The 57671-nt window shown below is 44.8% G+C and carries 55 protein-coding genes and 1 riboswitch (2 of these 56 running past the window's edge); of the genes, 24 read left to right on the forward strand and 31 right to left on the reverse strand.

The window, feature by feature from the left end:
- The 5 genes from R7Q48_RS01070 to doeA form a co-directional block, all read right to left on the reverse strand.
- Positions 1-114, reverse strand: the 5' end (the start) of a protein-coding gene (locus R7Q48_RS01070) for an aspartate aminotransferase family protein (RefSeq protein WP_005373789.1). It extends 1290 nt beyond the left edge of the window; only the first 114 of its 1404 coding nucleotides appear in the window; it begins with the start codon at positions 112-114; its stop codon lies off the left edge, out of view.
- 41 nt (positions 115-155) lie between these two features.
- Positions 156-1676, reverse strand: coding sequence for an NAD-dependent succinate-semialdehyde dehydrogenase (locus tag R7Q48_RS01075; RefSeq protein WP_318132111.1), 1521 nt, complete (start codon positions 1674-1676; stop codon positions 156-158).
- 154 nt (positions 1677-1830) lie between these two features.
- Positions 1831-2310: an Lrp/AsnC family transcriptional regulator gene (locus tag R7Q48_RS01080; protein WP_005373784.1), complete on the reverse strand. Its 480-nt coding sequence runs from the start codon at positions 2308-2310 to the stop codon at positions 1831-1833.
- Between the two features lie 124 nt (positions 2311-2434).
- Positions 2435-3442: a N(2)-acetyl-L-2,4-diaminobutanoate deacetylase DoeB gene (gene doeB, locus R7Q48_RS01085; RefSeq protein WP_005373782.1), complete on the reverse strand. Its 1008-nt coding sequence runs from the start codon at positions 3440-3442 to the stop codon at positions 2435-2437.
- A 54-nt stretch (positions 3443-3496) separates the two neighbouring features.
- Positions 3497-4684 carry an ectoine hydrolase DoeA gene (gene doeA, locus R7Q48_RS01090; protein WP_005373780.1) on the reverse strand — a complete coding sequence of 396 codons (1188 nt, stop codon included), beginning with the start codon at positions 4682-4684 and terminating at the stop codon, positions 3497-3499.
- 285 nt (positions 4685-4969) lie between these two features.
- On the opposite strand from doeA, the gene R7Q48_RS01095 reads away from it, so the two are divergent.
- On the forward strand, positions 4970-6403 hold the full coding sequence (locus R7Q48_RS01095) for a PLP-dependent aminotransferase family protein (RefSeq protein ID WP_080996739.1): 1434 nt from the start codon (positions 4970-4972) through the stop codon (positions 6401-6403).
- Between the two features lie 20 nt (positions 6404-6423).
- On the opposite strand, the gene R7Q48_RS01100 is transcribed toward R7Q48_RS01095, so the two are convergent.
- Positions 6424-7446 carry a helix-turn-helix domain-containing protein gene (locus tag R7Q48_RS01100; protein WP_170890203.1) on the reverse strand — a complete coding sequence of 341 codons (1023 nt, stop codon included), beginning with the start codon at positions 7444-7446 and terminating at the stop codon, positions 6424-6426.
- 131 nt (positions 7447-7577) lie between these two features.
- On the opposite strand from R7Q48_RS01100, the gene R7Q48_RS01105 reads away from it, so the two are divergent.
- The 3 genes from R7Q48_RS01105 to R7Q48_RS01115 are packed head-to-tail and all read left to right on the forward strand — an operon-like array spanning position 7578 to position 9955.
- Positions 7578-8339, forward strand: coding sequence for an SDR family oxidoreductase (locus R7Q48_RS01105; protein WP_318132112.1), 762 nt, complete (start codon positions 7578-7580; stop codon positions 8337-8339).
- A gap of 40 nt (positions 8340-8379) precedes the next feature.
- Positions 8380-8892 carry a 2,4'-dihydroxyacetophenone dioxygenase family protein gene (locus R7Q48_RS01110; protein WP_064354540.1) on the forward strand — a complete coding sequence of 171 codons (513 nt, stop codon included), beginning with the start codon at positions 8380-8382 and terminating at the stop codon, positions 8890-8892.
- A 4-nt stretch (positions 8893-8896) separates the two neighbouring features.
- Entirely contained in the window at positions 8897-9955 is a 1059-nt protein-coding gene (locus R7Q48_RS01115; RefSeq protein WP_318132113.1) for a zinc-binding dehydrogenase, read from the forward strand.
- 83 nt (positions 9956-10038) lie between these two features.
- Here the strand turns inward: R7Q48_RS01115 and R7Q48_RS01120 are convergent, their stop codons facing one another.
- Positions 10039-11163, reverse strand: a complete 1125-nt coding sequence (locus R7Q48_RS01120) for an alkene reductase (protein ID WP_318132114.1) — start codon at positions 11161-11163, stop codon at positions 10039-10041.
- Between the two features lie 10 nt (positions 11164-11173).
- Positions 11174-11803 (reverse strand): glutaredoxin 2, encoded by a 630-nt coding sequence (gene grxB, locus R7Q48_RS01125; protein WP_318132115.1) that lies wholly within the window; start codon positions 11801-11803, stop codon positions 11174-11176.
- Positions 11804-12001: 198 nt separating this feature from the next.
- Between grxB and R7Q48_RS01130 the strand changes: the two genes are divergently transcribed.
- Positions 12002-12937 carry a LysR family transcriptional regulator gene (locus R7Q48_RS01130; RefSeq protein WP_025547532.1) on the forward strand — a complete coding sequence of 312 codons (936 nt, stop codon included), beginning with the start codon at positions 12002-12004 and terminating at the stop codon, positions 12935-12937.
- On the opposite strand, the gene R7Q48_RS01135 is transcribed toward R7Q48_RS01130, so the two are convergent.
- A complete protein-coding gene (locus tag R7Q48_RS01135) occupies positions 12890-13801 on the reverse strand; it encodes a LysR family transcriptional regulator (protein WP_318132116.1) in 912 nt (303 codons plus the stop codon). The genes R7Q48_RS01130 and R7Q48_RS01135 overlap by 48 nt on opposite strands.
- Positions 13802-14021: 220 nt before the next feature.
- Between R7Q48_RS01135 and R7Q48_RS01140 the strand changes: the two genes are divergently transcribed.
- Entirely contained in the window at positions 14022-16901 is a 2880-nt protein-coding gene (locus tag R7Q48_RS01140; RefSeq protein WP_318132117.1) for an MGH1-like glycoside hydrolase domain-containing protein, read from the forward strand.
- A gap of 106 nt (positions 16902-17007) precedes the next feature.
- Here the strand turns inward: R7Q48_RS01140 and R7Q48_RS01145 are convergent, their stop codons facing one another.
- The 3 genes from R7Q48_RS01145 to R7Q48_RS01155 form a co-directional block, all read right to left on the reverse strand.
- Positions 17008-18576, reverse strand: a complete 1569-nt coding sequence (locus R7Q48_RS01145; RefSeq protein WP_318132118.1) for a DEAD/DEAH box helicase — start codon at positions 18574-18576, stop codon at positions 17008-17010.
- A 285-nt stretch (positions 18577-18861) separates the two neighbouring features.
- Positions 18862-19572, reverse strand: a complete 711-nt coding sequence (locus tag R7Q48_RS01150; protein WP_213968692.1) for a biotin/lipoate A/B protein ligase family protein — start codon at positions 19570-19572, stop codon at positions 18862-18864.
- Between the two features lie 27 nt (positions 19573-19599).
- Positions 19600-19755, reverse strand: coding sequence for a hypothetical protein (locus tag R7Q48_RS01155; protein WP_196358484.1), 156 nt, complete (start codon positions 19753-19755; stop codon positions 19600-19602).
- 42 nt (positions 19756-19797) lie between these two features.
- On the opposite strand from R7Q48_RS01155, the gene R7Q48_RS01160 reads away from it, so the two are divergent.
- Positions 19798-20124: a DUF4156 domain-containing protein gene (locus R7Q48_RS01160; protein ID WP_256902794.1), complete on the forward strand. Its 327-nt coding sequence runs from the start codon at positions 19798-19800 to the stop codon at positions 20122-20124.
- A gap of 95 nt (positions 20125-20219) precedes the next feature.
- Here the strand turns inward: R7Q48_RS01160 and R7Q48_RS01165 are convergent, their stop codons facing one another.
- Both R7Q48_RS01165 and R7Q48_RS01170 read right to left on the reverse strand, forming a co-directional pair.
- Positions 20220-21248, reverse strand: a complete 1029-nt coding sequence (locus R7Q48_RS01165) for a hypothetical protein (protein ID WP_256902793.1) — start codon at positions 21246-21248, stop codon at positions 20220-20222.
- 414 nt (positions 21249-21662) lie between these two features.
- The gene (locus tag R7Q48_RS01170) at positions 21663-22811 is read right to left on the reverse strand and encodes a PLP-dependent aminotransferase family protein (RefSeq protein WP_025527327.1); all 1149 of its coding nucleotides are present in this window, start codon (positions 22809-22811) and stop codon (positions 21663-21665) included.
- Positions 22812-22935: 124 nt separating this feature from the next.
- Here R7Q48_RS01170 and R7Q48_RS01175 point away from each other — a divergent pair, with 124 nt between their 5' ends.
- Both R7Q48_RS01175 and R7Q48_RS01180 read left to right on the forward strand, forming a co-directional pair.
- Positions 22936-23805, forward strand: a complete 870-nt coding sequence (locus R7Q48_RS01175) for a GyrI-like domain-containing protein (RefSeq protein WP_256902792.1) — start codon at positions 22936-22938, stop codon at positions 23803-23805.
- 80 nt (positions 23806-23885) lie between these two features.
- Complete coding sequence (locus R7Q48_RS01180; protein WP_213961042.1) at positions 23886-24782, forward strand: LysR family transcriptional regulator; 897 nt, start codon at positions 23886-23888, stop codon at positions 24780-24782.
- An 80-nt stretch (positions 24783-24862) separates the two neighbouring features.
- On the opposite strand, the gene R7Q48_RS01185 is transcribed toward R7Q48_RS01180, so the two are convergent.
- Positions 24863-25900 (reverse strand): DUF4382 domain-containing protein, encoded by a 1038-nt coding sequence (locus R7Q48_RS01185; RefSeq protein WP_256902791.1) that lies wholly within the window; start codon positions 25898-25900, stop codon positions 24863-24865.
- Positions 25901-26132: 232 nt separating this feature from the next.
- Between R7Q48_RS01185 and R7Q48_RS01190 the strand changes: the two genes are divergently transcribed.
- Positions 26133-26372: a YdcH family protein gene (locus R7Q48_RS01190; RefSeq protein ID WP_005373737.1), complete on the forward strand. Its 240-nt coding sequence runs from the start codon at positions 26133-26135 to the stop codon at positions 26370-26372.
- 73 nt (positions 26373-26445) lie between these two features.
- On the opposite strand, the gene R7Q48_RS01195 is transcribed toward R7Q48_RS01190, so the two are convergent.
- Positions 26446-27117, reverse strand: coding sequence for a cupin domain-containing protein (locus R7Q48_RS01195; protein ID WP_213899220.1), 672 nt, complete (start codon positions 27115-27117; stop codon positions 26446-26448).
- A 207-nt stretch (positions 27118-27324) separates the two neighbouring features.
- Between R7Q48_RS01195 and R7Q48_RS01200 the strand changes: the two genes are divergently transcribed.
- From R7Q48_RS01200 to R7Q48_RS01225, 6 genes are all read left to right on the forward strand, one after another.
- A complete protein-coding gene (locus R7Q48_RS01200) occupies positions 27325-28467 on the forward strand; it encodes a hypothetical protein (protein ID WP_239938767.1) in 1143 nt (380 codons plus the stop codon).
- Positions 28457-29383, forward strand: coding sequence for a metal ABC transporter solute-binding protein, Zn/Mn family (locus tag R7Q48_RS01205; RefSeq protein ID WP_256902790.1), 927 nt, complete (start codon positions 28457-28459; stop codon positions 29381-29383). Before R7Q48_RS01200 ends, R7Q48_RS01205 begins: the two co-directional genes overlap by 11 nt.
- A gap of 3 nt (positions 29384-29386) precedes the next feature.
- Entirely contained in the window at positions 29387-30181 is a 795-nt protein-coding gene (locus R7Q48_RS01210; protein ID WP_256902789.1) for a metal ABC transporter permease, read from the forward strand.
- 300 nt (positions 30182-30481) lie between these two features.
- Positions 30482-31201 carry a 3-oxoacyl-ACP reductase FabG gene (fabG, locus tag R7Q48_RS01215; RefSeq protein WP_256902788.1) on the forward strand — a complete coding sequence of 240 codons (720 nt, stop codon included), beginning with the start codon at positions 30482-30484 and terminating at the stop codon, positions 31199-31201.
- Between the two features lie 313 nt (positions 31202-31514).
- The gene (locus tag R7Q48_RS01220; RefSeq protein ID WP_025767960.1) at positions 31515-32243 is read left to right on the forward strand and encodes a hypothetical protein; all 729 of its coding nucleotides are present in this window, start codon (positions 31515-31517) and stop codon (positions 32241-32243) included.
- Between the two features lie 519 nt (positions 32244-32762).
- Positions 32763-34136 carry a carbohydrate porin gene (locus R7Q48_RS01225; RefSeq protein WP_318132164.1) on the forward strand — a complete coding sequence of 458 codons (1374 nt, stop codon included), beginning with the start codon at positions 32763-32765 and terminating at the stop codon, positions 34134-34136.
- Positions 34137-34199: 63 nt separating this feature from the next.
- Here R7Q48_RS01225 and R7Q48_RS01230 read toward each other — a convergent pair whose 3' ends face one another.
- Entirely contained in the window at positions 34200-35186 is a 987-nt protein-coding gene (locus R7Q48_RS01230; RefSeq protein ID WP_005373712.1) for a LacI family DNA-binding transcriptional regulator, read from the reverse strand.
- A gap of 235 nt (positions 35187-35421) precedes the next feature.
- Between R7Q48_RS01230 and R7Q48_RS01235 the strand changes: the two genes are divergently transcribed.
- The 7 genes from R7Q48_RS01235 (at position 35422) to R7Q48_RS01265 (ending at position 45217) form a co-directional block, all read left to right on the forward strand.
- Positions 35422-36861, forward strand: a complete 1440-nt coding sequence (locus R7Q48_RS01235) for a sucrose-specific PTS transporter subunit IIBC (protein WP_025767958.1) — start codon at positions 35422-35424, stop codon at positions 36859-36861.
- A gap of 165 nt (positions 36862-37026) precedes the next feature.
- Positions 37027-37950 (forward strand): aminoimidazole riboside kinase, encoded by a 924-nt coding sequence (locus R7Q48_RS01240; RefSeq protein WP_256902787.1) that lies wholly within the window; start codon positions 37027-37029, stop codon positions 37948-37950.
- 31 nt (positions 37951-37981) lie between these two features.
- Positions 37982-39436 carry a sucrose-6-phosphate hydrolase gene (locus tag R7Q48_RS01245; RefSeq protein ID WP_262628472.1) on the forward strand — a complete coding sequence of 485 codons (1455 nt, stop codon included), beginning with the start codon at positions 37982-37984 and terminating at the stop codon, positions 39434-39436.
- Between the two features lie 437 nt (positions 39437-39873).
- Positions 39874-40731 carry a glutathione-dependent disulfide-bond oxidoreductase gene (gene yghU / locus R7Q48_RS01250; protein WP_005373705.1) on the forward strand — a complete coding sequence of 286 codons (858 nt, stop codon included), beginning with the start codon at positions 39874-39876 and terminating at the stop codon, positions 40729-40731.
- Between the two features lie 1183 nt (positions 40732-41914).
- Positions 41915-43084 (forward strand): D-alanyl-D-alanine carboxypeptidase family protein, encoded by a 1170-nt coding sequence (locus R7Q48_RS01255; RefSeq protein ID WP_171342685.1) that lies wholly within the window; start codon positions 41915-41917, stop codon positions 43082-43084.
- A gap of 212 nt (positions 43085-43296) precedes the next feature.
- Entirely contained in the window at positions 43297-43704 is a 408-nt protein-coding gene (locus tag R7Q48_RS01260; RefSeq protein WP_005373701.1) for an SPOR domain-containing protein, read from the forward strand.
- Positions 43705-43939: 235 nt separating this feature from the next.
- A complete protein-coding gene (locus R7Q48_RS01265; RefSeq protein ID WP_256902785.1) occupies positions 43940-45217 on the forward strand; it encodes a S1 family peptidase in 1278 nt (425 codons plus the stop codon).
- A 60-nt stretch (positions 45218-45277) separates the two neighbouring features.
- Here R7Q48_RS01265 and R7Q48_RS01270 read toward each other — a convergent pair whose 3' ends face one another.
- From R7Q48_RS01270 to R7Q48_RS01290, 5 genes are all read right to left on the reverse strand, one after another.
- On the reverse strand, positions 45278-45751 hold the full coding sequence (locus tag R7Q48_RS01270) for a peroxiredoxin (RefSeq protein WP_005385557.1): 474 nt from the start codon (positions 45749-45751) through the stop codon (positions 45278-45280).
- Positions 45752-45877: 126 nt separating this feature from the next.
- Positions 45878-46894: an adenosine deaminase gene (locus tag R7Q48_RS01275; RefSeq protein WP_017819853.1), complete on the reverse strand. Its 1017-nt coding sequence runs from the start codon at positions 46892-46894 to the stop codon at positions 45878-45880.
- A gap of 89 nt (positions 46895-46983) precedes the next feature.
- Positions 46984-47083, reverse strand: a riboswitch (purine riboswitch).
- Positions 47084-47320: 237 nt separating this feature from the next.
- Positions 47321-47461: a PA3496 family putative envelope integrity protein gene (locus R7Q48_RS01280; RefSeq protein WP_017633782.1), complete on the reverse strand. Its 141-nt coding sequence runs from the start codon at positions 47459-47461 to the stop codon at positions 47321-47323.
- A gap of 50 nt (positions 47462-47511) precedes the next feature.
- On the reverse strand, positions 47512-47721 hold the full coding sequence (locus R7Q48_RS01285; protein ID WP_053304560.1) for a hypothetical protein: 210 nt from the start codon (positions 47719-47721) through the stop codon (positions 47512-47514).
- Between the two features lie 240 nt (positions 47722-47961).
- On the reverse strand, positions 47962-48171 hold the full coding sequence (locus R7Q48_RS01290) for a cold-shock protein (protein WP_005373691.1): 210 nt from the start codon (positions 48169-48171) through the stop codon (positions 47962-47964).
- 401 nt (positions 48172-48572) lie between these two features.
- Between R7Q48_RS01290 and R7Q48_RS01295 the strand changes: the two genes are divergently transcribed.
- A complete protein-coding gene (locus R7Q48_RS01295) occupies positions 48573-49421 on the forward strand; it encodes a pirin family protein (protein WP_017635146.1) in 849 nt (282 codons plus the stop codon).
- A 141-nt stretch (positions 49422-49562) separates the two neighbouring features.
- Here the strand turns inward: R7Q48_RS01295 and R7Q48_RS01300 are convergent, their stop codons facing one another.
- The 9 genes from R7Q48_RS01300 to R7Q48_RS01340 form a co-directional block, all read right to left on the reverse strand.
- Positions 49563-50411: a patatin family protein gene (locus R7Q48_RS01300; RefSeq protein WP_154204228.1), complete on the reverse strand. Its 849-nt coding sequence runs from the start codon at positions 50409-50411 to the stop codon at positions 49563-49565.
- Between the two features lie 257 nt (positions 50412-50668).
- The gene (locus R7Q48_RS01305; RefSeq protein WP_017635147.1) at positions 50669-51007 is read right to left on the reverse strand and encodes a hypothetical protein; all 339 of its coding nucleotides are present in this window, start codon (positions 51005-51007) and stop codon (positions 50669-50671) included.
- A 692-nt stretch (positions 51008-51699) separates the two neighbouring features.
- Complete coding sequence (locus tag R7Q48_RS01310; protein WP_005373685.1) at positions 51700-52131, reverse strand: YccF domain-containing protein; 432 nt, start codon at positions 52129-52131, stop codon at positions 51700-51702.
- A 218-nt stretch (positions 52132-52349) separates the two neighbouring features.
- A complete protein-coding gene (locus R7Q48_RS01315) occupies positions 52350-53282 on the reverse strand; it encodes a Gfo/Idh/MocA family protein (RefSeq protein WP_042522689.1) in 933 nt (310 codons plus the stop codon).
- Positions 53283-53405: 123 nt separating this feature from the next.
- Positions 53406-55061 (reverse strand): phosphoethanolamine--lipid A transferase, encoded by a 1656-nt coding sequence (locus R7Q48_RS01320; RefSeq protein WP_318132119.1) that lies wholly within the window; start codon positions 55059-55061, stop codon positions 53406-53408.
- Between the two features lie 21 nt (positions 55062-55082).
- Positions 55083-55439, reverse strand: coding sequence for a diacylglycerol kinase (locus R7Q48_RS01325; protein WP_017635149.1), 357 nt, complete (start codon positions 55437-55439; stop codon positions 55083-55085).
- 127 nt (positions 55440-55566) lie between these two features.
- Positions 55567-55959 carry a glycine zipper family protein gene (locus R7Q48_RS01330; RefSeq protein ID WP_005373677.1) on the reverse strand — a complete coding sequence of 131 codons (393 nt, stop codon included), beginning with the start codon at positions 55957-55959 and terminating at the stop codon, positions 55567-55569.
- Positions 55960-56078: 119 nt separating this feature from the next.
- On the reverse strand, positions 56079-57377 hold the full coding sequence (locus R7Q48_RS01335; protein ID WP_213867599.1) for an ATP-binding protein: 1299 nt from the start codon (positions 57375-57377) through the stop codon (positions 56079-56081).
- Positions 57377-57671, reverse strand: partial view of a response regulator gene (locus tag R7Q48_RS01340; protein WP_005373673.1) — the final stretch only. It continues 419 nt past the right edge of the window; the window shows 295 of its 714 coding nt (coding positions 420-714); its start codon lies beyond the right edge, outside the window — the gene reads right to left on this strand; its stop codon occupies positions 57377-57379. Before R7Q48_RS01340 ends, R7Q48_RS01335 begins: the two co-directional genes overlap by 1 nt.

The raw sequence follows: 57671 nt of genomic DNA on the forward strand, positions 1-57671 counted from the left end.
GCTCGAGATAATTCTTCCCGAAAGCTCCCCGGCCGCATACTGCTTCAGGTGGGTTGAGGCATGAAATACTCTCTGACGATCGATCTCTAAAAGTTGTTGGGTTTTGTTACTCATGATCCTTCTCCTCGAATAATTGGATATCCATATTTCGTGTCTCAACTGCCACTGACGGTTGGTAAAGCGCCTAAGCAGCAGTATTTGATTTCGCTGTATTCTTCAAATCCGTGACAGCTTCCTTCTCGTCCAAGACCAGACTGTTTCACGCCGCCGAATGGGATAGGGTGCCCTGTCATTTTGACGGAGTTCACGCTCACCATGCCAAACTCCAAACCGCGCATGCAGTGCCAAATTTGGTGAATATCGTGACCATAAACATAGGCAGCTAAGCCGTACTCAGTGTCGTTGCTCATTTCAATCACGGTATCTAAGTCTTGGTAAGGCAATACGCCTGCCACAGGACAAAAATTCTCTTCGCGATACACCGCCATTTCAGGGGTTACATCGGCTAGCAATGTCGGCGCGAAGAAGTTTTCGCCTGGCACGGGCTGGTGGTATCCCGCTACCAATCGCGCGCCTTTGTCGAGCGCGTCACGCACCAAATCATGCGCTTTATCCACCGCAGTGCGATTAATAAGCGGTCCCATGGTGGTTTTTTCGTCTAAGCCATTGCCCAAAACGATGTGGCTCATTTCTTTGGCAAACGCTTCCAAAAACGCTTCGTACTTATCGTCAGGGACGAAAATACGGTTTGCGGCCAAGCAGTCTTGTCCTGCGGTTTGAAACTTCGCATCCACGGCGGCTTTGGCTGCTTGCTCGACATCCATATCTGGCAGCACGATGAAAGGGGCGTTACCACCGAGCTCCATACTGCACTTCTTCACGGTTTGTGCCGCGTCGCGTAGCAATAGTTTGCCTACTCGAGTTGAGCCTGTGAACGAGAGCGCTTTGACTTTATCGGAGTGGCACAAGGTTTGTGACACCATCATCGCATCGCCAGTGATAACGTTAAATACACCAGGTGGAAAGCCAGCTCGGTCTGCTAACTCTGCCAACGCTAACGCAGAAAAAGGCGTTTCACTGGCGGGCTTAATGAGCACCGGACAGCCTATTGCTAGTGCGGCTGCGGCTTTGCGTGTGATCATGGCATTAGGAAAATTCCATGGTGTAATCAGAGCTGCGACACCAATCGGCTCGCGTACCGTCGATAGTTGCGCATTCGGGATATGACTTGGGATGGTTTCTCCATAGCTGCGGCGTGCTTCCTCTGCAAACCAGCGAATAAAGGATGCGCCGTAGTCGATTTCACCCAAAGCATCACCTAATATTTTGCCTTGCTCCATAACCATCAAACGAGCAAGGTCTTGTTTTGATTCTAAAATCAGATCGTGCCAACGCATGAGAATTTCAGCGCGTTCTTCTGCTTGCATTTTTCGCCATTGACGAAAGGCTTGGTCGGCTTCATCAATCGCTTGATAGAGTTGTTGCTGAGATAGCTTAGTGATGTAACCGATGACCGTGCCATCTGCTGGATTATCCACCGGATGAAATTGATCACCACTTACCCATTTGCCATTCACGTACGCTAAACCTCTCACCAAACGTACGTCTTTCATTATCGACATCATGTCGTGCGAGGCTTTTAATTCTTCAGCGTGTAAGCTGTGCAGTGCTGCCATGAGTCCTTCTCCCAGCATCGTTGTCCATAATGAAACTGTAATGGAGAAGTGACCGAAATAATTTCTGATACCGAGGTTTAAAACGTCAGAACTTTCTTTTTAGTGCCGTTAAATATGGTGTTTTTTCTGTTCACGCCTGATGCGCATTTTCCCTTTATAACAAAGCGTTTTGGTTTACTTCGAATGTGCCCGCATCACGTTTGATTGTTTTTGTCACAATGTAAGTAAAGTAGCGCTCAATGCCCACATCTGAGTCTAACCAGTTGTCGATAAGCCGCTGATATTGGTCGATATCTTCTGACTGAATTTTAAGGATGTAATCGACACCACCGCCCGTGGCATAGCAATCAGTGACTTCTGGTGAATGTTGTACCAGTTGCTCGAAGCGTTTGAACGCTTGGGCGTTGTGTTCTTTGAGCGTAACTTCAACCATAACTGACGTTCGTTTGAACAAAATATCGGTATTTACTTTTGCTCCGTAGCCTTCAATGATGCCTGCTTCTTCCAGTTTTTTGACACGCTCCCAACAAGGGCTCACGGATAGGTTGATGGCCTCGGCAAGGTGAGATTTGGTGATACGACCATTATCATGAAGTATTTGTAGAATTTTTACGTCGTAGCGATCGAGGCGCATAATGAGTCTCCCTGTAGAATACTAATCATTTCATGAAAGGCTGATGACTGGTCGCTGTTATAAGTTGCTTTCCAGTTTGCTTCTGGTATGCCATTTGTTTTGATTTCTTTAGTTGGTTTTTCAATCAGCCTATCTCGCCGCAGTCTTCGGCTATAACTGCGATAGTGTCACCGATATTCACCATAGCAGGAAAACGACGCGCCGCGAAAATACCATTGCGCTGTGACTTGTACTCAACGGGGGCGGTACCTGTGCGCTCGGTCGAGAAGATTCTCACTAATACATCGCCCTTTTTGACGGTATCGCCAAGATCAAATAAGTATTCTGTGATGCCGTGGTGTTGGCTTTGCACATAACAACTTGCATCAGGCATATCTAATAACTTAGTTGGTTGGGTTGGTTGTTCGTAGTCACCGGGCAAGTTGCCTGAGAAGCGTAAGAAGTTGCGAATGCCACGGTCGGAATAAGCGATGGTTTCTGGAGTGCTGGTTCCGCCTCCTCTTAGTTCGGTGGTAACAAAGATTTTTCCCTGAGACTCCACGGCAGTGTCATACAGGCTGGTGGCGTCCATTTCGAGCAAGATCATGGTGTAAGGTGCGCCAAACAGTTTTGCACCTAATATGCAGGCTTCTTCTTGATCGAGATTGTCGAGACGATGGGCAGCGGCGAACGGAACGATATCTAACGTTTTACCACCTGAGTGAATGTCTAACGCAAAATCGCACTTAGGAACTAGGTAACGAGTAAAATAATCCGCAATTTTCTCGGTCACTGTGCCTATGGGGTTGCCGGGAAAGCTGCGATTTAAATTCCCCTTATCGATAAACGACGTACGTGAGGCATTTTGTACCGCAGGTAAGTTCATCATGGGTACAATAATGACACGACCTTGGATTTGATCTGCCTGAAGCGAGTTCGTCAATTTTAGCAGGCTGGTGATGCCTTCGTATTCGTCTCCGTGATTACCGCCAGTAAGCAGTGCGGTTGGTCCGTGACCATTTTTGATCACGGTGATAGGTATCATAATACTTCCCCAAGCGGAGTCGTCATGTGAATAGGGCAGCGTTAAAAAGCCGTGCTGTACACCTTCTCGGTCAAAGTCTATGGTGGCTGTGATCGAGCTTTTTTGCATATCAAGTCCTTTTAGTTCTCAGACCTAGCTCAACAGAGCCTGAGGTTTGAAAAATTAGTGTTTAACAAATAAGTGGCGTGGAAAGTCACACAGCGTTTTTGCTCCATCATGGGTAATGACGATACTTTCCGTTGTTTCTAACCCCCAATCTTTGAACCACAGCCCCGGCATAAAATGGAATGTCATGCCTTCTCTCAAGATGGTTTTATCGGTGTCTCGCAAACTCATGGTTCGTTCCCCCCAATCTGGTGGGTAGCTCAAACCTATTGGGTAGCCACAACGGGCACCTTCGCGTGAGAATCCCGCTTTATCGAGAACCTGGTTTAGTGCATTGGCGATGTCGGCGCAGGTATTTCCGGGCTTTGCCACTTTCAAGCCCGCTTCAAGTCCTAGAGTCAGGGCTTCGTCGGCTCGTTTGAACTTGTCGTCAGGCTCGCCAAGAAAAATAGTGCGTGAGAGTGGGCAGTGGTAACGGCGGTGCGCCCCTGCGATTTCAAAAAACGTCCCTTCGCCTTTCTTGAAGGGTCTGTCATCCCAAGTCAGGTGAGGTGCGGAAGCATCAGAACCTGATGGCAAAAGCGGCACAATCGCGGTGTAATCGCCAAAGTGGTCTTCATGCCCGAGCACGGCTTGGCGGTTAATCTCGGCAACAAGGTGGTGTTTCGGTAATCCTGGTTCAATCATGTCGAACGCGACGCGGTGCATATTTTCAACAATGCGAGCGGCACGGTACATGTATGCCAGTTCTTGATCGGATTTAACGGCGCGGCACCAGTTGACTAGTCCAGTTGCATCGAGAAGTTGAGCATTCGGTAGGTGCGTAGTGAGTGATTCGTAAGCGGTGGCGCTAAAGTAATAGTTATCTTTTTCTACGCCGATGCGACCACGATCCCAAAGGCGCGGAGCCAGTACGGCTTCGACCAGGAAATCCATCGGGTGTAACGGCGGGTTCATTACATAATGGTCTGGATAGTAGGTAATGTTTTCTGCCGACATATACGCAGTCCTGTATGCTCCGTTGGCATCTTGGCAGCGTCCAAACCAAACAGGTTCATCAGATGGACCAACAACGACACATTGTGGCACGTAAAAAGACCACCCATCATAGCCTGTCAGCCACGCCATGTTAGAAGGGTCATGAATGATAAGGACATCCAATTCTCTTTCTTCCATCGATTGCCGAACTTTCGTTAACCGATCCTGGAACTCATCCAGTGTAAAATGCAAAGCAACGCCTCTCATATTTTCTCCTTGTTAGAAATCCGACGCCTTATGGGCCTTCGGAGACGCTGAGGTATTTCTACCTTCTACCTTCTACCTTCTACCAGCTAGCCAGATCTGCGTTAAAAATGATTGCAATTTACCTCTGGGGTTGTATTTGGATTAAACGATGCTGTTTAACATGTTTGTTTAACCCATACATTTCATGTCAATCATTACAATTGTGGTTTATTTTTGTGCATTTCACCTCGTTTTGTGAGTTAAAGTTCGCCATTTGTTAAATGGAAGTTACAATGAGCGTTAAAAATGAATCAATTAAAATATTGTGTCATGACAATTTCTTTGAACCCGATCATTCGGCCAGGCACCGCTAAATACATCTCCATTGGTAACTATCTTGTCGAATGTGTCCGCAGTGGTTATCTAAAACCGGGGACTCGATTACCCACACATCGTGAGTTTGCAGAGCAAATTGGCGTCAGCGTACAAACGGTGAGCCATGCATATGGTTATGCAGAGAAAAAAGGGGCGATCGAGTCTTGGGTTGGGAATGGTACTTTTGTCAAATCAGGTTTTGTGGATGAAAGTACGGACACGGAGTTCATGCTGACACAAGAGATGAAAGAAACGCCGGATGAAATTGATATGTCGATTGCACATCCAGTGGTGACCGATCGCCACATTACGCTTTTTAATCAGGCGTTAATGGAGATTGCTGGGCAAACAAACAATCGTGGTTTGATCAGTAAAGCAAAACCGGTAACAGGTCAGCCTCATCATATTGAGTCAGGAGCACGATTTCTAAGTAGCCAAGGGTTGGATGTGGGTGCCGATCAAATATTACTCACAAATGGAGCATGCCATGGTTTAACGTTGGCTTTAAGCACAGTTGTTGAACACGGTGATTTAGTTGCTTGTGGTCACTTGGTTGATCATGGCTTGATCTCTCGCTCGAGAATGCTTGGATTTAAGTTGCAACCACTTGAAATGGATGAGTTTGGTATAACGCCGGATGCATTTGAATGGGCATGTAAACACAAACCAATCAAGGTATTGTGTTGCACACCGAGCATGGCTAACCCGACTAGTGCGCATATGGATGTTGAACGCCGAGAGGCGATAGCGAATATTGCGCAGCAATACGACATCTATGTCATTGAAGATGACGTGTATGGAGCACTAGAACCTAACCGTGTCCCACCCCTTGCCACATTGTTACCCGAACAAGCTTTCTATGTCACCAGTTTAACCAAAGTTGTAGCGCCAGGCATGCGCACTGGCTATCTGACGGTCCCACGTCATTTTTTGCAGCACGCGATTGGTCGTTTAGCGGCAACGAGTTGGTCTGCGACTCCATTACCATTTGAAGTCGCTCATTTGTGGATCGAAAACGGTACGTTAAATCGACTTATTCGCTTTCAAGTCAATGAGTTTGCTAAGCGACAGCGAATAGCAAAAGCCGCTTTAGAAGGGCATGTTTATAGCTCGCACCCGAATGGACAACACATTTGGTTGAGACTACCCGAGCAGTGGAATAGCGATGACCTGGTTGCTTCGGCAAAGCGTTCAGGGGTGCAGATCACTGGATATAAACCGTTTGTTCTCGATACAAATCAGCCAATGCCTTACGTGCGAATCAGCTTGGGAGCAGAAACAAACCGAGGCTACATCAAACACGGGTTATCTGTGATTGCTGAAATTCTCGATACCAACCCTCCCACCTCACATTTTTTGGTTTGAGCGATAGGTTATTTATGCTTTTATCTGATGGACTTAAACGTTTGTAACTGAGTTTTTTCTTGTCGCCATTGCCTCGGCGATTTCCCCGTCCAACGGCGAAAGTGGCGGCTGAAGACCGCAGTTTCTGCATAGCCCAGTTGCAACGCGATATCGGTAATACTCTGAATATTCTCATGCAATCGCTGTTCGGCGAAATCCTGACGCACTTGTTGTAAAAGCTGCCGATAATTTGTGCCCTGTTGTTTCAGCTTGTTTTGCAGCATTCTCGGATGCAGGTCCAATGCTCTTGCAACGCGCTCAACGCTGCATTCTCCGGTTGAGAGCAGACGGCCAATCATATTTGCCGCTTGGTCACTGAGATTATTAGGGTAACGGGTCTGCAGCTCTTTGAGGTGTTGCTGAAAATGGCGCTCTAGTGCGTCTTCATCTTGGTGGTTCTTAGCGTTAAGTAGACTCGCTTTAAGTAGGATACCGTCAAACTTATCACCGAAACGCAGTTTGTTCTGCTGGGCAAATGCGCTCTGTTCTGCCTCGAAGCTGGCGTGTTGGTTGAGGTGTAAAGAGAAGTGGCTCGCTTCAATATCAAGTAAGCTCGTAACAAACATGGCTAAGTGCGACACACTCAACTGCATCAACTGCGCGATACCGCGTTCGCTGTGCACATCAATATTGAGCGACAACCGTACCCAATCATCTTGTGGCGTCATGTTGAGAGTGACTCCTGACGAATGCAGATAGAGAAAATCATTCACCCGCACCAAGGCTTCACCGACCGTTTCTGCGCGGGAAACCAACATCGGCAAATCACCTAAACTTTGCAGGTTTTGGCGCTCGGCGAGCAACGCACCAAACAGCGGTTGCTTACAACGAGCAGCCGCTTCCTCCAGCAATTCAGCCAGCCTAGGGTAGGCGAGATACGTATCGGGATTGCGAAACTGCGCCGCAGACAGCCCGACGGCAGCCATAATCTCAACCGGATTCTGCCCCAGTTCGGAAACCAAGCTATCAAATTTATCGGCAGCGCCACTTCGTACGATATACATGTCTCGATTTTTAAATGTTAACAGATTGTAAATCGCAATGTATCAAATTTACTTCGTAAAAGGTCAAGTGAGTGCCAGTGAGTTGATCTAAGTTACATTTCGATAACAACAACGCATGGATGAGAAGCAGTATGGAACTTATCAATAAAACTGCCATTGTGACTGGGGCAGCTGGTGGAATTGGCCAAGCCATCATTGCAAAGCTGAGAGAGCAAGGAGCCAAAGTGCTTGCTGTCGATATTTCAGAACAATCATTGCAAATGTACACAAGTTTTGACCCAAAGCAGTTGGGAACCTTTGTCGCGGACGTCACCGATTACCAACAAGTTGAAGCTATGGTGAAGTGCGCGGTTGAACAGTTTGGCTCGCTTGACATCATGGTCAACAACGCGGGCATCGGTGCACCGAAACCTCTGCTTGACCACGACCCAATTGCCGATTTTGAGCCGATCTCTAAGGTCAACCAAAATGGCGTTTACTACGGCATTCTTGCCTCTGGAAGACAATTCCAAGCGCAAGGCACGCCGGGCGTGATCCTCAATACTTCTTCTGTTTACGCACGAATGGCGTCTGAGATGACCTTTACCTACAACGTCAGTAAAGCCGCAGTCGATATGATGACCAAATGCGCCGCATTAGAACTCGCACCATTGGGTATTCGTGTTTGCGCTGTCGCTCCGGGACGCGTTGATACTCCGATGTTAAGGCAATACGAAGAGATTGGCCTGTGGGACCACATCCGCAAAGAACAGATGCGTCAAAACTTCACACACCCAGAAGAGATTGCTGATGTGGTGGCGTTTCTGGTCAGCGAGAAAGCCAACTGTATCAACGGTTGTACCATCAGCGCATCTGACGGTTTCGAGAATTTTAAGTACCCACTTATGGGATAGGCGAGTACGCCACATTACAGCAATAGCGAGGATGTAAGTTATGTCATTACCAGAAGTTATTCAGCACCAAGATTTCTTATTAACTCTTAATACCAATGAGGAGTCGCTCATCAAAGACGCGCTACCGGGTGTGGATGTTTACCCGTTGTTTCTTGACCCAGAAAACGGTACTTGGGTGATTCGTGCCAAATTCAAACCGGGTATCACTCTGCCTAAGCACTTCCACACTGGTGTGGTGCATTTCTATACGCTGAGTGGCGCTTGGCACTACATTGAATACCCAGCTCAAGTCCAAACCGCTGGCAGCTACTTATATGAGCCGGGCGGTTCGATTCATACCTTCCACTGCCCTGAAAGCTCAGGCGGTGCCGACGGTTTTATGGTGATCACTGGTGCAAACATTAACTTTGACGAAGAAGGTAACTTCATCAATATCATGGATGCGGGTTGGATTGAGCAAGTTGTTATTGCAACAGCGAAAGCACAAGGCTTCACTGCGCGCTACATCAAACCGGGTGCGATTGCTGGCCTAAGCGATGAGCTAGCGGAGTAACCCCATGCAACAGATGAACAGTATCATAATGCAGGATGGTAGTGTCCGCCTGAAGCAAGTCGAAATCCCCAAACCTGCAGCGGGACAAGTGTTGGTTCGTAGTCTAGCTTGTGGCATTTGTGGCTCCGACCTTCACATTACTCGACACGCGGATGAGGTATTTGATGTATTCCACCAGCTCGGGTTGATGCCTGATGAAGCCGGTGAGCACGCTCAAGTGATGTTGGGGCATGAGTTCTGCGCGGAAATTATCGAATACGGTGCCGATACGCAGCAAACGTTGTCCGTTGGTAGCCGAGTCACCTCAGTGCCGATGTTGCTCAGCCAAAATGGCGCGGGCGTTGGTGTTACTCCGGGTACTTATGGCGCTTACTCTGAGTATTTCCTGCTTGATGAAGCGTTATTGCTACCTGTGCCAGACGGAATGCCGTCTGAGGCGGCGGCATTAACCGAACCACTAGCGGTCGGTTTGCACGCGGTCAACCGCAGTGAAATCGAAACGGAAGAAACAGCGCTGGTTGTCGGTTGCGGCCCTATAGGGCTGGCGGTGATTGCTGCACTGAAACAACGTGGCGTCAGCAATATTCTTGCGGTCGATCTTCAGGAAGAAAAGCTGCAACTTGCCAGCGAGTTTGGCGCAAATCGATTGATCAACCCGACCAAGGAAGACGAGATCGCCGTTGGTGAGCAGTACGCGATGAACTCACGTCTGGTCATTTATGAATGTGTGGGCAAGCATACCTTGATTGACGATTTTATGCGCCGCGCCCCTGCCCGAGCGCGAATCGTCATCTCGGGTATCCATACGACACCCGCAATCATTAACTACGCGTACGCGACGGTAAAAGAGCTCGACTTGAGATTCTCTTACTACTACCAACCGCACGAGTTTGAGCAATGCCTACAAGCGATTGCCGAACATAAGTTGCCTTGGCAGAAAATGCTCACCGCCAAAGTGGGAATCGACGGTGTCGAAGACGCATTTACACAGTTAATGACGCCAAATGACCACATCAAAGTCGTTATTGAACCTTGGCGCTGCGGCGCGTTAGAAGTGATTTAACTCTTAGCCAGATTAAGCTAGCTAAAACCAATTTTAGTTTGGTGACAGCCCCAACCGTAGCAGCTAGGTTGGGGCTTTTTTTGTTAGGCTTGTTCTGCGCATTCCCGTTGCAGAGCAGGGTAATCGGTGTAGCCTCGTTCGTTTCCGCCAAACAACGTTGAGCCATCGAGTTCTGCCAACGGATGGTGATGTTGTAAGCGAGAGACTAAGTCTGGGTTTGCTACGAATGGCCGTCCGAATGCGACAAGATCCGCGTAGCCTTTCTCTAACACTTCGTTTGCTCGTTGAGGATCGTAGCGACCTGCGACAATGATAGCGTTGCGAAAGCGCTTTCTAAGTTCGATTCGGAACGTCTCTGGAATCGTTGGTGCATCGGCCCAATCAGCCTCGGACAAGTGCAAGTAGGCGATGTCACGATCCTGCAGTTGTTTTGATGCTTCCAAGATTGTTGGCACGATATCTGGGCAGTCCATATCTTTAAACGTAATAAATGGTGCCAATCTCACTCCAACTCGATGCGCACCAACAGCGGCGATAACTGCCTCCACTACTTCGATAAGAAAACGGATACGATTTTCTCGTGAACCGCCGTAGTTGTCTGTTCGATGGTTTGAATTGGTTCTTAAGAACTGATCGATCAGATACCCATTCCCGCCGTGGATTTCTACACCATCAAAACCCGATTCAATAGCGCGTTTGGCTGCGTTCGCGAAATCACCGACAACTCGGTTGATATCCGCTTGTGTCATGGCGCGTGGCTCAACACAATCGACCATATTGCCGTTGCCTTGTTCATCCGCAATCCAAACTTGCGTCTCTACCGGAGCGAGCGCAGATGGCGCGATAGGTTGTTCACCATTTTGGAATGTTGGGTGAGACACTCTGCCCACATGCCATAGCTGACAAAACATCGCTGCGCCTTGTGACTTGACCGCTTGGGTCACACCCTGCCAGCCCGCCACTTGCGCATCGGTGTAAACGCCAGGGGTGAACGAGTAGCCTTGAGAATCGTCCGAAATTTGTGTGGCTTCGGAAATGATCAGCCCGGCAGAAGCGCGCTGTTGATAATACGTTGCCATCATCTCATTCGGGATGTTGCCCGGCTGAGTGGTGCGTGCGCGAGTCATTGGTGCCATGACAATACGGTTTTGTAGTGACAACGCTTTCAGTTGAGCTGGTTCAAACAGCTTATTTGTTCTTTGTTTCATGATGCGCTCCTTAGATAAGTACTGGCACGTTGGTCGCTTTACGAGCGGTTGCCATCCAATGAAGTACGGCTGGAGCCCATTGCACTTCGGGCGCACTGAAAAAGCCGCGTAGAATGGAGAACATAATGGCTTGATCAACCAGTGACGTTTGCTTTTCTGAACTTAGGTTGAGCAAGGGTTTGGTTTGTTCTATCAAAGCGGCGACTTCTTTCGCAATCGCAGGTGTATCGTTAATCAAGGCTTCAAAATTTAACGCTTCGGTTTCTTTTTTTGCACGCCATGCTTGTTTCGCGGTTTCTGTTGCAAATTCCGGTAACGTCATGTTTGACCAACGCGGATACCCGACTTTTTGTAGCGGTAAAAACGCTTGTTTTTGCCAGTCTAAAACCGGTGTTGAGGGTTGGCTGCTTTCATTGGAAGATGCCAATTCAAGGAAGTAGTTGATGATGTCTAAGCTTTCCGCCATGGCTTCACCATCGTCTTTGATCAAAAGAGGAACTTGTTTGGCGCCGATGATGTTTGTGGTGGTGCTCTCGTCGTCATAAGCAATGTTGATGACGTCGAGCTGAATATTCAGCATGCCTGCGACAAAACGGACGCGGGCGCTAAAGGGGCAATGCTCATAAATGTACAGTTTCATTTTTTGTTTCCTATCTCTGGCTGGGCAGGGCGTGTTGTTGTGCGTTGAACAGCGTTACGGCGTTTAACTTTGCCCTGTCACATAACGTTCTGGGTCTAAACAATGTCGATAGGGTCAGTATATGGATTCGACTTAATTTGATAATTGGGTTATATCTGAATTGATTATTCAGTTTTTCCAAATAATAAGGGCGCGAAGGTGGATAAGTTTTCGGATATGACGTTGTTTGTCAGCATCGTTAAACATCAAGGTCTGGCAGCGGCGGGAAGGGAGTTAGGTTTGTCTCCGGCGACGGTAACGGCAAGGCTGCAAGCGATAGAAGAACGCTATGGCGTAAAGCTGCTCAACCGAAGCACACGCCACGTATCACTCACGGACGCAGGGGCAATGTACCATCAAGCTTGTCTGAACATCATTGATAGCGTGAAAGAGACGGAAAACTTGCTGCAAACGGGTATTTCGCAAGTGCGCGGAACGTTGAAAATTTCAGCTCCACGAGATATTGGCAAACAAATTATTTCGCCGATGGTGTCGGCTTTTTCTGAGCAATATCCGGATGTGACGCCTTATCTTTATCTTAATGACAATTTATCGAACTTGGCTGAATCGGGGCTCGATTTGGTGATTCGTTACGGCGAGTTAGCGGACAGCAATCTCATCTCGCGCAAGCTGGCGTCGAGTCAACGCGTGCTGTGCGCGTCACCTGATTATTTGGCGAAGCAAGGTGTCCCAAACTGCCCACAAGATCTCGCGGATCATCGCTGCTTAGCGATGGTGCGCAGCAATGAAGAATTAAAAACGTGGCACTTTAAAGATGAAGAGTCTCACCAAACGATCACGGTCACGCCAAAGCGATTTTCTGATGATGGTGAAGTGATTCGACAATGGGCGTTGGACGGTGCGGGGATTGCGTTGAAATCGATTTTAGATATTCAGCAAGACCTCAAACAACAACGTTTAGTAACGGTTTTGGATGGGTATATGAAAAACTTCAGCGCCTTCTCGCAAGGCGCTGAAGCGGATCTGCATGTCATTTATCAAAGCCGTCAATATCAACCGAAAAGAGTTCGCCTGTTTTTGGACTTTCTAGTTGAGCAATTTAGCGCGCTGAGTGATGCCAGCAATCAGCTCTAGATGCGATTCAGAGGTTTCTCGGCGGTGGCGATAAATCCCGACGGTGCCAGGGTTTGGTTCGTTTTCCATGGTTAAGCATCGTAAGCCAAAGGATTCCAAATACGGTTTGAGGTGGCGGGTATAAGACATCACCGCGACGCTTTCTTTCAGTACATCAATACTGGCGAGCAGAGAATCCACTTCGTAAGTCGGTCTGTCATCCAGTTGCTGCCTTTCGCGTTCATTTTGCTTCGGGATTGGGTTATCGATGACGTGAGCGAATTTCTTAGCGTCATAAGTGACCGAAAGAGCGGGGTATTCGTGCAGCATATCTTCGGTGACGGTTTTCCCTAGAAGTGGGTGGTTTGGGGAAACAAAATAGGCATCAACCGTTTGAAATAGCGGAATAAACGTAACATCGCATTTAGACGACAATCCGACAATCTCGTGGCCGATGAAGAATTCAATCTGTTCGTTGATTAATGAATCCATCAAGCCTAAGTGGTTGCCAAATTCGACGTGCGTAGATGCCGATGGCTGCTTGCTCAGATGTTCATTGAGTGCTTTTTTGACGAACAGCGGCCACCACGCATCGCCAGTACCCATTTTAATTTTTCCGACTTGGTATTGTTTCCGTTCATCAATGCTTTGCATCATTTGGTTGTATTCATGCTGCATCGCGTTGCTATGGCGATAGAGGATGCGTCCGTATTCGGTCAATACCATGCCATTAGGGTGACGTTCAAACAGCGTCACGCCGAGATTCTCTTCCAGCTTCTTTAAATTGCTTGTTACCGTTGGCTGGCTTAAACCTGCCATTCTTGCCGCAGCACTGATGCTTTGGCAGCGTGCAACCAGTAAAAATTGCTGCAGAGATTTGTCCATTTTCTTTCCCCTCTAAGAACGAGGGGTATTTTGCACAATTTCATTTATAAATCACAAATCTGTAATCTCATTTGATTGAAATTATGCGCATTTCATAGATCTACATCACTGTTGGGGTTTGACGTATAGATGTTATCTATAGCTCGCTCCTGACTTCCTATTTTCCCATCAAAAGGGTGTTCTTTAGACTGTCGCCAAAACAACAATCTAAGGGATGAACATGAAACCGAGTTTTATTGCGCTTGCTGTCGCGTCTTGTATTGGTCTTGCTGGATGTGGGTCAGATTCTTCTGATGCGCCAGTGCCGGTCGACAAACCAATTATTTCAGCCGACTTATATTTACGTGGTTTAAATGGGGATTGGGGCACGGCAGAGCATGCCAAGCTAAACTATTTGGGTAATAACGAGTACGAAACCGTACTGCGCGTTGCTCGAGGTAGCAATCAGTTCAAGATTGCTGATCCGGGTTGGCAGATCCAATACACCTATTTTGAGGAGCCCGCGGCGTTCGATAAAGCTCAGGAGTACCTGCCAAAACCGGACACGAATGAAGCGTGTATGAACGATGATTGCAACTCTGAGATCACGTTTGAAGACAAAGGGTATTACAAGTTTTCTGTGAGCTTTGCCGATGAAAGTCGCGCGACAATGACTGTGACGAAAGCAACGCAAGAAGAAGCGGAAAAATACTACTCTGATGCGATTCTCGACCCTGCAATGGTGCATCAAGGGCATCAGAGTAAAGAAGTGAAACTGTTCGCCAATTACGATGACTCGAGTGATACCGTGATTTTCTCGGTGAAAGATCCTAAAGCTGAGCTGCGTGAATTTGGTATTTCAACGACGACAGAATTGCGTGATGCGCTCGACCAAGGCTTAGTGATCAATGAACAAACAGGACCGCGAGTGGTGTCGGGTGATGTCGCGTTTGACGCGTTGTTTGCATTGACGATGAAAGAGCTAGACCAGCTTGCCGTTTCTGAAATCAAAGACGGCAATTACAACTACAACAACCCAATCAAAGCGGAAGTTTTTGAGACGGGCGCGAAGTGGCATTACGTATGGACGCGTGATTTGGCGTACGCAGCAGACCTTTCGCTTGCATTGATGAATCCAACTCGCGTGCAAAATGGTTTGAATTTCAAATTGTCCGCTTTTCGCGACACGACCGATCAGCAATATGATGGCGAGCAGATTGTGCAAGACACGGGCACTGGCGGCAGCTGGCCAATCAGTACCGACCGCACGACTTGGGCGCTTGGTGCAGAACGCTTACTTTCGGCATTGGATGGGGAAGAGTACAACCAGTTTGCCGAGCGCGCTTACAAAGCTATCAGTAATACACTTGAAGCCGATCGCTTGGCGGCTTTTGATTCTAAATCCGGTTTATACACTGGCGAACAATCATTCCTCGATTGGCGTGAGCAAACTTACTCAACGTGGACGCCAAACGATGTCAATGCGATTGGTAGCAGCAAAGCGTTATCGACAAACGTGGTTCACTACCGCGCGATTCAGCTCGCGGCTAAGTTAGCAGAGAAGTACGATTCAACCAACGCGGTCAAATACACCGAGTGGGCTGAGCAGTTAAAAACCGCTATCAACGAGCAGTTTTGGAATGCCGAACGCGGTATGTACGTAAGCTATTTGTTTGACAATGGCAAAGACATCGCGGTCGACAAATACGATATGTTGGGCGAAGCGTTGGCGATCATCAGTGGCGTGGCAAGTGATGCGCAGGCGAAACAAATCATGGCCAATTACCCACACAGTGAGTTTGGCGCGCCGGTTTACTTCCCTCAACAACCGGACGTGCCTGTGTACCATAATCGCGCAATTTGGCCATTTGTTACCGCGTACAGCTTGCGCGCCGCGCATCAAACACAAAACGTGGCTGCGGCGAACAATGCGATTCAATCGTTGGTTCGTGGTACCGCGACCAATTTGTCCAACATGGAAAACTTAGAGTGGCTTTCTGGTAAGTCATTCATCATCCATAGTGATCATGGCGAAGACCAGAGCTTGGATGGCCCAGTGATTAACTCTCAGCGTCAGCTTTGGTCTGTGGGTGGCTACTTGAACATGGTGGTAGAGACGCTATTCGGCATCCATACCGAAACAGGTAATTTGGAAGTGAAGCCATTTATCACAAGCTGGGTGCGCAATAACTTGTTGGCTCAGTCTGAACAAATCACGTTGGAAAACTTTGCTTTCAAAGGAAAGAACTATTCGGTAACCATTGATTTGCCTGAGGCAAGTAAAGATGAAACAGGCTACTACCCAGTTGAAAATGTCACGATGGACGAAGAGGGGCATTTCCACGTGACACTGGGCGCGCTTGTGAGTGTAGATAGCAGCATTACTTTAGTTTCTGGGGTGAAACCGTATGTGAGTGAAGACAGTCGCGTTTATTCTCCGCAAGAGCCAACATTGGTGGTAAAAAGCGTTGATAATTCGGTTTCGATTGACGTGACGAGTAAGTACAACGTGAACTTGTATCGCAATGGCGAGCTGATTCAAAAGAACGTGATTGCTCAATCTTATTCCGATACGCCAACAGGTTTTGCTTGTTATTTGGCTGAAAGCATTAACGATAAAGGCTTCCGTTCTAACCCAAGCCAACCAGTTTGTGTCGGTGAAGAGATCCGCATCAAACTTGATGGCGAATATCAGCCACTCAAAGACAATGTCTCAGTGGTTACGGTGAGTAAAGAGAGTGGCATCGTAAAAGGTGCAGAGTCGTTTACAGCTCCTGTAACGGGCACTTACCAGTTCGATGCTTGGTACAACAATAACCTAGGGCAACTTAATACTGGCATCACGAACACCGTGAAATTGTTAGAGGTATTGGATGATGCAGGTAAAGTGGTTGGTCAAGGTTACTTGCAGATGGGCCATATTGGTGAAAACCAAGGTATGCGTTACTCAACGCCAATTGAAGTGACGTTGGCGCAGGGAAAAACCTATCAGATCGCGTTGAAGGACCACTTCAATATGAGTTACCTCAAATCGAATGAAACCTACATCTACGCTGGTGGTATTGAGGGTGAAAAGAACGAAGCGCAAATCGCAGATATTCGAATTACACCTTTAATGTAGGCTGTTTTAACAAAGCAGTGTTCTAGAAAACTGTGTTCTAAGAAAAACAAAGCCGCTGAGATTATCAGCGGCTTTGTTGTATTTGCTATCGGGGGCCGTTTACAGATTAGTTTGCAGCCTGCGGACGAGGCTTACGGCGCTGACCTGACGGTTTGTTTCCTGCAGGCTTAGCATTGTTTGGCTTGCGGTTACCAGACGGTTTACCAGCGTTGCCACTCTTATTACCGTTTGGTTTATTTCCACTCGGTTTATTGTCATTTGGCTTGTTGCCGTTAGGTTTACGGTCATCTGGTTTGCTGTGTGCACGACCTTGGCCTTCACGGTTACCTTTAGGCTTACCCGCACCGCCTTGGTTGGTGCTGTTTTTGTTGCCGTTGTTACCGCCGTTGAAGCGACGTTTAGGTTTGTTTGCACCATTGCCTGCTTTCTTTTCGGTTGCTGGAGCGTTTTCAACCGAAGCATTTGGCGCTTTTGGTTTTTTCGGCTTCTTAGGTTTTTTCGGTTTGATTGGGCGCGTATCCAGTTTAGATTCTGGCACCACATTGGTTGGCGCAAAACCTTCCAACTCTTTACGTGGTAGTACTTCTTGAATCAAACGTTCAATCGCAAACAACTCAGACGCTTCTAGCGCGCACACTAGTGAAATCGCTTTACCTACTTCGCCCGCACGGCCAGTACGACCAATACGGTGAACGTAGTCTTCCGCCACTTTAGGTAGCTCAAAGTTCACCACTTGCGGCAATTGAGGAATATCGATACCGCGTGCAGCAATGTCCGTCGCGACCAACACACGAATTTCACCCGATTTAAAATCCGCCAGTGCTTTGGTACGCGCGCCTTGGCTCTTGTTACCGTGGATGGCAGCAGCAGGTAGATTTTGTTCGATCAGGAACTTCGCTAGACGGTTTGCTCCGTGTTTTGTTTTCGTAAACACCAGCACTTGCTTCCAATCGCCGTCTTTGATCAATTTAACCAACATCGGTGCTTTCTTCTTAACGTCTGCTGGGTAGATGCTTTGCTCAACCGTTCTCGCTGTCGAGTTTGCCGGATTGACTGAAATCTCAACTGGGTTGTTCACCAAGCCTTTCGCAAGATCGCGGATTTCATCCGAGAAAGTCGCCGAGAACAGTAGGTTCTGACGTTGTTTTGGTAGCAGAGCTAGGATCTTACGAATGTCACGGATAAAGCCCATATCCAACATACGGTCTGCTTCATCCAGCACTAGCACTTCCAGTTGGTCGAACTTCACCGCATTTTGGTTGTACAAATCCATCAGGCGCCCTGGTGTCGCGACCAACACATCCGCACCTTTGCGAAGACGCAGCATTTGCGGGTTGATCTTCACACCACCAAAAACAACTGCACTGCTTAGTGGAAGGTGACGGCTGTACATAAACACGTTTTCTTGCACCTGAGCCGCAAGCTCACGTGTTGGCGTCAGGATAAGTGCACGAACTTGGTTAGCACGAACGCGAGGGCCGTTCGATAAACGCTCAAGAATCGGTAGCGTAAAGCCTGCAGTTTTACCTGTACCAGTCTGCGCTGCTGCCATTACGTCTTTCCCTTCCAAAATAGCAGGAATTGCTTTTGCCTGAATTGGCGAAGGGGTGTCGTAGCCTTTCTCTTGAATAGCTTTAAGGATTGGAGCAGATAGACCTAACGAGGTAAAACCCATATGTATGATTCTCAATTGTAGAGTTAGATAACAACGCGCCGAAAACAAATCGGTACGAAAAGTGCGACATTCTGAGGCTTTTACGCGCGGGCTTCAACTAATTCCGTTATGGATAAATATTTGAACTGGATCTCATTTCTTTTTGGCAGGCAAAACTGATAACTGGTTTGATCGATCGATTGAATGGTTTTACGTTGGCGATGCCCATTCTTACATCGCTATCACGGCATGCAGTTTGAGTTTATCGAATGCTTTTCGGAGCAAGGGGGAGGCTTGATCCTTTCATTACTCCGCTTTTGCATGCGTTAAAAACGCACTCGTCAATTGCTGAAAGAGCGAATCTACCGATGGGCGGTCGGATACATGATGGAAGAGCGGTGTGTGGACATCACCACGAATATCATCGCTGTGACCGCAAAGCTGATTACACATTCGTACTGGTTCGACAATCTTCTCGACGTCGGCATCAATCAGAATGCATGCTTGTGATAACACCACTTGTCCACCGCCTTTTTTAAGTAAAACGCGTTGCGCGGTTCCCACGATTTTTTGCCCGTCAATGTTGAGGTTGTACTCGCCATCACAGTAGGAATACGGTGTAGCATGAACATCCACTTTCACGCCGAGCTGTTCAAAGAAAACTGTTAATATCGCACATAAATCGAGATACGCTTTTTTGATGTTGTAAGGCTTGCCTGCTGGCCAGTGGTAAATGTGGGATAGATTGATAATACCTGGCACCTGAGGGACTGGGGCACCACCGGTTTTACGAGAAAAGAGTTTCCAGCCCGACATGTTTAACGCATATTCCAATTCATTAGACACTGGCCATTTCTTACCAGCGGGAAGCACGAGCGTTGGACTTTTTACTTGCCAAAGCAATAGCACTTGCGAGAGTTGGTTGGACTGAACTTGTTTAATGAGCTCATCTTCTTTGTCAAATGCATCAGCGACTTCCGTAGCTGTGTAGCGAATTAGCTTATTTTTAGCAACCAAACTCTATCCCTCGCGGCTATTTAATCATTACTGTTGTATCTCAGATACAGCTTTATTGCTAGGTCTGTGATTATTAGGTTTTTGCTCGCTAGCTGCATGATCACCTTTTGGATCTTTTCCGTTGTCCATTAATTCTACTTGAACACGCGATAAAAAGTTTTTGCTAGTCATCACATCAGCCATTCATAAAATCTGCCATCTATGAAAAATTTTGGCGATATAAGTATGAAAAAGCGAGTGATGACTCTCGCGTTAGCGGCATCATTAACGGGATGTGTGACGTTCCCAACTCAAGAATCTGAGCAAGTACAGGTGCTTTGGGACAATGTGAATGCGATTGAAAACTGTGAACTAATGGGTACCGTGATCGGCTCAGAAGGGCACTTTTACGACTACTGGCTTCACGCAGATAAAGACATGGTATGGGGGACGCTAAACCAAATGCGCATCAAGGCGGCAGATTTGGGCGCAGATACCTTGTATTTATACCAACCGTTAAGCTTTTCTACGTCAGTGACGATGTTTGCAAACGTTTACAAGTGCAAACAGTAGCGATTTGCTTGCTCATAACTGAAAGACAGGCGTCGCTCGCCTGTCTTTGATGTGCTCAACAAACATGGGTTTGTTCGTCAGGTTCTCTCTCGCCGTTAATTCACATTGGCCGTTGCTACCGCGACAGAGTCGGAAAACGACAGCGTGAAATCTTGCTCTGTATTGAGCACTTTGGCTGGAAACTCTAAGCTTAATTGCGCGTGTGGCGCGACTTCCGAAGCAATACTGGTGATGAATTTTCGAGTTTCTCCAGGAGAGATCGACAAGCTGTTTCCATCTTTGGATGAAAGCTCGGCAATGCCCATCGTTTGCAGCGTGTTGCCTGCCGTATCAGCCAGATGCAATAAAGATTCTGACTTATAGACCAACTCTCCACTTTCGGTGCGATAGGCGCTAAATGTGTTGAAGTTTGGCTGTAATGAACCTTGAGAACCTACGTTTGTGACGGAAAACATCACGTTAGAACCATCAAAATTCTCGACTTTCACCAACACGTTACCGTCTTGGTAACGAGCGGCTGCCGCAGCACTTGCTTGCTGTTTCTGCCTCTGTTTTTCTTTTTCAATGTTGCTCAATTGGTTTTGCTCGTTTTCTAGGCGGTTTTCAGCCATCGCGTACGATTGATCCACCATTGCCAACAGCGCTGGGATTGAATACAGCGTTAGACCTTCCAAATGGTCAAAGTCGATTTTGGCATGCTGAGTAAGTTCGTGATTCGAGAACTGGCAGTAGCCATCAATCAAGCTAACGAACGCGACTTCAAAAGTGCCCTGTAATCGGTTTACTTCCTGTGCGGCTTTTTCTAAATCTGAGCGTACTTTTCGGATCTCTTCCAACGTTTTTTGTGGCAAACGTCCATTGGGCGACACGTCATTGGACACCGAGACCAGTTCTTCGGTTACAAATGGATTGTTTTGGGCTGGAATCACCGTGGTGATGCGGTTGGATTTGGTGATGTCTTCGCCCAATAAGACCATCATTTTTTGCGATACGGCGGTTGTGTTGCCCGCTAATACGTCACTACAGTTTGGAGACGTACTCGCATACGCGGCGAATGCGGTAAAAAGTGAAAAGATAACGGACCAGCCAGTGGTGACGAGTCCTGTCGTGGTTCGAGTGTTCATCCTGATAACCCCTCTGTCATTTGGTGCGATTCACTGACGTAATTGCCAATCAAGCGACTGGCTCGCGACATTCAGAATGGTTCTGGTCAATCCTTCGTAGTGGGTATGCCCGCAGATGCTTTCTAGTCGATTTTTCAATCGCTAAGCCACGACTGAGTAAAGTGTCTGAAATTGAGAGCATTAATGCTGCGAAGTTGATGTCTTTTGTCTGAAAGATAGACGTAACTTTTCTAACCATCAAATACGTGATTAGGTTCTCACTTTTATATGAGTGAGAGGATCAAGAGAAAACAGGCACTTACTGTAGAGAGTTGATTTGAAGGAAAAATATAAATTTTTTTGGGGAACTTTTTTGATGCTGCCTTTGAGAATTTTTTCGAATCTCAAAGGCAGGTTCTAACGCGGGGTACTCAATTACAAAGTGTTAAGTACATCCGCAAGTCGAGTGACAGCCGTCGTCAGTTCTTCTGGTGTGGCATTGGTAAAGTTAAGACGCAGAGCGGCTTTTACCTTGGAACCTTCCGGATAGAATACCGGGCTTGGCACCACAGCAACCCAGTTTGCGAGTAGAGTTTTCGCCAGTTCGAACGTGTCGCATTCTGGAATTTCGACCCAGACAAACATGCCACCATCGACAGGTTTGAGTACGCAACTTTCTGGCAGCTGTTTTTGCAGCTCAGCAAACATGACATCGTAACGCGATTTGTAAAGTGCGCAGATGGTTGAAATGTGTGTTTCGAAATTGTCATGCTGAAGTAGACCATGCAGCAATGCTTGCATAGGAATACTAGAGTGCAGATCTGCACCTTGTTTGATTTTGATGAGTGGCTCAAGGTAACTGCGTTTGCCGGTTACCACACCAATACGCAAGCCTGGTGAGGCGATTTTGGAGAATGAACGCAATACGATGGAGTGCTGCGGGCAGAAATCCGAAACCAGCGGCAGTGCTTCACCAGAAAAACGCAGCTCGCGGTATGGTGCGTCTTCAATGAATGCAACGTCGTATTGGATACAAAGCTCGGCAACTTTTTGGCGAGTCTCTAGCGCCCAGCATACGCCCGTTGGGTTGTGAAAATCGGGCACGGCGTAGAACATTTTTGGTTGCTGCGTGGCAAAGCATTGCTCGAGTTCTTCAAGGTTTGGGCCACACTCGGTTTGTGAAACGGTCACGATGTTGGCTTGCACTAAACCGAATACTTGCATAGCACCAAGGTAGCTTGGTGCTTCCATCACCACTTTATCGCCCGGATTCACGTACGCCCGCGCAATCAAATCTAGCCCTTGCTGAGAACCCGTTGTGATCATCGCCAAATGAGATTCTGGCAGTTGGTAATAATCGGTCAAAAAGTTAAGTAGCGGGGCGTAGCCTGCTGTTGCGCCGTATTGAAACACCTCTGGCATATTAGCGAGGTTTTCGAGCGTCGGTTTCATTAAGTCGATCGGGAAGGTTTTTTCGTCCGGTAAGCCACCCGCAAGAGAAATGACGTTCTTATCGCTCGCTGCTGCGAGGATCTCTCGAATGTAGGATGACTTAGTTTGTTGTAATGACTGTGCGATTTCCATGTGCTGTGCTTCTCGTAATTGTCTTTTTTATGTCAGAAATAGTATAGGTAAATTGCCAAGCTTGGTGTGTCCATTTATGCTGTTAAACATGTCCATTTATGCTGTTTGAGCGAAAGTTTACTCCGTGAGCCATCAACAAGTTTCCAGAATCAATGACGTGCTGTTTTACATTCACCAGGACATTAGCAGAGATTTATCAGCTAAAGAGCTAGCGGACGTAGCAGCCTATTCTGAACAACACTTCCATCGTATTTTTAAAGATGTCGTGGGGGAATCCATCCATCAATATATCCGCCGTACCAGAATGGAATACGCCGCCAATCAACTGATGTTTGATACCGGCTCATCGGTGTTAGACATTGCTAACAAGTGCGGCTTTAACTCGGTATCTTCTTTTAGCCGAGCGTTTAAAGCGACGTTCGCTATGTCACCTGGTGCATGGCGAAAGCATGATTTACAAGTCGCAGAAAAACCGTATTTGAAGGATCCGGAAGTAGCTGCGGGTTATCATCGGGTTGCGAAACGCGAGTTGCCAGAACCAAAAATTATGGAGGTCCCACAACGCTTTGCGGCGTATGTTCGACATGAGGGCTATAACCGCTCCATTCGCAATGCGTGGCTGATTTTGAAAGCGTGGGCAAGTTCTGAGAATCGGGACTTTTCGGTTCAATATGGTTTGCATCACTCCAACCCTGCTTGGGTTGAGCTCGACAAGTGTCGTTATGTGGCTTGTATGGCGATTGATAAGCCGCTCAAAGTACGCGGTGTCGTGAATCAAATGACGATTCCGGGTGGTTTACATGCCGTTTTTCGCTTAACAGGGGTATATGGAGAGCTTCTTCCTCAATTGAGTATGGTGTTAGAGAAGTGGTTGCCGAATTCAGGCTTTAAGCAGCGTTCTACTCCCGCTTATGTTCACTATCAGAAAAACCATTTCCTTAGCCATGATGAGGCGTTTGAGCTGGACTTCTATCTGCCCATCAGTTTTTTCTAACTGGAGTCTTTATTTACTATCCGTAAGGAAGAAAATGCTAAGCTCTTTATGGTGATTTTTTACAAATAATTGAAAATTAAATGAACATCGATCATGTAAAGCTATTTGTCCGTTTGGCTTCGACACACAACATCAGCATGGCTGGTCAGGAGCTTGGACTTTCTCCTGCTGTCGCTAGTGCGCACATCAACAAACTTGAGGACAGCTTAGGAGTTCGTTTAGTTCATCGCACCACACGCAAAGTTTCCTTAACTGAAGAAGGGCAGGCTTTTTTACCTCACGCGGAGGAGGTCCTTGCAACAGTGGAGGCAGCAAGGGGAGCTGTTGGCTCAGGGCAGAGTGCGCCAACGGGAGTATTACGTATAACCGCCTCTGCAACTTTTGGTCGCTTGCATATTGTGCCCGCATTAAAAGGTTTTATGGCGCGTTACCCAGGGTTAACCGTGGACTGCCGATTTTCTGATTCCATTATTGATCTGGTTGAGGGAGGTTTCGATGTCGCCATTCGTGTCGCTGAGTTGAAAGATTCTTCATTGGTCGCAAGAAAGCTTGCGCCAGATCGTCGTATTATCGTTGCATCACCAGATTATATTGAACAATTTGGGAGACCTAACAAGCCCCAAGACTTGACGAATCATCAATGTATTAACTTAGTTGGAATGAATAATTGGTCATTCAATACAAAAGATGGAATGGTCAATGTAAGAACTTCTGGTCGTTTTAAAACTGATAATGGTGATGCGATGAGAGACGCGACGGTAAACGGGTTAGGTATTTCTATCAACTCAGTTTGGAGTGTTTATCAAGAATTACAAAGTGGTCAGCTAGTGGAAGTACTCGAAGATCACCCTTTAGCGATGGATGCTGGGATTTGGGCTGTGTACCCAAGCTCTCGTTTAATTGCGCCTAAGGTGCGTGCCTTTATTGATTACTTTGCTGAATACTATGGCACGCCACCTTATTGGGAAGAGGTTTAAAAGTCACAAAGACCATAATCCGTGCTCAGTTGGAATAGCAAAAAAAGCAGACCCATGCAGGGTCTGCAGTGTTAGAGAGATTAAAAGTCTGCGTTTGTATCGGTACCAACAAAGACGCTAATTCCGCTGGTAGATTGATAAATGCTAAAGGTTTCACCTGCAACAATACCATCTACAGAATCGTCATTTGCGGTACAGGTATAGCCGACGGAGTACGTACCGGGCTCTACAAAGCCAAATTCATATTCGTAATTTGCTTCATCAATGTCTTCCACTACGTTCGCCGCTGCGATTGGCATTATTTGGCCTTCTGCGCCTGCAAATGGCCCCATGTTCTCTTCGGCGATATTTCCTTCATATAGGTAGACCGCGTGTGCATACCCATTTGCGCTTGGGGTATCCGTTTCGCAGTTTTGGTAGGTTAATGTTGCGATATCTCCCTGAATCTCCCCCGTTGTAACCGTGTTAATTAAAGTGACTGAGGTGCGCTGAATACTGTAGCCCTCGTTTTGCCCAGTTCCGTCTTTTAAGCCACGACGCAGGTCAAACTCCACCACAAATTCGTTGTTGTCAGGGTTGACTGCGAAGGTATCATTAAAGAACAGTACCCCAGAATTCGGATCTTTTCCGACCCCCTGCGGACAAGCCCCATTACCTTTTACGGTCAGTGGTATTTGATTGCCGGTCGCTTCATCAACAACATAGGATGGATAATCCGGATGATCGCCATCATTCGCAAACACGCAGAGTTTGTAATTGCCAATGGGTATCAGCTCGTCGTCCACTAACTCTTGAGCGTTACTGCCCTGGAAGTCGAGTAAGTTAACGCTTAATGGTATTGGATCTTCATTATCGAGCAGAGGATTACCATTTTCGTCAACGAAATTTCCGTCTTCGTCGGTTTTATACACATCGAAAACTTGTGGTGTACCACCATCCAAAGGGAGGAATGCCACTTTGTTGTATGCGATAACCACTTCTGATACGTCATCAATAGGGGCATCTGATACAGACAAGGTAACCGGAGTCATTGTGCTGACAGAGTCACTGTCTGAATTACAGCCAATCAACGCAACTGTTATTGACGCACTGATCAAGCCAATTTTCATGCTGTTCATTTAGATGTACCTTTTTATGAGAAGTGTATTAAATGTAGTCGATTATTGATAAAACACAGAATAATAACGAGCGGAGTCGCGCGGTTAAAAGAGTGATAAACCATGACTAAGAAGTTCAGTAAAAGTGTGCTCAAATCGACGATATTGTGCTATTTCAAGTGCTATGGTTAGAAATGTACCGCTCAAAAAATGAGCGGACAAATACATCAACAACTCTAGCCAAGAGGTCTCTATGTTAGGTGAAAATCACTCATTAACTCATGAATTCCCAGAACATTTGGATACCATTACTCAGCTTACCGAAAACGATGCATCATTTGCTGAAACCGTTAAAAACTACAATGCTTTAGATAAGGAAATCCGCGTACTAGAACTTCAAGGAAGCCCGATTGATGATCACGAAATGAACGTGTTAAAACATAACCGGGCTGAGCTCAAAGACTGGCTCCACTCGCGAATAATGGGTTCTTAGTGACGAAATGATCATCGGCTCGTAAATAGCGGGCCGATTTTAGTTCCAATGGACGATGCCAAGTGTGCAAACATTAGGAGTGCTGAGCAGGAGCTTGGAGCGGCAGGTGACCAGTTTTTACCCAAATGATCGTTTCTTGCTCTACAAAAGGAAAATGCTCGCTCATATGTGGGCTTCGGATCCAAGAGAGAGCGGGATAGGTACCTAGCTCGTCTCTAAACTCTCCTGACAATACGAAAATCTCTTCACCACCAAAGTGACGGTGTGGTTGAAATTTCTCACCTTTTGGCCACTTAACCAACGCGACATGTTCGTGCTCAAAATTATGTAGAGGCATGACTTGCAACCCACCGACACCACTCTGCCAGCTCGCTTGGTTTGTATTAATGCGAACTGTTTCAAGATCCTCAGATTCGAACTGATTTAGTTTAACTAAAATCACACAGCCTTCTTTGCTAAATGGTGCGTGTTGACTTCCTGGAGGGTTACGAAGGTAAGTGCCGGCAGGGTAGTCACCGTATTCGTCGGAGAATACTCCCTCGAGCACCAATATTTCTTCTCCTTGAGGGTGAGGATGAGTTGAAAACTGCGAATTTGGCTCGTACTTAACGACGCTGGTGGTATGCCCTGATTCTTTGGCTTCTCGTTCCAAAGGTTTGCGCCACACACCTTTGGAAGGGCTGGCGATCCATTCCTGTTGAGCAGTCTCTATCACGATTCTTTTTGAAAAATCCATATTCAACATATTGAAATTCCGTTACTTATTTAATTACTAACTCTCATTAGTATACGTTTAAAAAACATCAATTGATTCATTTGTTGATAGCCTAATTCATGGATTGAGTACGAACATGAAATCGGAGCCTAATTTAAATTTCTGCTTGTGTAATGAGAATTGTTATATTATAACATCGCAAAATTAAATGTTATAACATAACAAAAGGAAAAAGTAGTGAATAAGAAATTGGTGTCTCTCGTGATCGGTAGCATTTTTGCATCCCCTGTTTTTGCCGACACACTATCGAACCCACAGATTGGTGTTGTTGTTGATGGCTACTACCAAGATGGCCAACGTCATAATTCTGAGCGCGAAGAAGGCTTTGGTCTAGGCCATACGGAATTAAACTTCTCATCAAATATCGACGACAAGTTTTACGGCGCATTGACCGCGGTTCTTGAAAGTCATGGTGATGAGACAGAATTAGAGCTTGAAGAGGCATTCATCGAAACTTTGGCATTGCCATATGGTGTAAATGTGCGCGCCGGCCGATTTCTATCTGACTTTGGTTATCTGAATAACCAACACATGCACACCGATAGCTTTGTTGAGCGTCCAATTGCTTATCGTACTTTCCTTGGCTCGCACTACTACGATGATGGTGTACGTGCAAACATCGTGTTGCCAACCGACCTTTATGTAAAACTTGGTGTAGAAGCGCTCAGTGGTAGCAAAATGTCTTCTGTCGAAGATGGTTCTGAAGTTGGCGTGTACACCACGACGCTGAAGCTTGGGAATGACTTCTCCGAATCTTCAAGTTGGCAGTTTGGTTTAAGTTACCTGCGCAACGAAAACGGCAAGGTTAAAGAATTCGAAGATCACGACCACGGTCATGAAGAAGAGCATGATCACGATCACCATCATGGCGCAGCAGTGACAGGTGCGAACCTTTACAGTGCTGATTTTGTTTGGAAATGGGCACCAGACGGTAATTACAAATACAGCAACTTCACGCTATCGGCTGAATACATGCTGTTAGACGGTGTGGTAGACAGCAAATATAAAAACGATGCAGAGTCACCAGACAACTTAAGCGCTTACTATGTTTCGGGTGTTTATCGCTTCAACCCAAGCTGGTCAGCTGGTCTACGTTACGGCGAAGCAGAAAGCTACGATGGTCATGCACACGGCGACCACATGCATTTTACTGAGCTGAATGATAAAGAAATGGATGCGATGATCGCATGGGATTCTTCTCATTTCGGTACTATCCGTGCGCAATACACTCGCATTGATAACCAAGACAGCGAGACAGACAACGTATTCACTCTGCAATACGTTATGACATTTGGAGCGCACGGTGCACATGCGTTCTAAGCTGACATTAAATAAATGCAGTTTAGCGATGATGGCGGCGGGGACTGCCATCATCTCTTCACCTGCTTTGGCTCTTAACATCTTTGTTTGTGAGCCAGAATGGAAAGCCCTTCTCGAAAGTCACGCCCCAGACGCGACCATCTATTCCGCGACCACCGCCAAGCAAGATCCTCATTACGTACAAGCTCGCCCTTCTTTGATTGCAAAGATGCGCCAAGCCGACATGGCTATGTGTTCTGGCGCGGAGTTAGAAGTAGGGTGGTTGCCTATGTTGCAAGTTCGCAGTAGTAATGGTGCGGTACAAAACGGTTCACAAAGCATGATCTACGCGACCGATTTCGTGCGCATGTTAGACACTCATGATCATGTCGACCGCAGCATGGGGGACATTCATGCGCACGGAAACCCACATGTGCAGTTTGCGGCGAATGACATGGTTGCGATTTCTCGTGCTGTGACGGAACGTTTGAAGAGCATCGACCCTGAAAACGCGCAAAGCTATCAAGTGAATGGTATGAAGTTTCGTGCTCACTGGCGTAAAAAGCTCAATGAGTGGAATGAGAAAGCCGCGCCATTAAAGGGCAAACAAGTGGTGGGCTATCACGAAACCTACCGTTATCTATACGATTGGCTTGGCATGGAGCAAATTGCTGACCTAGAACCGAAACCAGGCATTTCTCCTACCACTTCGCACCTTCAATCTTTAACTAAGTTGGACTCAGATTCTTTTGAAGCGATTGTCTACTCGTCGCATCAAGACCAGCGTCCAGCAAACTGGTTACAAAAACAAATCAATAAGCCGCTGATTCAGCTGCCTTTAACGGTTTCTGATGGCGAAAGCTTGGATGAAATGTACGATCAGGTTATCGATGATTTGTTGGACGTGCTCGTGCAACCTGTTCCGGTGAAGATCTAAGCCATGGCAGATTATGCATGGCTATTACCAGCGGTGCTGTGTGGCTTGATTGCTCTGGTTGGTAATGTGGTGCTCGGACAACAAGTGTTAAAGCGCCAAATTATCTTTATTGATTTGGCGGTGGCACAAGTTGCGGCCTTGGGGGCAGCGCTGAGTCACTATTGGTTGAACCAATACGATCTCTTTTACGGTTCTTTCTTTGGTGAGATGGTTGGCCCTTGGGTGATGTCGTTACTGCTTTGCGGTCTGATCGCCCTAATGGAAAAGCGCTACCAACAGCATTTAGAGCCCATGATTGGCAGCTTGTTTGTCGTGTCTGCATCGCTGGCGATCCTGCTGGTGAGCAAAGACCCACATGGCGGAGACTTTATTCAGGGCATTCTTAATGGGCAACTGTTATGGGCGACTTGGGCAGACGTTTGGCCTTTGGCACTTATTACCGCTGCGATGTTGCTATTGGTTTGGTTAAAACCTGCGTTTATGCGCGGTAGTGGTTTTTATCTGATCTTTGCTATTCTGATGCCCATTACGGTCAAGTTAACCGGTATTTATTTAGAATTTGCTTTGTTGGTGATTCCAGCGTTATGTGCGGCAGCATTGAAGGGAACTCGATTCTTTGTCGCCAGTATCAGCATTGGTATTGTTGGGATCTTATCGGGTATTGCCGCATCGGCTCGCTATGACTTACCGAGTGGTGCGAGTATTGTGATCACCCTGTTTATTACTGGCATGTTGTTTAATCTCTTGCTTCAGCCTTTTCTGGTGAAAATAACAAAACCAGCTTTTGTAAGAGATTAAAAGACAAGTAATATTGGTCTGATGAAGTAGTATTTGATTAATCAGACCAATACTTTTCTATCCAAGTCCTCCAATCGTGTAACTTTGCGCCTTCCAACACACTTTCTTACGTTGATCTTGCCATAGTCATCAAGTTGCCTTGATTAGTTCACATCCGACTCCCAGACTGTTTCTATAGTTTTTATAAGATATAAAAGACCCTGCGTATGAGAAGCGCAGTTGTAACGCGACTAGGCATAAAAACAAAAAACGCTAGGGATACAAGCGAATTTGTAATCTCAACAATTAAGGAAGACCAAGATGAAACCGGAAAAAGTAGCAGTAGTCACTGGTGCGGCTCGTGGTATTGGCCAAGCGATTTGTGAACAATTACTGGAGGATGGATTCCATGTTGTCGGGCTAGATATAGCGCCCGTGGAATGGAGTCAGTCGGCGCAGCTAAGCAGTTATCAAGTCAACTTGTGTGATGCCGAAGCCGTCAGTGAAGTAGTAGAAAGTGTTGTAGAGCAGCACGGAAGAATCGATGCTCTGGTTAACAACGCGGGCATCACTCGAGATGCATTGTTGCCAGACATGTTAGAGCAAGACTGGGACAGCGTGATCGACGTGAACCTAAAAGCGGTGTTCTTACTCACCCAACGTGTTGCTCCTGTCATGCTAGAGCAGGGTGCAGGTAGTATTGTCAGCATTTCTTCTATAGTGGGAACGGATGGTAACATCGGCCAGAGCAACTATGGCGCAAGTAAAGGCGGCGTCATCTCAATGAGCAAAGGCTGGGCGAAAGAGCTGTCAAGAAAGGGTGCACAGATACGCGTCAACTGTGTCGCGCCAGGCTTTATCGCCACCGATATGACCAAGAACCTGCCAGAGAAAGTCATTCAAATGATGGAAGGCAAAACCCCATTAGGGCGCATGGGCTCAGTTCAAGATATTGCCAGTGGCGTCTCTTTCCTAACCTCAGACAAGAGCGCCTACATCACAGGACAAGTGCTCAAGATTGACGGTGGGTTGGTATTATAGCTCGCTAATCAAAACGTCAAATACCAAACGCCCTTTACTTATATGAAGGGCGTTTTTGTTTGAGGAATGTTATTCGGGCTTTTGACACTTTCACTTTATTCGTTTCGCACTGCCGGACTTGTATGATTAAGTATAGAGTGAGTACACATAATTCACTTTTACATCGTTCTCTGTTATTAACCTAGATATGTAGCTAATCAAAAATATTAACTTCGAAATAGAATAGCTGTTGAGGTATTAAAGTATGATTTTGTTGCCCATGGTATTAATTTAAATGATAATGCCAAGAAATAATTAACTTTGAATACTCACTATGTACTTAAAAACTGTACTGTTTAGCGCGTCAACTCTTCTTATTTTGGGTTGTAACTCCGAATCAACTAACCCATCTACTGAAGAAAGCGGATGGATAGTTGTAAGCTCTCACTCCGAGCCAAGAAAGCATCAGGTAATTTACGAAAAACATAGCAGGAAAGGTCTAAGTCTTGCCACTAACGTTCCGGATCTTGACCTGCCTTTAACTTACCAACTAGCGAACCAAATTATTGAGGTCAAAGAAGAGCTTACATTTGGTGAAAATATTGACGGGAACCGCCTAACTTGGAAAGCTATTGGCAATGCTAAACTTAGAGAAAATCAAGTCCACTACGGAGTTAATAAAGATTACTCAGCTTCTAATGAAGGTATTGCTATCGGTTATGTTAACTTTGAGTCGAGGTTTGAGGCTGAAGGACAGCTTGGAATCGAAAAGTTAGTAATTGCGATGTATGACGATGTCAAGAGTGTCGAATTTTACTCTGGATGGGATAGTTCTAAAATATCTTGTTACCAAAATACGTTTGATGAAGACTTAGCTTGTTACGGTGAAATTTTAATTAACGACGATATAGTTCATGTTTTTGATAAATATCTGTCGTATGAATATGTAAACATGGTTTACGACACCGTTATGTCCAAAGGTCGAGAAGATATAATTGAGGCAGATTTTCAACATCAAATTAAATACTTACTAGTCGAAGAGAATAACGTTGAGATGCATTAGCTTGATTACTTTTTGGTAATGAGTGGCTTTTCGAAGCCGAAGTGACCATGAGCAAGATTATTAGATTTTACAAAACTCATTTATGTTCAAAAAATGAGTTTTGTAGATATTAAAATGCATGGAGCCAAATTCTCTCACTGATTCTATGAAGTTTTTGTGCGCTCTAACCACAAGACAATCTATAAAAGACGTTGAGCCAACGTCTTTGCCACAATGCCACCTGTTAATAAGGCTTTCAATGCCTCTTTCTCATTGCTATTCAAATGTGCGCTGGTTAATGATTTTTCTGTAAGTAACACAATTGAACGTGATAGAAGTAACAAAATGGCCTCTTAACGGTAACGTTCCCGAAAAGTTTATATATTATCGCCCTCATTGATACAAGTAGTAGAGACGCTCTGAGTCTGAGCGCTCTGAAATTCAGGCTTTAGATGGACATTTAAAGTCACCATAAGTTTGCGATTTTTCTTGGGAACGTTTGCAATATGCCTAAGTATAAATTTACGTGAGACTATGGAAATGAAACTACACACTTTGACGATGGCAGTAGCGCTTGGACTGGTTACTGCACCTGCATTCGCAGCAACAGATGTTGACGCTCTTGAAAAGCGAATTAATGAATTAGAACAGAGACTTGAGCAGACAGAAAAAGCATCCACAGAAGCAAATGAGAAAGCCTCAAGCTTTGAGTTTCATGGCTACGCTCGTTCCGGGCTACTGATTAATGACGATCTGAATGGTGCAGTGGGTACTGGTCCTTACATGACGGCAGCTGGTGCTATTGGCGCTCCAGTTGGGCGATTAGGGGTAGAGGATGATCATTATGTGGAAGCAAACCTTATTCACAAACGTTTTGCAGATGATGGTTCCAGCGCATTGTTCCGAATCATGTTGGCAGATAGTACGGAAACCAATAACGAATGGACGGCGAGCGAGAGTCAATTAAACGTTCGTCAGGTATATGCTGAGCTAAACAAGTTGAGTATGTTCTCTGAATCAAGAGCTTTTGCTGACGCGACGTTTTGGGCTGGTAAACGATTTGACCGTGATAACTTTGACATTCACTTCTTTGACTCGGATATCGTTTTCTTATCTGGCACTGGTGCTGGCGTGTATGACGTCCAAATGAGCGATTCGTGGAAAGCAAACTTCTCGATCTATGGTCGTGATTTTGGTGAGATTGATAGCTCGTCAACGGATGTTGAAAACTATATCGCGACAATGAACAACCGCTTCGGTAGTTGGCAATTGATGCTGAGCGGCATGGCGTCTGCTGATAACAATGATCGCGTAGAAGGCTCAGCGGACAAAGGTTTACATGCGATGTTTGCTTACCATGGCGATAACTTCTTTGGCATGAGTGAAGGCTTCTCTAAAACCGGTATTTTGATGGGTGATGGACTGGGTGCGGAACTTAAAGGCATCGGTTCAAACGGAGATTTGTTAGAAGACGCAAAAGCCGTACGCTTGTTCAGCTATGGTGTAACACGCATCGGCGACAACTGGCGTGTAGCACCTGCGTTGCTAGCAGAACACAGCCAAGATCGCTTTGCTAAAAATGATGAATTTACGTGGGCATCGTTCAACATCCGCTTAGCGCAAGAGTTTACGCAGAACTTTGAGATGGTTTATGAAGGCTCATACCAATACATGGACCTAGACAATGCGATTGATAAAGCAAGTGGCAGTTTTTACAAAGCGACAATTGCACCAACGCTTAAGATGTCTACCGCTGCAGGTTTCTTTGACCGTCCGGAGCTACGTTTTGCAGTTAGCTACGTTGATTGGAGCGAAGACTTGAATGGCTACTCGATTAGCCAGGATGCGGGTGCTGCAACGATGGGTGATGGTGGTGAAGTTCTGTTTGCACTGCAAATGGAAACTTGGTTCTAAAGGGATCTAACCGACAAAGAGTAATAAGAAAAGCGCCAACTGATTTCAGTTGGCGCTTTTTCATTAACAGGACTGACGCTCAATTGTTTTGAAGGTTAGTACCATCTTACTCATTTCAAAACTTCTGTTGGCAATTCTATCTAGTAGCAGTTTCGCACCATTTTCACCCGCTTTATCAAATGCATAGTTAAATGTTGATAAGGTTGGGGTGCACACTGATGCGAGCTCATCATCACCAACTCCTAGCACTAAAACGTCTTTACCCGGTGTTAACCCGAGCTCTTGAATCGCTCTCATCGCACCGATAGCAATACGGTCTGTCGCACAGAACAAGCCATCTAGCTTAGGGTTCTTTGTTAAGTGTTGTTTTGCCAATGAATAGCCAGAATCGATGGTAAAGTCACCACGAGCATGGAAGGCGATCTCAAAACCATGATGCTGTAGCGCTTGAACAAATCCTTCAGAGCGTTGCTTATCTACCGCGATATCGTCACCTTGCACACCAATAAAACCCATGGTTTGGCAACCTTTTGCAACCAGTCTATTTCCCGCTTCAAACCCTACTCGTGCGTCATCATGAATGATGCTTGGAATATTAAACATGGAACCATCTTGACCGACGAGCACAACTGGAACGGCTGAGTTTTGAATTGCTTTTACCAGTTTGGAATCGAGGTGGGTGGCGTAAAGAATGATCCCTTCAACCCGTTTTTGGTTAAAGATCTGAATGTATTCCAGTTCTTTTTCGTGGGCTTGGTGAGTGCTAGCAAGTAAGACATGTTTCCCGGCTTTTTCAAGGACATCGGTTAATCCATCGACACCTTGGGATGTGGCATGAGAGGAAACCCGAGGAACAATGACACCAACCAGATTGGTCTTTTGAGATTTTAGATCTTTAGCGACTTGGTTCGGCACATAGCCACACTCCGCTACTGCTTGGCGGACCTTCAGTTTTGTCGCTTCTTTTACGCCATATTCATCGTTTATAACCCGTGACACTGTTGATTTTGATACGCCAGCCAGACGGGCGACATCATGCAGACTCGCCATTGTTCCTATCCATTCTGTTTTTCGTTTTTGGGATTGTTTGCAAAGAGAAGATGAAAAGCTCTTTGATAAGTAGCGATTCTAACCTCCTATACTGCTCTTAGGGAGAGAATTTGACGATCATTCTCACATTCTCTCTGCTTTATCTTTGATCATTTGGTTTTATTGAGCAAAAATCTGTTTTGCAAACGTTCCCGAAAATTTCGCAAGCTCAGATAATAATCCAATGGGGTATGAAATGAATTATCCGGCAGTAGCAAAAGAGTTGTTAACTCTATTAGGTGGTAAAAGCAACATCACCGCACTTGCGCATTGTGCGACACGTTTACGCCTTGCCGTTGCAGATGAGCAAAAAATAGATGAACAAGCGATTGATAGCCTTGAAGGAGTAAAAGGGCAGTTCAAAGTTGCGGGTCAGTACCAAATCATTTTTGGATCAGGCATCGTAAACCAAGTTTATGCAGAAATGGCGAAGTTGACGGGGATGAGTGAAATGTCCACCAACGACGTTGCGTCTGCCGGCGCAGAGAAACAAAACATCGTTCAGCGCGCGGTGAAAGGGCTGTCTGATATTTTCGTCCCAATCATTCCCGCAATCGTCGCTGGTGGTTTGTTGATGGGTATCTATAACCTATTGACTGCTCAAGGCTTGTTCATTGATGGCAAATCTTTGATTGATGCCAACCCAGGACTGACAGACTTGGCGAACATGATCAACACGTTTGCGAACGCGCCGTTTGTTTACCTGCCTATTCTGCTGGCATTTTCAGCCAGTAAGAAGTTTGGCGGTAACCCATATTTAGGGGCGGCGCTAGGTATGTTGATGGTTCACCCTGACTTGCTGAATGGTTGGGGATTCGGCGGCGCATCTGTGTCTGGCAACATTCCGGTTTGGAATATTCTTGGCTTTGAAATCCAAAAAGTGGGTTACCAAGGTTCGGTGTTACCGGTTTTGGTATCGGCATTCATTCTTGCGAAGGTTGAGCTAGGCTTACGTAAAGTCATACCTTCTGTTTTAGACAACCTTTTAACGCCATTACTGGCGATTTTCATAGCGGGTTTGCTAACGTTTACTGTCGTCGGTCCGTTCACGCGTGATATCGGTTTCCTATTAGGTGATGGTCTGAACTGGCTATACAACACAGCTGGCTTTGTTGGTGGTGCGGTATTTGGTCTTATTTATGCGCCGTTTGTTATTACTGGTATGCATCACAGCTTCATTGCGATTGAAACTCAACTTCTTGCGGATATTGCGACGACGGGCGGCACCTTTATCTTTCCTATTGCGGCGATGTCTAACGTTTCTCAAGGAGCGGCAGCGTTGGCGGTGGGCGTGATGAGCAAAGATAAGAAGATGAAAGGTATTGCGATTCCATCGGGTGTTACGGGTTTGCTGGGTATTACAGAGCCAGCCATGTTTGGTGTTAATCTAAAACTACGTTACCCATTTATTGCGGCAGTTTGCGCTGCGGCGTTATCGAGCGCGTTCATTACAATGTTTAATGTGAAAGCTCAGGCATTGGGTGCAGCAGGTCTTCCAGGCATCATTTCTATTACGCCAGAGAAGATTGGATACTACATCGCGGGTATGGTGATCGCGTTCTTGACCGCATTTGTTCTCACCATTGTTCTTGGTATGCGTGACCGCGCTAAAGTTGGTAGAAAAGCAGCGGCTTAATCTGAACTCCTTAGGGGTGGAGTCCCCCAAAATCCACTTCTTTTCCTAAATGTTTGGGGTGCTAGCCAAGCACTAATGGCTTGGCTAGCCTTTTTCAATTTTTACTTGGTAGTGAAGGTGTTCAACACGTTGGACTATCAGGGCTTTAATTTCAAGGTAAGCAAGATGAATCAAGTGTGGGTAACTGGTGATGCTGTTGTCGATCTAATACCGGAATCTGAGACTTCTTTACTCAAATGTCCCGGTGGTGCACCAGCGAATGTCGCCGTAGCTATTGCTCGTCTATCTGGTAAGAGTGCGTTTTTTGGACGTGTAGGTGATGACCCATTTGGTCGCTTCATGCAATCAACGCTCGATCAAGAGGGCGTGAGCACGGAGTTTCTCGTTAAAGATCCTGAGCAAAGAACATCAACAGTGGTGGTGGATTTAGACGAGCAAGGTGAGCGCAGCTTTACGTTTATGGTAAAACCGAGCGCTGATCAGTTTATGTCTGTTGAAGACATCCCTAACTTTAAGCAAGGTGATTGGCTGCATGTCTGCTCGATTTCACTGGCAAATGAGCCAAGTCGAAGCAGCACATTTGAGGCGATCAAAAGAGCAAAAGCCGCTGGTGGTTTCATTAGCTTTGACCCTAACTTGCGTGATGAAGTGTGGCAAGATCAATCAGAAATCCAAGCTGTCGTGATGAAGGCTGTAGCGATGGCCGATGTGGTTAAGTTCTCTGAAGAAGAGCTTTTGTTCTTAACTGACTCAACGTCGATGGCGCAAGGTTTACAACAAATAGCCTCTTTGAATATTGCTTTGGTCTTGGTGACACAAGGTGCGAAAGGTGTTTGGCGCATCTTTGAAAGTCAGAGTGAACTGATCACAGGTCAAGTCGTTAGTCCGATTGATACCACAGGTGCGGGTGATGCTTTTGTCGGAGGGCTACTGGCATGCCTGTCTCGGCATGACGATTGGAAAAATCATCCTGTTGTTAGCTCTGCGATTCAATGGGCAAATGGCTGTGGTGCATTAGCGACGACGCAAAAAGGCGCAATGACCGCGCTTCCGACCCAGACAGAGTTGCTGCAATTTATTGGGCAATGATCTTCAGATCCAATTTCAGTTGAGAAAAATTATGAGCTTAAACAACCGTTGGACTGTAGAGCAAAGATATCGCCGACTTGAGCAAATCCCTCAGTGTGATATCGAAGAAATGACACTTTCACGTCAGCAAGATAAAGGCTTTCCTAGTTTTCATATCGCCCCTAGATTTGGGCTGTTAAATGACCCAAATGGGTTGTGCTATTTCAATGGTGAGCACCACATCTTTTACCAGTGGACGCCTGTGGGACCAATCCATGGAATGAAGTATTGGTACCACCTTTCTACTAAAGACTTCATCCATTTTACTGATCATGGTGTGGGTCTTCATCCCGACCAAGACTACGATTCACATGGTGTCTATTCGGGCGGTGCTTTGGTGGAAAACAACAAGGCTTTGCTGTTTTTTACTGGTAATAAGCGTGACCAAAACTGGAATCGAATTCCAACACAGTGCTTTGCCACCATGGATTCAGACGGCAATATTGAAAAGCATGGTGTGGTCATTGAGAACGAACATTACACGGAGCACTTTCGTGATCCAAAAGTTTGGAAGAAAGGCGACGACTATTTGATGGTGGTGGGAGCTCAAACCAAAACCGAGCATGGTTCAATGGCGCTCTATCAAAGCAAAGATTTGAAAACGTGGCAGCATAAAGGTCCTATCAAGACCAAGTTTTCTGACCTTGGGTACATGTGGGAGTGTCCTGATTTCTTTGAGATTAATGGTCAATCGGTGATGCTGTTTTCTCCACAGGGCGTGAGCAGTAGTAATCCTTATGATTTCAAAAACATCTATTCTGTCGCATATATCGTGGGTGATCAGTTGAACCTAGAGTCGATGATTTTAGAAAACCACCAAGATATTTTGCAGCCAGATTATGGGTTTGATTTCTACGCCCCACAAACCTATTTAGATGAGAATGGGCGTCGCATTCTTATTGCATGGATAGGGTTGCCAGAAATCGACACACCATCAGTCACACACCAGTGGGCAGGAATGTTGTCTCTTCCTAGAGAACTAACGTTGAAAGATGGTTTTCTTGTTCAAACTCCACTCCCTGAATTGGAGAGTTTAAGAAAAGAAGAGGTGGTCTTTGCACAATCCCATACACTGGAAAGCACAAGTTGTTTGATCCAATTAGACCTTGAGGGCGATGGCTTTGAACTCGAGCTGAGTAACCTCAAAGGTGACAACATCGTCTTTAGTGCGACAGAGCACGAGTTTATGCTGGACCGTCGTCACATGTCTCATTTGTATGCAGAAGAATTTGGTAGCATTCGAAAAGCACCAAGATTGGACGCTAAGCAGACGATTGATATATATATCGACAATTCTGTCATCGAGGTTTTCATTAATGGTGGCAAACACACGATGACCAGTCGTTTCTTTATTGATGACCTTAGTAAAGTAACGTTGATAGGGTTGGAACAAGCAAGGCTTTTCCCTTTGAAAGGTATTTCTGGTTTGTTTGAATCAGCTAAGTAACGGTTTCGAATACATTAAAAACGCCCTTCATTGATTTAGTGAAGGGCGTTTTCTTTCTAACTATCTAACTTAACTGCCTATCACGCACGTAAGTTGTTTGAACTAAGGTATCCAAAACAACTTCACTCTTGGTCACTGTATAGTTTAGCAGCGGTCCTAAATCACCAAACAGAGGAGCGCAGCCGAGTGTAGCTTACTCATCGTTGGCATCTCGAACCTAGTTCACATTACCGTGACGTTTTTACTTATAGCGTGAAAGAAAATCCCATAACCAAAGGTTCTAACTAAAAGAGATTGCAGGACTTTTATTTAGCGAATTCGACCTAATATCTTGAGTATGCCTAATCGCAGTTGGCGAAGAGGTGATGTTAATAATGCTTGCTGGCGCGTAAGACCCGTCAGTTTGAAGATGCATTCAAACACAATAAGGGAAAACAATGGCTAACGAATACATTCCACCAAAAGTTTGGACAAACGATAATGAAAACGGCGGTCAGTGGGCGAGCATCAACCGTCCGGATTCTGGCGCACGTCATGAGCAAGAGCTTCCAGTTGGTGAGCACCCATTCCAACTTTACTCAATGGGTACCCCAAATGGTCAGAAAGTGACGATCATGTTTGAAGAGCTTTTGGCGGCTGGCGTAACGGCAGCAGAATACGATGCATACCTGATTAAGATTGGCGATGGCGACCAGTTTGGCTCTGGCTTTGTGGCTGTTAACCCAAACTCTAAAATTCCGGCATTGGTTGACCGTTCGGGTTCTGAGCCAGTGAACGTGTTTGAATCTGGCAACATCTTGTTTTATCTAGCAGAGAAGTTTGATCATTTCTTACCAAAAGAAGGCGCTAAGCGTGCTGAGGTAATGAACTGGTTATTCTGGCTGCAAGGTTCTGCGCCATATCTAGGCGGTGGTTTTGGTCACTTCTACGCGTACGCACCAGAGAAGTTCGAGTACCCAATCAACCGCTTTACAATGGAAGCAAAACGTCAGTTAGATGTATTAGACAAGCGTCTTGCGAACAATGAATTCCTAGGTGGCGATGAGTACAGCATCGCTGATATCGCAACATGGCCATGGTACGGCAACCTTGTGTTGGGTCGTGCTTACGATGCGGCTGAATTCTTAGACGTAGAAAGCTACAAAAACGTTGTGCGTTGGGCAAAAGTAATTGATGAGCGTGAAGCGGTAAAACGTGGTCGAATTGTGAACCGTTCATGGGGTGAAGAATGGGAGCAGTTACCTGAGCGCCACAGCGCAGAAGATATTGATAAAGTATTGAAACTTAAACCATAAGCAATCTTGGCCTAGCTACGTCAAATGAGTTTAGTTTTATATATGCTTATACAGTGACCTTAATCAAATCTATAGCGCACCATATACGGTGCGCTATTTTTATTCTCATTTAGTCTCGAAATGCTAATTTATATCACCTCTTGAAGATCATTTAGTTCGTAGATGAATCTTTAATGTATTTATATATTATGATGCAAAACAAAGCTCATATTTCCATGTTAAATATGGACTGGTCATACTGCTTTCTAATAATTAAATTATTTAAAAATTATAAACTGATTTTATATCCATTATAAATAAAATTAATGATAATTAATATTTGACATAACCACTAAATTTATGTGGAATGTGCGGGTTGATTTGTTTTAAAGAAATAAAATTAATTTCTAGTACTTTTATTTAAGACAAGCTTAGCTTTTAGCGATGTTTAATTATTAATGCTTATATCATGAAAGAGGATATGTATGATGTCGTCGTTTGAGTCGTACTGGGTTGGGATACGTCAAAGAATAGCCGTACAAACCGAAGGTAACCGCAGTTTAAAGTCTCTAGTCATTAAAAAGCAGCGTGTGAACTTAAATAACAGTGGGTTATCCTTTCGCGCTAAGTCCGGATGCCTTATCCCTCACTGTTATACCAAGTTCTCTGATGAGATAAACCTAAAAACATCGAAAAAATCGTCTCTTAGTTTTAAAAAAGGAAAGCTGTATTTTTCTCCAGTTTAATAATAAATGAAATTTACATAAATTATAATATTAGGTTTTTAAATTTATCGATAATTAATTACGATTTTATGATGCGTTTTCAATATGTTTTCTTGGTAAATAATTAGCTGGGCTTATTGTTGATTGTTTTTGTTGTTTCCTATTTAGATATGGATAAAAGCTCAACTACTTTTCCTATACCAACTTACTCCCTGAATTGACTTGCGCGCTTTTTCTCCCCTCTCAAAAAACATAGCGTTACGGAATTATTTTCGCTCCTGTTTCATTCTTCAAGACGAAAGCTCTACCTACCTCTCATTATTTTCGACAAACATTGAGTAAAAGTAACCAATCGTAACAAGGTGGCTGTAACTGAGCGCCGTTTCAATATACTCGTTTTTTAACTAGGTAATCCCGCGCTTTGAATTCATTCGGGTACCGTTTGTAAGCCTTAAATGCTACTAAGATAAGATGTCATGATGAGAAAAAGTACTATATTACACACAGTGTTAATTACAGGGTTCGCTGCTGTATCCTCGTTGGCTTATGCTGCGCCTTCAGTTGTGCCAAATGCGCCGGAACTCAGTTCTCGTGGTTATGTTTTGATGGACTTCCATACGGGGAAAGTACTGGTTGAACGTGATGCCCACAAACGTTTAAACCCTGCGAGTTTAACGAAGTTGATGACTGCTTATGTAGCTGGTCAAGAAATTAATACAGGCAATATTACGTTGAATGATGAGGTTGTCATCAGCAGAAATGCTTGGGCAAAAAATTTCCCAGATTCTTCAAAAATGTTTATTGAAGTCAATACTTCCGTTTCTTTGTCTGACTTATACCGTGGTCTGATTGTTCAATCTGGTAACGATGCCAGTGTCGCTATTGCTGAGCATGTTGCGGGAAGTGAATCAGGGTTTGTGAGTTTGATGAATAGTTGGGCCGCCAAGCTTGAATTGTCTAACACGGCATTCACCAACCCTCACGGCCTAGACAGTGACGGTTTATATTCGACACCTTATGATATTGCCAAGTTGGGCCAAGCGATTATTCGTGACTTACCTGATATCTATCCGCTGTATAGCGAAACCTCTTTTACTTACAATGGCATCACTCAATACAACCGTAATGGCTTGCTTCGTGATCGTAGTATGAATGTCGATGGCATGAAAACTGGATATACAAGCGGTGCGGGTTATAGTCTAGCGACTTCTGCAACACAAGGTGATATGCGTTTGATTGCCGTAGTGATGGGAGCGAAGAGCGAGAATGTTCGTGAATCAGAAAGCAAGCAGCTGTTAAGTTATGGCTTCCGCTTTTACGATACGGTAATGCCGACTGAGGCGGGTGCGGAACTTGCGAAAGCTCGAGTTTGGATGGGCGAAAAAGACGAGCTTACTGTCGGCGTAGCTAACGATGTTTATCTCACTTTGCCAAAAGGAGATGTAAAAAAGTTGCAAGCGGAAGTTGAATACAACGGTGATTTAGTTGCGCCAATTTCTGAGCAACAAGTGGTTGGTAAAGTGCTTTACAAAGTCGACGGTAAGGTCGTAAATGAAGCCGAGCTCGTTGCATTGGAGTCAGTGGAGGAAGGCAGTTTATTCAAGCGAATTTTAGACTGGTTTAAGCAATTGGTCGCTAGCTGGTTCTAAACAGTAGCGAACTTCTGTCTATATCACTCTATCTTGTTAATGTTCTATTAAATCAATTTACTAAGGCGACCGACGTGGTCGCCTTACGTTTTTGGAATACTCGTTGCGTTAAAACGCAGGCCTTCTTGTAAGGGTGTGTTTTTACCTGACCAAGAGCGTTTTGTGTTTTTGGGTGCGAGAGAAAAGAAACTAGAACAAGAATGGAGTGACACGTGCACAAGATTTTATCTTTGACATTGATTTTATCGCTCATGGGCTGCGCTATGCCTTACCAGCAGGAGGTCGATAGCGGCCAATGTGTTGGAGTCATGACCTCTCAGGATGCATATGGTTATTTAAACCCAAACCATTACACAATGCAGGTACTCGCGCTAAAGCAAGAAAAAGATGTGAAAGATTATATTCGCTATATCGATCCTAAGCATCCGGTTTGGGTTAACTGGAAAAACAGCCGAGGCACGCGTTGGTATACGGTAACTGTTGGTGATTTTAAAACGAAACAGGATGCCTACAATGCGCTTTCTTCATTACCAAGCCGTGTAAAGCAGTCATCCCCGTTTGTGCTGACTTTTGCGGAAATGCAGCGTAAGCAACAAACGAGTGTTGTGAGAATGCGTTAGCCCTTTAGCTCTTCTCTAGGCCCCCTGCAACAGGATCTAATTAAGTAGGGGGCCTCGTTTAAGGGTCTTATTTATTGGAATGCAATCACATATTTTTCAACTTTAGGTAGAAATTAAGTCAATAGTTGAATGAGCACCTACACTCTCTAAGAACACTTATCTATGCATGTGAGTGCAATTGAAGCTCAGCATGCATTTATCTCTGTTTCAATAAACTTAGGGGGAGGGGGGTAGTATGTTGAACAGATGGAGATTTTTAATCAGCTTATTGATCACTTGTATACCAGCGTATGCAATTGTTGTTGAAGACGATTATACCGTACCAACTCAAGATGAGTACGAAACTCACTATTCCTTTATGGCATCAGTAAGGGCTAGTATTTTCGCCGAAGACCACTCTTGTGGCGGCACTATAATCAGCAGTCGCTGGGTGCTGACAGCTGCACATTGCCTAGTTGCTTCGGATGCAAGTTATGAGGACGGTAACGAAAACAAAGATGTCTTCACCAATTTCGATGTAGCAAAACCAAAAGAAATATCGGTGACTGTAGGGAAGTCTGACTTGGAAAGAGTTGAGCTACCAGATATATATAAAGTTACCCATGTCGTTATTCATCCCGATTATTATCCTATTAACTCAGTAACCACTGACGAGTCCGGTTTGGCGATAGTGGAATCGACCGCTTATCAAAATGACTTAGCATTGTTATACGTAGAGAGGGATTTTCCAGATGAAATGGCCAACTCCTTATTATTGGGTAACTCTGATAGTGATCAGATGCTGTTAGATTTGGTAAATCCTGAGAGTGATTGGGACTCTGGAGAGCCAGAGCCGAACCTCAAGGTCGCAGGGTGGGGGAGTGGGGGAGATAACGACCCAGATATAGGTGAAAGTAATACAAAATTTAGAGAAACTGATGTCTCTTATTACCCAGTTTCTCTTTGCTACAACCGTTTAGAGTCTGCGGAAGATCTACCTATCTACATTGAATCCCCGGTTGATCCCACAAAGTTATGTTCATTGCCTACGAAGAGCATTACGAGAGGGGACAACATTTATGGAAATGGAGCATGTGGGGGGGATACAGGAGGCCCATTGTTAAGATATAGCATTGATGATAATAGCTTTTATCAAGTTGGAATTATTAGTGCTAGCCCGATAATAAATACGGTTTGTAGTTCAATCACTCTGCCTACTTGGTATACCAATGTTTCTCACTTTAGAGATTGGATCGACTCATTTACTACGTCTACAGAACCTCCAGAGGATATAGTGACCAAGCCTGATTTTTTATTAAGCTCTGATGATGAAGCTCAAGAAGACGAAGATAGCGATAGCCCAAGTGATGAAGAGGAAGTATCTGACACTAGCCAATGTAATAATCCGAGTCAGATAAATATTGGGGGAGAAGAAACGGAATTTGGTTGTAATGATGAAAGCGGTAGTGGAGGAACCACTGAGAAAGTTTACTTGTTCGCTATGTTACTGATAATGTGGATTCGAAGAAGATAGTGAGAAAAGCTTTAAAAGATTAACGCCCCACAGGTTTGTGGGGCGACAGTTATTTTTAGTTTAAAGCGCCGCTAAAATCGTTTCTGCTTTGCTTGCTTCAAACTCTTTTGGCTCTTCAACGTTAAGCTTAGTCACTGTGCCGTTTTCAATGATCATCGCGTAACGTTGTGAGCGAATACCACCAAAGCCGCCTGTATCCATTTCAAGACCCAATGCTTTAGTAAAGCTAGCGTCGCCATCACCCAACATCAGAATCTCAGAAGCGTTTTGAGCTTCGCCCCACGCTTGCATCACAAATGCATCGTTTACAGAAACGCACGCAATTACATCAACACCTTTTGCCTTTAGCTCATCAGCTAATACCACATAGCCTGGTAGATGAGCTTCTGAACAGGTAGGGGTGAATGCGCCAGGTACAGCAAAGAGTACGACTTTCTTGTTCGCAAACAGTTCTGTAACGTCGTGGTTAACCATACCATCGGCAGTCAACTCACTTAGAGTTGCAACTGGTAGAGCTTGGCCTTGTTGAATCATGATTATATTCCTTTTTGTGTGCTAGTTTAGCTTTCTCAGTCTAGCGTTTATAAATGCGGTTAACCACAGAGTTTTTGTAGGGTTTTAATACCTACGCGTTTGACCTAAGGCGTGGCACTGATGCCTTTATTGCAACGCTTCGTGCTGGTTTACGTATTGGCTAACAAGGTGACGATATTTCGCCTTTAACTCGTTATCGATAAAGCTGGCATCAATCGCGTTCATTGTAAATTGGGCAAGTTCACTCTTACTCATTGGATGTGCGTTGTTGACGGCCAAAAAGTTGTCCGTCATGTAGCCACCAAAGTACACAGGATCGTCTGAGTTAATCGTTACGGCGACACCTTTTCGTAGCAAATCCACAATATTGTGATCTTTCATATCGTCGAATACACATAGCTTAAGATTCGATAACGGACACACTGTCAGTGGCATTTGGCTTTCGATTAAGGATTCAACTAATGCTTCATCATCAACACAGCGAACACCGTGATCCACGCGGCTCACGTAAAGCATTTCAATGGCATCGCTAATATTTTGTGCGGGGCCTTCTTCTCCTGCGTGAGCAACGGTAAGTAAGCCTTCTTCTACTGCTTGTTTAAATACGCGCTTGAATTTAGCTGGCGGATGACCTTGTTCTGAAGAATCTAGTCCAACACCAATGATCTTATCACGGTGTTTCAGAATAGCCTGTAGGGTCTCTATGGCGCTCTCTTCTGAAAGGTGACGGAGAAAACACGCAATAATTTGCGAGGTAATGCCAAGTTTTTCGTGACCATCTTTTAGCGCACGAGCGATTCCATTGATAACAGTGTCAAAGTCTATGCCGCGTTCTGTGTGTGTTTGAGGGTCAAAAAAGATTTCGGTATGAATAACGTTGTCTTCTTTACAGTGCAGTAAGTATTCCCAAGTGAGATCGTAAAAATCTTGCTCAGTACGCAGAACTCCCGCTCCTTGGTAATAGAGGTCGAGAAATGATTGTAAGTCTGTGAACTGATATGCGCTGCGTAGTTCACTCGGAGAAGAGTAAGGGATCTCGATGCCGTTTCGTTTTGCTAATTTGAATAAGAGTTCCGGCTCAAGTGAACCTTCGATATGTAAGTGCAGCTCTACTTTTGGAAGACCTTGAATAAATGCGTTCATATTCCACCTTATGTGTATTGTGGATGCAGTTACTCTAAGAATAGGTATAGATAGAAATAAATCGAACGCTATCACAAAGAGTAAGACCCACGATGATCTCAACTCTTCGTAATCAGCACTTTGCGGGAACTGGTAGAGACCCCCAAACCATATCATTGGGGTTATACGAAGCAAACGAGAGGGATTATACGCAAAAATATCGCTTTGGCTATACGCAAATAACCTAACTGTCATTAGTCACGGGTTTTCCTGTGAGCGAAACGACTATTTGCAAGTCACTTGAGTATAGAGGAGCCAGTTGTTTTTGCGTGTGTGAGAGGCACGTGTAATTAGAAGAGTAGTCTAAAAGAGTGGAGATTCGTTTGAGCAAAGGTAGGTGGCGGTACCTTGCACAACGATAAAGGCAGAGAAAGCACTAGAGAGCATTTATAGATCGAATAACTTATCAAATTCTCTTTGTTCCATGATGTCTTCTATGCGGCGTCGAGTTTTCTGCTTTACCGCCGCCGCGTTTTGTTCAGACTCTTTTTTGTCTTTTTCTGACTGCTTCTTACTTTTTCTAGCCATTGGATACCTTCCAAATTAGTTGCATTATCCATTAATGCATGAAAACTGAATCAGTTAACAGTAAAACTTCCTAACTTTGAACCTGAATCACAGAGAATAGTTCCAGATTGCGTTTTCTCACAATATTCAAAATCGATCATGAAGCTATGAGAAAGAAGTTTCGGTAATACGTGTCTTCGTAAAATATCACCATTTAATTGATGTATTTTAGCGTGCCAAGAGGTTTGAGGTTGTTCTAAATTAAATTCAATTTCTAACATTTATTCTCCTGTTTTTTAGTGATTTTCTCTTTGTTAAGTAATTGATACCAATGCCTTTGACGGCCAGTTCTTTTTGAGGACATGATTTTTCCTATAAATAATAAATTAAGCAGTACTATTCAGTTTATTTTAGATAGCACAAAGCAATGCCTAAAATTAGGCTGAGTGATTGATGAAAGAATATTTTTGAAGGAGAGAGGTTTGGTGCAGCATGGGCATGCTACACCAAGAAAAGCAGTCTTATAGAGGAGTTACTTCAGTCGCTTGAGGACCTTTTTTACCTTGCTCTACATTGAAGCTTACTTTCTGACCTTCAGTCAGTGTTTTGAAACCGTCAGAAACGATAGCGTTAAAGTGTACGAATACATCTTGGCCGCCGTTGTCTTGAGATAGAAAGCCGAAGCCTTTAGTTTCGTTAAACCATTTTACTGAACCAGTTACTTTAGACATAAAAATACCTTTGAATTAAACATAAAAATTATGATTTGTTTTGTGGATCTTTTCTAAGCTATTGAATGTTCAATCAAGAGGAAGTTGTACGCAGGTGTCTGAATTGGGGATTCAAGATTTTACTGAGAGGAAACTTAAACTAAATGTTGCATTAACAGCTCTCTTCTAAGAGCCAAGGCACACTATACACCTTGTTTAGAAAATAGCTACATTTATTTTAGATAAATTAAATGTGCTCATTATTAACTCGATAAATTGTATTGTTCGAAAAAGTTGAATAAGTAGAACGAATAGTATGGCTCATAATTTTAGCTCATCAACCTAAAATAGAACCTTATCGATAGCCATAGATTGAACATGCGATTTGCAAGCGGTCACAAAGATAAACTAGGAGAACTAGTATGAGTACATTCAGAGAAATTCGTCAGCTTATTCCTGCGCAACCTACTGCTGATGGTGATGGAGTGAAAATTCGCCGAGTAGCGGGTTTCAATCATGCTAGTTTTTCTCCATTTTTGATGATGGATGAACTCAAATCAGAAGACCGCGCTGATTATATCGGCGGTTTCCCTCCGCATCCGCACCGCGGTATCGAGACGCTTACTTATATGTTGAAAGGTCATTTCCAGCATCGTGATCATATGGATAATGTTGGCGAGCTTCGTTCTGGTGGTGCACAGTGGATGGCGGCAGGAAGAGGCGTCATCCATAGCGAAATGCCTATTATGAAGGAAGGCGAACTGCATGGTTTCCAAATTTGGATTAACCAGCCCGCGAAAAATAAGATGCAGCCAGCTCAATATCATGATTTTCAACCTGAAACGATTACTGAGTTTGATACTCCGAATACGGGGGTTGTACGTTTGATTGCGGGTCATATGACTATAAACAACGAACGAATTCAGGGGCCGCTAACAGAGACAGGTGTTGCTGCCACGGTAGCCGATTGGAGAGCGATGGGTGGTCAAGCTTTGAATTTGAACACGGATCAAGACAACAACATGATGCTCTATGTCTATAAAGGTCGTATTCAATTAAAAGGTCGTGAGATCAATCAAGGCGAAATGGCCATTTTATCGAAAGGTGAATGGGTTGAATTGCAGGCCGAAAAAGAGAGTGGTGCACTGATCTTTATAGGTGAGCCAATTAATGAACCCGTGGTGCATTATGGCCCTTTTGTCATGAATAGCATGGAAGAGATAGAACAAGCTATCCAAGACTACAACTCTGGGTTATTTGAAACTTACTAGTTTTGACTGCCTACTCGCTTTTTCAGTTAGCGAGCAAATTAAAACAGTTTTGAGCCTGAATATTGGGCTCGACCAGAAGCAAATACGATAATCCACTGCCACGAATTTGCGTTAGCCACGTTTAATCCACGTGGCTTTTTTCTACTTCTGACTCCAGCGTATGATGGCTTCCTTTCCTGCTTCAATTCCTAACTCATAAGCATGACGCAGTGGTGCTGGCGATCGACTCAGCCGTTTCAACTTGAATGTTTCAGGAGGACACACTTGAATGATTTCGATACCAGGTGGTGGGTTGTTGATCAGCGCTAAGGTCTGATTGTAGCGAACTTCACGTGTCAACATCGGTTCAATTAATCCGGGCGTTTCTTTCAACATCCTCCTAGTTAGGGCGCTGAATCTTCCTCTTGGCTTTTGATAGCTTGCGGGCTGACTGCGTAAAACCATAATCTTTTTGGCTCCTCGATTTATTGCTTCTGCAACAGGAAGTGCGTCTGAGACGCCACCATCAACGTATTGAATTCCGTTCAGTGATACGCCATTTCGGTAAAGTACAGGCAGTGCGCTGCTGGCTTTCATTGTTTCTGCCAAGTCGTCGACATCAGGAAGGTGGTACTCCGCTTGCCCATTGTCTTGACGCGTCACGCCTAAAAAGAAAGGTCGTGAATCAGCTTTGAGCGCAGATTTATCGATGCCAAGTTCTTCGAGGGTGACATTCCACATCCAGTCTAAGTTCATCATATCACCACCACGTAGAAGTTGAGATGGAGAGATAAATTCTTTTCTTAAGCTGTAATCGAGGTAGATTTTTAAGTTACGTCCGGGCATTTTAGCTAAGTAGGCAGCCAAGTTGCTAGCACCCGCAGACACTCCCCAAAAGCTATCAAATGGAGAGAACTCGCTAGCAAGAAAATGATCGAGTATGCCGCATGAAAATACGCCTCGCATGGCTCCACCTTCGACAATCAATGCTCGAGAGCCTACTTTTTCCATCACTTCGCTCCACTCTTTATCAATCGGATAATAGCGTGCAGCTTAACGCATAATGGTTTTATACCCAAGTGGGCCAAAGGTCTAGGTTGCGTTCCTTTGAATAAAAAGGGCATCAACGGATGCCCTTGTCACTTTTAGCCTATGGAATTGCGGATAATTGAGTCGCTAATTTAGTGAAGGAGACCGAGCCAATTAGCCCCCTTACATAGAGCCATACCTGTAGTCCCATACTGATCGTTGTTGGAATAGTTTGATGATCACTTGTTAAATAGGCATACAAACACTATCCAGAGCGTTGTAAGCAAAAGTAATGGGGTGAATACTTTCTGGATAGAAGCGCCATCAGTTAAATTGTAAATTTTGATGGATTCATTATAGAACGCTCGTTTGAATTCTTTGAAGCTAATGTCGCTCTTCGCATGCGACTGTTCATAGTGCTGGTGCGCAGCGTCCGATAGCTGGTATTCCAAGTCTTGGAGCTCGTACTCCTTGTTAAAAAACGCATCCCAAGCCGAAAGGCGGGCTATCGTTTTAGGAGATGGATCCCCATTTAGTTTCTCTAGACGTTTAGCATAAGCTGCTTGATATTTATCCACGGTATATTCCTGTCTGAATAGACGTTGAGTTAGAACATATGTAAAAAAGAAAAATAAGTAATAAAAGGTTTTTTACGTTCTATACCTGTGATAAATGCTAAAAATTTCAATGCTCTAGCACTCCGATGTCGCAAATGATATTGATGGAATTGCTCTGCGACAAATAAAATAATTACTCTAGATAACAACGAATTTTTGTTGTTTTTTTAAAAAACTGATCATGAGATTGAGTGGGGATTTTTACCGAGAAGAATTTCGCTACTGTAACTGTCTATATTTACTCAAAAAGAGAAAATCTTAGAAGCTTTCTTTGATTGACGTGAGATATTTTAGGTCGAAAAGCATTAATTTTGGCTATGCTTATAGTTCGTCTTTTTTGTTGTTGAACTCTACTTCGAGGGGGAAAGAACCCATATTTCGAGCATAGGATAGCTCGCTTTTTCGTTACGTCGTTCTTGGAGTTTGAATCAGTGACGACGCTATGAGTCTAGCATCTTGAACTCACTTGGGTGTATTGATTAATTATAAAAGTAAAGCAGTGCTGAGCTAGGATAAACTTCAACGTAAAGGTGACGGTATGAATATACAATCAGCCATTATTGAATATGCGATAGCGATTATAGGCTTACTTTTGACGGGCGTTACCCTCTGAGCATGACTGCCCAGAGGATAGAAAGCGCATTAGCTTTTTGCTAACGATTGATGTTGTATCGAGCCATTGCAGCTTCTTCTGACGATACAACCGTTTTACCAATTGGTGCGAGTGAAATAACCGCTAGCTTGAGGTGTTGGAGCGCAAACGGAATGCCGATTATGGTGACAAAGCATGCTGCGGCAGAAAGTACGTGACCGATAGCTAACCAAAGGCCTGCAAATACAAACCAAAGGACGTTACCAATAACGCCGAGCGGACTCGTGCCAATGTCCATTTCATTGGTCAATTCATCGCGTGAGATGGCCTCTTTACCGAATGGGAAAAAGGAAAAATTACCCATAACGATACACGCACGCCCCCAAGGTATTCCGATGATGCTAATAAAGGCCAAAATACCAAAAAACCACCATAGCAACCCCATAAATACGCCACCAAATACAAACCAAATGATGTTACCAAGTGTTCTCATTCTATTTCCTTTATTCTTGAATGTGATGATTCAGATACCTGAGAGCACCGTAAAACAAATCTAAACCGTCTGTTTTGTCGATGTGTGCTTTTGTGCCCTCATTCACCTGATTGATAGAATAATCGCCGTAGTCTTAACAGAGAATGAATGCCTTCCTTAATGCAAGTCTTTTTAGTATAGAGCGTAATACTCAATCAAGCATATAGCCAAGAATCGCATTATCTAGAGACAACTTTCTCGAGATATTGACAAATTTGCTCTGCCAATCGATGGCTGGCAATGTTGCGTGTTACTACTTCATCAGCAATATTTCCAGACTCAACGACGCCAAACCAATCGAGCAACATCGAATGGAAACCTTTACTCGTCAGCATTGGCGTCCAGTCTTTCAAATTGATTTTTTGCTCTTGGTTAGCTTGCCATAGTTTGCCTTCAACGAAGGAGTCGAACTCAACTGCCTTGTTTGCATAACAAGCTTGAACGCGCTCTGTAGTGATACCGAAGTGGCGATTCATCGAGGCGTGGAGCAAAGTATCTCCATGTTGCCACTGAATATCTAAACGCGCCAACTGACCACCTTCAAGTTGATGAGTTACATAAGCATCTTTTAGATCGGCTTTGGCTGTGACGTTAACGCTGTCTAATGGGTGAATAAAATCATCAAATATAAAGGTACGAACATCCCCCGGTAGTTGGTGACGGTTCTTTTCCCAGCGTAGCGACTTTAAGTCATATATGTTGCCTTGCTGCACTTGTGGCATATGTTGGTTGTAAAGTGGAATGTGACGACGGTTAAAGCCCACATAGAGTGGCTGTCTCTCTTTTTCGGCAATGTCGTACAGCTTTTCCACGTCATCAGCACTGTTAGCTAATGGTTTGTCGACAAAGGTTGGAATTCCATGCTGCAGAAAAAATGCCGCTATTTGAGGGTGTACGCTTGTTGCCGCATGAATCATGACGGCATCGACGCCAAAGTGTAGAAGTTGCTGGTAGTCTTGGCAGATCTCTGAGATTCGATACTGCTTAGCCAGGCTCTCAAGTGTGTTTGGGTTGCGGGTACAAAATACAAGTTCGATATTTGGAAGCTGAGTGATAACAGGAAGGTACGCTTTCTGAGCGATATCCCCTAGACCAATAATACCAATTTTCATCCTAGTCCTTATCTCGATGTATGGATCGCGGACTGTCAGTATAACGCTTGGCGTGGCGATGAGTTTAAATACCTTGTTAGAAAAAGCCTGGTTCACACTTTGAGCCAGGCTTTATTGAATGATTTAGGAAACGGCTCGGCAGGCTTTGAATATATCTAACTTGCTATCGTAGGCTTGAGTTTGTACATCCATAATGCCTAATAAAGAGTGGAACACGTTATCATGTGAGTATTGGCCTGCATTCTGTGCTTGTTTATACAAACAGTCGGTATTGATCTGCTTCGCTTGTTTAAAGCCCGAAGACAGCCACATAATCAAAGGAACACGTTTTTGGAAATCTGGTGCAAGGCCATAAGGCATACCATGTAAGAACAATCCGTTTTCGCCTAGTGACTCACCGTGATCCGATATGTAAATTAGCGCGGTATTATACTCAGACTCTAACGCTTTAAGTTTTTTGATGGTTTCTGCCAATACAAGATCGGTGTAGCGTATTGTATTGTCATATGTGTTCACTATTTGTTCGATGCTACAGTTTTCGATGTCTGCACGTGGACAGTCTGGTTTAAAGAAGGCGTTGTCTCTTGGGTAACGCTGAAAGTAGGTCGGACCGTGGCTTCCTATAAGGTGCATGGCGACCACTCGGTTACCGTGCATATCCGCGACTTCCTGATCAAAATGATCTAATAGCGCCATGTCGTAACAAGTTTGGCCATTACACATAGGGTTTACTTGCTTTCGATCCACTTCAATTTTCTTGATCTTGTGGGCTACTTCTTTATCCCCACCGTCATTTTCTTTCCAAATGAGGTCAACCCCAGCGCGCAGCATTATATCGAGAGCATTGTCCTGGTTATCCGCTTTGGTGCGTTCAAACTCGTTTCGCGTGAGCTGTGAAAACATACAAGGCACAGATACAGCAGTCGCGGTGCCACAAGATGCTACGTCTTGAAATGAGATAACATCCAATTTACTAGTATAAGGATTTGTCTCTCGTGTATAGCCATTGAGTTGGTAGTTCTGCGTTCGAGCGGTTTCTCCTACGACAAAAACCAGTAGTGTAGGTTTGCGCTGTGCTTGCTGTACGGCGCTATCTGACTGCTTTGCATCTGTGCCGATTTCTCGATATGGCTCTGGCGTGGTGAAATATTTCTCCTTCACATACCCGGTCGCGCTGTAAACGAACTGGGTGGGTATGATGATTTTTTTTAGGTGGCTATTGTTGCGCCCTACAGATGCGTAGTCTTGATAGTACACGCTGGCAATGACGGCGATGACAGCTAGCGACGACAGCATCGATACTAATTTGGTAACAGAGAAGTACAGTAATTGGTGACGTTGAGATTGCAGCTTGACCTTAAAGATAATTATCGCTGGGATAACTCCCATAATCAGCGTCCAAATTACAGAGTGAGCACTCAGGTAAGAACTCGCCTCGCTCGAATCGGTTTCAACAATATTGGCAATCATTCCAGAATCGAAAAGTGTGCCATAGTTATAGCTTGCGTAGCTCACCATACTTGAAACAATGATTAAAATTATAAAGAACGGCTTGCCGATCCAAGGCCAACTAAATAAATTAAAAAGGAAATTGAGCGCGGCAAGAAAGAAAATTGGTATTGTGATAATAAATCCAATCTTGACATTATCTAAGTGTGTAAAGATGCCGATCAGTTCTTTATAAATAGGGATGTTTACGACGAGAGCGAAATACAGCGCCAACAGGAAAGTAAAGGTAATGTAAGAGATACCTCTCTGTTGTAAATCATGTGTCTTCATAATGAGTGTCTTGAATAAAAATTAGAGCAAGAACGAAGCCCAAATAAAAAGGGCAAGAGTTAACGCAACAAATACTGCTGCTGAACCAATATCTTTGGCTCTACCACTGAGCTCGTGCCAGTCATCGCTAACACGGTCGACAACCGCTTCTACGGCGGAATTAATGAGTTCGACGATCAATACCAAGAACAGGCTACTGATCATCAGCACTCTTTCGTATGTGGTGACAGGAAGGAAAAAAGCACAGACGGAAAGCACCAAGGCGAGAATCAATTCTTGTCTAAAAGCGGCTTCGTGTGTCCATGCGGCTTTCAATCCTTGAAATGAATAGCCGGTCGCATCCATGACACGGCGTATACCTGTTTTACCTGGCTTCAAAATATGACCTTACTATTTAAGCATTGGGATGGAACACATATCCCAGAGAGGTAACGAGATTAATCGTTACAGCGTGAAACATTTGTGAATAGAATCCATCGCGCGATAATTTAAGAAAAGTGCTTATTTAATCAAGATCGTAGACGGTATAGCCTTTGTTCTGGAGACATTTACGCAATACGAGAGATTGGGTTTTGGTTGAATCATTTGTTCCACTCAAAGCACCAGCTCCAGCTCCTACAGCACCGCCGGCAGCAGCACCGACAGCCGCTCCACCTAATCCGTCTTCTAGCGCACCAGCAGCTGCGCCGATCAATGCGCCTGTAACTGCCCCATTAGTGGCTTCAGATTTCGCTGCCTCTGATTTGTCGACATTTTCTGCATAGCCTTGGCAGTAAAGAAAGTCTTGTTCATATGTACTAGGGTCAACATTGGTCATGTCGACGACAGGTTTTTGGTTGTAGGCGCAAGCTGTAAGCGTAGAAGTAAGCGCCATAATCAGGATAAAAGATTTATACATGAGTACTATCCATTTAGTGTGTGAATCTTATGGATTAAATGTACGCTGTTTTATTGTTGGGCTCTGTCGCTTGAGTGTATTGAAGTGTCGTCTTCTGTAAACGGGGTAGGAAGGTTAAGTTAACTGTCTGATTTTTTGAGGCTAAGTGTGAAGCAAGCTCCTCCAAGTGGGCTATGGCAAATCGAAACTTCTCCACGTTGAAGCTCCATTATCTGTCTGACAATCGCCAAACCGAGCCCAAACCCGCTCGTCTTTTTGTTGCGAGATTCATCCGCGCTGTAAAATGGTTCGAATAGATGAGGCCAATGCTTTTCTTCAATACCTATGCCATCATCATGAACATTGATGAAGCAGCGGTGCTGATCGTGTTTTATCTCCACTAAAATCTGCTTATCTGCGTACCGCATTGCATTGCGCAGCAAGTTATCTAAGGCTCGCTTTAACAATTTTGGGTCAGCAAACGCGAGAACGTTTTCTGAGTTTACTTCTTGAAGCGAGATAGCGAGCGTAGTCTCTTTTTGCCATCTCTGTCGTAATTCTTTGACTAAGTTGAATAGGACGACTTCTTCTTGAGTTTGTAATGCTGTGTCAGGACGCTCCATCTTTGCGTAGTAAAGCAATTCTTCAACCATTTCTTCCATCTCGTCAATGTCTTCGACGATACTGTAAACATACTTTTTCTGTTGTTCAGTTAAGGTTGAATCCGATAACAAATCTGCTTGCCATTGTAAGCGGAAGATTGGGGTACGCAATTCATGTGCAACGGCGTTAGTTAGCATTGTATTGCTAGTGATCAAGCGAGATACTTTATCGGCCATCGTGTTAAAGCTTTTGTTTAACGTCCCAACAGACTTAGCGCTTGAGGTACTAGCTCGAGCCTTGAAGTTACCTGAGGCAAACTCAACGGTCACTCTCTCTAGCTCTCGAATCCGACGGCTTAAGAACCAGATCAACAATATGCAATACAGAGCAAATCCAGCTAAAAAGAACAACCAAACGATATTGTCATCAAAGTTGGCAGCTTTAACCACAGGGCTATTCGGATTATCGCTCATTTTAAAGATAGGCGTGCTCGCATCTAGGCGGAACCAGATATCCCTTTCTTCATCGTAAGCGACGTTAACGGAGGTATCATTTTCAAACGCCTTTTTGATGTCTGTTGGAAGCTCTTCAAGCGTATGAGGCACCAACAAACGGTGGCTTGATGTGGCAAATTGTTCCAACTGTTGTTGAGTATATTCTAATCCGTGTTCTTTATAGATAGGGTAGATCAGATCGTGAAAAGCTTGACCCTCATGCTCTTGTAACAGGTAGTCATAATCTGTGTTGATCTCATAAACTAAGAACTCGTATCCCCACAAGCTAGCCATAAACAGAATGATAAGGCCAACAAAGCTTTCCAGATAAATCCGTCTCATTATTCATTCCATGCATCAGGCATAAATAGGTAGCCTTTGCCGCGAACGGTAATGATTTTTTGTGGTGAGCAAGAAGCATCGCCTAGCTTCTTTCTCAGTGTCACTATGCGATTATCAATGGTGCGGTCTGTTCCATCGTATTCAATACCACGCAGTGTTTTGGTCAGCCACTCGCGTGATAGTGTTTTTTCAGCATGCGTTGCAAGAACCCACAACAAATCGAACTCGCCGTCTGTCAGCGCAATTTCTTCTTGGTTCATTACGCACGATTTACGCAATCGGTTTAAACACAGA

It is taken from the genome of Vibrio sp. 378, assembly GCF_033339435.1.

Excerpts from the sequence above, each read along its gene's own strand:
- R7Q48_RS01075 (WP_318132111.1), bottom strand. The coding sequence starts at position 1,676 with ATGGCAGCACTGCACAGCTTACACGCTGAAGAATTAAAAGCCTCGCAC.
- R7Q48_RS01080 (WP_005373784.1), bottom strand. The coding sequence starts at position 2,310 with ATGCGCCTCGATCGCTACGACGTAAAAATTCTACAAATACTTCATGAT.
- doeB (WP_005373782.1), bottom strand. The coding sequence starts at position 3,442 with ATGCAAAAAAGCTCGATCACAGCCACCATAGACTTTGACCGAGAAGGT.
- doeA (WP_005373780.1), bottom strand. The coding sequence starts at position 4,684 with ATGAGAGGCGTTGCTTTGCATTTTACACTGGATGAGTTCCAGGATCGG.
- R7Q48_RS01095 (WP_080996739.1), top strand. The coding sequence starts at position 4,970 with ATGAATCAATTAAAATATTGTGTCATGACAATTTCTTTGAACCCGATC.
- R7Q48_RS01100 (WP_170890203.1), bottom strand. The coding sequence starts at position 7,446 with ATGTATATCGTACGAAGTGGCGCTGCCGATAAATTTGATAGCTTGGTT.
- R7Q48_RS01105 (WP_318132112.1), top strand. The coding sequence starts at position 7,578 with ATGGAACTTATCAATAAAACTGCCATTGTGACTGGGGCAGCTGGTGGA.
- R7Q48_RS01110 (WP_064354540.1), top strand. The coding sequence starts at position 8,380 with ATGTCATTACCAGAAGTTATTCAGCACCAAGATTTCTTATTAACTCTT.
- R7Q48_RS01115 (WP_318132113.1), top strand. The coding sequence starts at position 8,897 with ATGCAACAGATGAACAGTATCATAATGCAGGATGGTAGTGTCCGCCTG.
- R7Q48_RS01120 (WP_318132114.1), bottom strand. The coding sequence starts at position 11,163 with ATGAAACAAAGAACAAATAAGCTGTTTGAACCAGCTCAACTGAAAGCG.
- grxB (WP_318132115.1), bottom strand. The coding sequence starts at position 11,803 with ATGAAACTGTACATTTATGAGCATTGCCCCTTTAGCGCCCGCGTCCGT.
- R7Q48_RS01135 (WP_318132116.1), bottom strand. The coding sequence starts at position 13,801 with ATGGACAAATCTCTGCAGCAATTTTTACTGGTTGCACGCTGCCAAAGC.
- R7Q48_RS01140 (WP_318132117.1), top strand. The coding sequence starts at position 14,022 with ATGAAACCGAGTTTTATTGCGCTTGCTGTCGCGTCTTGTATTGGTCTT.
- R7Q48_RS01145 (WP_318132118.1), bottom strand. The coding sequence starts at position 18,576 with ATGGGTTTTACCTCGTTAGGTCTATCTGCTCCAATCCTTAAAGCTATT.
- R7Q48_RS01155 (WP_196358484.1), bottom strand. The coding sequence starts at position 19,755 with ATGGCTGATGTGATGACTAGCAAAAACTTTTTATCGCGTGTTCAAGTA.
- R7Q48_RS01160 (WP_256902794.1), top strand. The coding sequence starts at position 19,798 with ATGAAAAAGCGAGTGATGACTCTCGCGTTAGCGGCATCATTAACGGGA.
- R7Q48_RS01165 (WP_256902793.1), bottom strand. The coding sequence starts at position 21,248 with ATGAACACTCGAACCACGACAGGACTCGTCACCACTGGCTGGTCCGTT.
- R7Q48_RS01170 (WP_025527327.1), bottom strand. The coding sequence starts at position 22,811 with ATGGAAATCGCACAGTCATTACAACAAACTAAGTCATCCTACATTCGA.
- R7Q48_RS01180 (WP_213961042.1), top strand. The coding sequence starts at position 23,886 with ATGAACATCGATCATGTAAAGCTATTTGTCCGTTTGGCTTCGACACAC.
- R7Q48_RS01185 (WP_256902791.1), bottom strand. The coding sequence starts at position 25,900 with ATGAACAGCATGAAAATTGGCTTGATCAGTGCGTCAATAACAGTTGCG.
- R7Q48_RS01190 (WP_005373737.1), top strand. The coding sequence starts at position 26,133 with ATGTTAGGTGAAAATCACTCATTAACTCATGAATTCCCAGAACATTTG.
- R7Q48_RS01195 (WP_213899220.1), bottom strand. The coding sequence starts at position 27,117 with ATGTTGAATATGGATTTTTCAAAAAGAATCGTGATAGAGACTGCTCAA.
- R7Q48_RS01205 (WP_256902790.1), top strand. The coding sequence starts at position 28,457 with ATGCGTTCTAAGCTGACATTAAATAAATGCAGTTTAGCGATGATGGCG.
- R7Q48_RS01210 (WP_256902789.1), top strand. The coding sequence starts at position 29,387 with ATGGCAGATTATGCATGGCTATTACCAGCGGTGCTGTGTGGCTTGATT.
- fabG (WP_256902788.1), top strand. The coding sequence starts at position 30,482 with ATGAAACCGGAAAAAGTAGCAGTAGTCACTGGTGCGGCTCGTGGTATT.
- R7Q48_RS01220 (WP_025767960.1), top strand. The coding sequence starts at position 31,515 with ATGTACTTAAAAACTGTACTGTTTAGCGCGTCAACTCTTCTTATTTTG.
- R7Q48_RS01225 (WP_318132164.1), top strand. The coding sequence starts at position 32,763 with ATGAAACTACACACTTTGACGATGGCAGTAGCGCTTGGACTGGTTACT.
- R7Q48_RS01230 (WP_005373712.1), bottom strand. The coding sequence starts at position 35,186 with ATGGCGAGTCTGCATGATGTCGCCCGTCTGGCTGGCGTATCAAAATCA.
- R7Q48_RS01235 (WP_025767958.1), top strand. The coding sequence starts at position 35,422 with ATGAATTATCCGGCAGTAGCAAAAGAGTTGTTAACTCTATTAGGTGGT.
- R7Q48_RS01240 (WP_256902787.1), top strand. The coding sequence starts at position 37,027 with ATGAATCAAGTGTGGGTAACTGGTGATGCTGTTGTCGATCTAATACCG.
- R7Q48_RS01245 (WP_262628472.1), top strand. The coding sequence starts at position 37,982 with ATGAGCTTAAACAACCGTTGGACTGTAGAGCAAAGATATCGCCGACTT.
- yghU (WP_005373705.1), top strand. The coding sequence starts at position 39,874 with ATGGCTAACGAATACATTCCACCAAAAGTTTGGACAAACGATAATGAA.
- R7Q48_RS01255 (WP_171342685.1), top strand. The coding sequence starts at position 41,915 with ATGAGAAAAAGTACTATATTACACACAGTGTTAATTACAGGGTTCGCT.
- R7Q48_RS01265 (WP_256902785.1), top strand. The coding sequence starts at position 43,940 with ATGTTGAACAGATGGAGATTTTTAATCAGCTTATTGATCACTTGTATA.
- R7Q48_RS01270 (WP_005385557.1), bottom strand. The coding sequence starts at position 45,751 with ATGATTCAACAAGGCCAAGCTCTACCAGTTGCAACTCTAAGTGAGTTG.
- R7Q48_RS01275 (WP_017819853.1), bottom strand. The coding sequence starts at position 46,894 with ATGAACGCATTTATTCAAGGTCTTCCAAAAGTAGAGCTGCACTTACAT.
- R7Q48_RS01280 (WP_017633782.1), bottom strand. The coding sequence starts at position 47,461 with ATGGCTAGAAAAAGTAAGAAGCAGTCAGAAAAAGACAAAAAAGAGTCT.
- R7Q48_RS01285 (WP_053304560.1), bottom strand. The coding sequence starts at position 47,721 with ATGTTAGAAATTGAATTTAATTTAGAACAACCTCAAACCTCTTGGCAC.
- R7Q48_RS01290 (WP_005373691.1), bottom strand. The coding sequence starts at position 48,171 with ATGTCTAAAGTAACTGGTTCAGTAAAATGGTTTAACGAAACTAAAGGC.
- R7Q48_RS01295 (WP_017635146.1), top strand. The coding sequence starts at position 48,573 with ATGAGTACATTCAGAGAAATTCGTCAGCTTATTCCTGCGCAACCTACT.
- R7Q48_RS01300 (WP_154204228.1), bottom strand. The coding sequence starts at position 50,411 with ATGGAAAAAGTAGGCTCTCGAGCATTGATTGTCGAAGGTGGAGCCATG.
- R7Q48_RS01310 (WP_005373685.1), bottom strand. The coding sequence starts at position 52,131 with ATGAGAACACTTGGTAACATCATTTGGTTTGTATTTGGTGGCGTATTT.
- R7Q48_RS01315 (WP_042522689.1), bottom strand. The coding sequence starts at position 53,282 with ATGAAAATTGGTATTATTGGTCTAGGGGATATCGCTCAGAAAGCGTAC.
- R7Q48_RS01320 (WP_318132119.1), bottom strand. The coding sequence starts at position 55,061 with ATGAAGACACATGATTTACAACAGAGAGGTATCTCTTACATTACCTTT.
- R7Q48_RS01330 (WP_005373677.1), bottom strand. The coding sequence starts at position 55,959 with ATGTATAAATCTTTTATCCTGATTATGGCGCTTACTTCTACGCTTACA.
- R7Q48_RS01335 (WP_213867599.1), bottom strand. The coding sequence starts at position 57,377 with ATGAGACGGATTTATCTGGAAAGCTTTGTTGGCCTTATCATTCTGTTT.